Genomic DNA, 54,311 nt, shown 5'->3' with positions numbered 1-54,311 from the left:
CACTCCTGCTGTTCGACCTCGATCATTTCAAGGGCATCAACGATACCCACGGCCACCAGGCCGGCGACGCGGTCCTCGTGGCCTTTGCCGGGATCTGCCGGGAACTCACGCCCGAATGCGGCCTGTTCGGCCGCACCGGCGGCGAGGAGTTCATGGCCATGGTGCCGGTCAAGGATGTGAAGGATGCGGCACTTCTCGCCGAAACGATCCGTCAATCCCTTGCCACGGCGAAGATCGACACCGGCGGCCAGCTCATCTCGGTCACGGTCAGCATCGGCATTGCGACATCGCCAAAGACCGGGGCCAACCTCGACCAGATGATGAGCAATGCCGACAGGGCACTTTACAAGGCCAAGGCGCGCGGTCGGAACCGCACGACGATATTGAGCGGCGACCGGGTACTCACGGTGCCGTCCGCCGGTCCGGAGGCGTTGGACGAACAGGCCGACCGGCAGGTCGCCGCCCTCAAGCGCCTGATGGCACGGGCCGTGCCGAAAACCGGCCTCACCAAGCCATAACAGCACGTCGGACCTCATCCGGCCCTCGAAGAGCATGATCATGAACCACCTCCCCTTCCTCACCATTGACCCGGCCACCCGTAGCGTCAGCCTGGACGGGCGCGACCCCGCCTTCTACAGCGACCCCAACCGTGCCTATGCCGCCCTGCACGCAGCCTGTCCGACATTCTACTGGCAGGAACAGAAGCTTTGGTTTTTCACCGGCTACGACCGGGTCAACAGCCTGCTGCGCGACCGCCGTTTCGGGCGACAGATATTGCACATCGCCACGCGAGAAGAACTCGGCATGCCGGAGCCCGCCGCGCACACACGGCACTTCGACGCGGCGGAAGCCCATTCGTTGCTCGAGCTGGAGCCGCCCGAGCACACGCGGCTGCGAACCCTGGTCAATCGCGCCTTCGTCTCGCGCCATGTGGAAAGGATGAAGCCGGAAATCGAGGATCTCGCCAACCGGCTGATCGACGGATTTGAGAAGGATGGCAAGGTCGAGCTTCTGTCCGCCTTCGCCGACATCATCCCGGTGACGATGATTGCCCGGATGATCGGCATTCCGGAGGAAATGGGGCCGCAATTGCTGAAATGGTCGCATGACTATGTCGGCATGTACATGTTCAAGCGCAGCCGCGCCGACGAGGACGCCGCGGACCGTTCGGCCAAGGAATTTGCCGACTATGTCCGCGGCATGATCGCTGACCGTCGCGCGAACCCGCGCGAGGACCTGCTCAGTCACATGATCCATACGGAACACAAGGGACAGTTGCTGACCGAGGACGAGCTGATCTCGACGACGATCGTGCTGCTCAATGCGGGTCACGAGGCGACCGTGCACCAGATCGGCAATTCGGTCCGGGTCATTCTCGAGAGCGGGCTTGATCCGGCCGCCATGTTCCAGGATGAAACGGCAACCTCACGCACCGTCGAGGAAACCTTGCGGATCTGCGCCCCGGTGCACATTTTCGACCGCTACTGCCTGGAGCCGGCGGAAATCGACGGGATCGCCTTCAAGCGGGGCGACAAGGTCGGCATGATCCTTGCCGCCGCCAACCTCGATCCGCTGAAGTTTGCCGATCCATTGAGGTTCAAGCCTGAACGAGACGAAGCGCCCAATCTTTCCTTCGGCGCGGGCATCCATTTCTGCATCGGCGCACCGCTCGCCCGGCTGGAGCTCAACATCGTCCTGCCGCTCTTGTTCAAGCGCCTGCCTGGCCTCAAACTCGCGGGCCAGCCCAAGGTCAAGGACGTCTACCATTTCCATGGCCTGGAGCGGCTCGACCTTAGCTGGTGATGGTCCGGCTCAAAGCCGGATCACGTAATCCTTGCGAGTCGTTTCAACGACTTCCCAGGTGCCCTTGAAGCCGGGCCTGAGGATCATCCTGTCGCCCGCCCTCAGATGCATCGGCTCTCCGCCGTCCTCCGTGACGACGGAATAGCCTTCCAGCATGTGGAAATATTCCCACTCATCGTAGGATATCCGCCACTTGCCGGGCGTCGACTGCCAGATGCCGGCATAGATGCCGCCCGGCGCCTCCTCGATGTTCCAGGTGGTGAAACGTGGATCGCCGGAAAGCAGGCGGTCGGCGGCAGGCGCGCCCTCCTCCGGCTCGACCGTCGCGGGATCGAAATTCAGGTAGTGCGACATGCTCGCTCCTCGGCGCCGCGGCCACGCGGGCTGCAGCGCTCGTTCGGTTGACGGATCAGACCTTGGCGAGCGACTGCTCGAGGTCGCCGATGATGTCTTCGGCATCCTCGATGCCGATCGACAGCCGGACCACGTCCGGACCGGCACCCGCCGCGATCTGCTGGGCTTCGGTCAGCTGGGCATGGGTGGTGGAGGCCGGATGGATGACCAGCGATCGGGTGTCGCCGATATTGGCGAGGTGCGAGAAGAGCTGCAGCCCTTCGACCAGCGCCTTGCCCGCGGCATAGCCACCCTTGACGCCGAACGTGAAGACGGCGCCCGCGCCCTTCGGCGAGTAGCGCTTCTGCAGCGCGTGGTTCGGATCGCTGTCAAGGCCGGCATAGTTCGCCCAGGCGACCTTCGGATGCTGCTTCAGCCAGGTGGCGACCTTCAGCGCATTGTCGCAATGACGCTGCATCCTCAGCGGCAGGGTCTCGATGCCGGTGAGCAACAGGAAGGCATTCATCGGCGCAATCGCCGGGCCGAGGTCACGCAAGCCCAGCACGCGGCAGGCGATGGCGAAGGCGAAATTGCCGAAGGCCTGGTGTAGCACCACGCCCGAATATTCCGGCCGGGGCTCCGACAGCATCGGGAACTTGCCCGACGCCGACCAGTCGAAGGTCCCGCCGTCGACGATGATGCCGCCCATGGAATTGCCGTGGCCGCCGAGGAACTTCGTGGCGGAATGCACGACGATGTCGGCGCCGTGCTCCAGCGGACGGATCAGGTAGGGGCTGGCCATCGTGTTGTCGACGATCAGTGGCAGACCATGCTGCTTGGCAACCTCGGCGATGGCGGCGATGTCGACAAAGGTGCCGCCCGGATTGGCGAGGCTCTCGATGAAGATGGCGCGCGTCCGGTCATCGATCTGCGCGGCAAAACTGTCGGGGTCGGCAGGGTCGGCCCAGCGCACCTGCCAGCCAAAATTCTTGAAGGCGTGACCGAACTGGTTGATCGATCCGCCATAGAGCTTCTTGGCCGCGACGAAATTGTCGCCCGGCTGCATCAGCGTATGAAAGACCAGCATCTGCGCCGCATGACCCGAGGCGACTGCCAGGGCTGCCGTGCCACCTTCGAGCGCCGCGACCCGCTCTTCCAGCACCGCCTGGGTCGGGTTCATGATGCGGGTGTAGATATTGCCGAACTGCTTCAAGCCGAACAGGGCCGCCGCATGGTCGGCATCGTTGAAGACATAGGCCGTGGTCTGGTAGATCGGTGTGACACGCGCGCCGGTCGCGGGATCGGGCTGGGCGCCGGCATGCACCGAAAGCGTGGCAAAACCCGGATTGTTCTTGGACATTCTTCACCTCCACTGGAATTCGTCGCGGCGATCATAGCGGCTTGGATCGTGATGTCAGCCTAGTTTTTTCCCTTATCGTTCGGGGGACGGCGCGTGCGGTGTTGATCGAAATCAATGCACCCCGTCCGGCGGGCGGACATCATTCAGAACTGATCTGGAGGCCGCTCATGGATATGCTCGTCAACGATTCCGCACGCACCGTTTTTGCCCGACTGGTGGATTGGTTCGCCAAGGGTTGGGAAAGCAGTGCCGAGGCAGACATGATCGCCTCGCTGGACGATTTCACCATTCAGAGCATTGCCCATGACTGCGGGATCTCGCCCGATCAGTTGATCGAGCTGGCCAAGGCCGGGCCGCATGCCGCCGACGAGATGATCGGGATGATGAAGGCGCTCAACGTCGACCCCGCCGAGATCGAGTTGCGATTGCGCGCCCAGTTCCGTGACATGCAGATCACCTGCGCGCATTGCACCCACAAGGGGGAATGCCGCAAGGATCTGGCGAGCGGGGCGGCAGCCGAGAATTTTGCCCACTATTGCGGCAATGCCAACGAACTCAACGTGCTGCGCGCCAACCCGGACTTCCTGCTCGGCTGACAGGAGCGCTCACTGCGCTAAAGGCCCAGTCGCGGCATCTCGATGGCGGGGCAGCGGTCCATGACGACCTTGACCCCGGCCGCCTCGGCCGTCTTCGCGGCGAGGTCGTCGCGGACCGACAGCTGCGACCAGATGGACTTGGGCCGAGGTTCGAGAGCGATTGCCTCATCGACGACGGCATGAAGGTATTCCGAGGCACGAAACACATCGACCATGTCGACAGGTTCCGGAATGTCGCCGAGCGTTGCGTAGACCGTTTGCCCGAGGATTTCCTTGCCCGCCTGCCCGGGGTTGACCGGAATGACGCGATAGCCCTTGGACAAAAGAAAGCGCATGACACCAAAGCTGGGGCGGGCTGGATTGGGCGAGGCGCCGACCAGGGCGATGGTCCTGGTTTCCTGCAGGATTTCGGAGAGATAGGCGGGATCATAGCGGTCATGATTGATCGTCATCGGCGGCCTCTGGAATTTGAGCATTTTCGAAAAGAGAGTATGCTGGCGTGGCTTGTTTATGTGGGACGCGTCGGTCCGATAGCAAGCAGACAAGAGCAGAGAGCCACGTTCTTTTCCAAGAAGGAGTGCAATCATGAAAGCCTTGTTCTTCGCAGTGCCTATAGTGATCATCGCAACATCGGTCCATGCAGTCCCGAAATACACCTCGACCCGCATGAATTGCGAAGCTGTGCAGGCGACGGTTCGGGAGCACGGACGCGTCATTCTCACCTACCCATCTCAACGCCTGAAGGGACAGAGGCTCTACGACACATACGTGGCCAATGGTCATTTCTGTCGACCTGGCGAGATCGTCAAGATGGCGACGGTACCCAGCGCCGATCGTCCCAATTGCCCTGTTCGCCAGTGCGAGCCGAACGACACGGAACATGAAACCTACGGACGAGACCAGAGCCCCAACGATCCGGCTTACTAGCGGCGGGAAAGTCCGACGCCCTCAGGCAACTTAACCGGCGCGGGCGGATGCGGTGGGTTGCGCGTCCGAATGCGACATTTCGTAAACCAGCGGATATTCCGTCACCAGGGCGCGATCCATCACCACCTTGATGCCGGCCGCCTCGGCACGGGCGGCGGCGGCATCATCGCGGACCGAAAGCTGGCCCCATATCGCCTTGGGCAAGGCCGGCAGCCGGAGGACCTCTTCCACGAGTTTGGTAAATTCATCCGGACGGCGGAAGACGTCGACAATATCGATGGGCTCGGGAATATCCGCCAGGCTGGCATAGACCGCCTGGCCGAGGATGCGTTCGCCGGCATGCTCCGGATTGACCGGAAAGACATGATAGCCCTTGCCAAGCAGGAAGCCGGTCACCCAATGGCTCGGCCTGTTGTCGCGGACAGAGGCTCCGACGACAGCGATCGTTCGCGCCGTTCCGAGGATCTCGGCGAGGTAGGCCCGGGAATAGGTGTCGTGCATCATGGCGTCCTCCCTGCGGCCAAACCGCATTTGACGAACCCCATCCTTTGTCCCCACATGCCTTATATGAGAATCTTCTTAATTGAAGATGGACGTAAAACAGCAAATGCGAACATTTGCCGTTTCCGCTCCAATCCTCTCTCACTCGGGCAAGACGATGTGCCCATGCTCGTCCATCGGAAAGAACGGATTGTGGGCCACTTCCCACAAATGCCCGTCCGGATCGGCAAAATAGCCGGAATAGCCTCCCCAGGAGACCTTTTCCGGCGCCTTGACCAGCCTGGCGCCGCAGGAAACGGCAAACTTCACCACCGCATCGACCCCGGTTGGGCTTGAGACGTTGTGCGCCAGGGTGACACCGGAAAAGCCGGGCGCAGTGTTCTCCACCTCCGCATCGCGGGCCAATGCCTCGCGGCCGAACAGCGCAAGCACCGTCCCCCGCATCTGGATGAAGGTTACGCTTTCTTGCGAGGCCGAGGATTTCTTCCATCCGAGCCGCTGGTAAAAGGCCGTGCTGGCCGCCACGTCGGCGACGCCGAGCGTGATGATCGAAATGCGGCGTTCCAGCGACATGCCCTACTCCCTAATTTTGAGTCGTGAATCCTGTTTGTTCTTCGTATGTTTACTTTTTATTCACGTCAATATTAGTGCAGGCTCATGGTTGTGTTTGTTCATTCTACAATCATTTTAAGACACAACCAACAATTCCTGCGAGATGTCGTGAGTCCCGAACGGGCGCCCATAGAATGCTCTACTCACCCGTCCAGGTCGGATGCCGCTTGTCGAGGAAGGCGCCGATCCCTTCAGCCGCGTCGCGGGCCAACATGTTTTCGACCATCACGCGAGCGGCGTAGTCATAGGCCTCCTCGAGCGGCATGTCGATCTGGCGGTAGAAGGCCTCCTTGCCGATCTTGAGCGTCAACGGCGACTTAGACGCGATGATGGCCGCGTATTTGTCGACCACCTGGGAAAGATACTGCTTCGGCACGATGCGGTTGACGAGGCCGAAATCCTTGGCCGTCGAGGCATCGATCGTCTCGCCCGTCAGCAGCATTTCCATGGCCTGCTTGCGGTGGGCGGCGCGACTGACGGCGACCATGGGCGTCGAGCAGAACAGGCCGATGTTGACGCCGGGCGTGCAGAAGGCCGAGGTGTCGGTGCAGATCGCCAGATCGCAGGATGCGACCAGCTGGCAGCCCGCGGCAGTTGCCAGGCCGTCGACCTCGGCGATCACCGGCTTCGGCAAATGGGTGATCGCCAGCATCAGGTCGGCGCATAGACGCATGGTCTTTTCGAAAAAGGCGCGCCCGCGGTCAGGATCCGCCCGATGCGCCGTCATTTCCTTCAGGTCATGGCCGGCGGAAAACAGCTTTCCGGCTGCCGCCAGCACGACAACGCGCACGTCAGGATCATCGCCGGCCGCGGCGAGCTCGGCCATCAGCGCTTCCATCAATGCGATGGAGAGCACATTGGCCGGCGGATTGTTCAACGTCAGGCGCAACACGCCCTTGTCGAGCGAAGACAGCACCGGCCCGGCCCCCGCATCACCACCGTCCTTCTTGAAAGACACGACTTCCGCCATCCTCGACCTCCCTTGGCGTTTGCACTTGGCGCAAAGCCTGCCATAAAACGCCCAGGATTTAAAAGCCCATTCCAATAGAGACCCAACCTTATGCAGCCGATCATGACCGCCGACGAGATCAATGCCTTCCTCGAAACGGATTTCCCGCAGATCCACACCGACGGACGGGTCTTCCACGTCACCGATGTGGCGCCGGGCCGGGTAACGATGACCTTCGACCCGGCCGAGCGCCACCTGCGACCCGGCGGCACGGTCTCCGGCCCGGCCATGTTCACGCTTGCCGACGTTGCTGCCTATACGGCGGTGCTGGCCCATATCGGCCCGGTGGCGCTGGCCGTCACCACCAACCTCAACATCAACTTCCTGCGCCTGCCCCAGCCACAACTGATCCGCTGCGAATGCCGGGTCCTCAAGCTCGGCAAGCGGCTCGCCGTCATCGATGCCTTGCTGCTGCAGAACGGCAGCGGCGAACCGATTGCCCAGGCCACGGCCACCTATTCGATACCTCCCCGCTGATCCCAGCCGGCCCTTTCCGGCACGAAACGGGCGCAGACTGCGGCGCCGGAGACCGGGTAGAATTGGGGTAAAATAATACCCCATTGCTAAGTAGCTGTTTTAGCTATCTAATTCCAACTCGCAATCAAGACCGGCACTCTTGACCGGAAAAAGCCCTCGGCTTATACAACGCCCAGTCTGCGGGCCTTCGGGACCGCTTTCTGTTTCCTGCGTTCAAACGCGCGAAATCAAGCAACAAGAAACGCCCGGCGCGCCTCGGCTCGCAGGGTTCAAAACGGAAAGTATCATCCATGTCTACCTTCGTTCAGAAGCCTGCAGAGGTGGAGAAGAAGTGGATCATCATCGACGCCGAAGGCCTCGTTGTTGGTCGCCTCGCCTCCCTCATCGCCATGCGCCTGCGTGGCAAGCACAAGGCCACCTACACCCCCCACGTTGACGACGGCGACAACGTCATCGTCATCAATGCCGAGAAGGTCGCTCTGACCGGCAAGAAGTACTCCGACAAGAAGTACTACTGGCACACCGGTTATCCGGGCGGCATCAAGGAGCGCACCGCGCGCCAGATCATCGAAGGCCGCTTCCCGGAGCGCGTTCTCGAGAAGGCCGTCGAGCGCATGATCCCCCGTGGCCCGCTCGGCCGTCGCCAGATGAAGAACCTGCGCGTCTATGCCGGTTCGAACCATCCCCATGAAGCCCAGCAGCCGGTCGCGATCGACGTGGCATCGCTGAACAGCAAGAACGTAAGGAGCGCCTGATCATGGCTGACCTCTCTTCCCTGAAGGATCTCGGCACGGCTGCTCCGGAAGCTTCTGCTCCGGTTCACGTCCGCAAGGTCGACGCTCAAGGCCGCTCCTATGCGACCGGCAAGCGCAAGAACGCCGTTGCCCGCGTCTGGGTCAAGCCGGGCTCCGGCAAGATCGTCATCAACGGTCGCGACTTCACCACCTACTTCGCCCGTCCGGTCCTGCAGATGATCCTGCAGCAGCCGATCGTCGCCGCTGCCCGTACCGGCCAGTTCGACATCGTCGCGACCGTTGCCGGCGGTGGCCTCTCCGGCCAGGCCGGCGCCGTGCGCCATGGTCTGTCCAAGGCCCTTACCTACTTCGAGCCGGGCCTGCGCGCCGTGCTCAAGAAGGGTGGCTTCCTGACCCGCGACAGCCGCGTCGTCGAACGCAAGAAGTACGGCAAGGCCAAGGCCCGTCGTTCGTTCCAGTTCTCCAAGCGTTAATCGCTGGACACCGGAAACGGAAATCAAGGCGGGGCTTCGGCTCCGCCTTTTTCGTTTCGGGGTGCTCACCTTTTCGCGTTTAAATCGTCCATCGAGAAGGCGACGCCCTGCGTTGCCAGCCAACGCGCGAAGCGCTCGACCTTGGCCTCCAGCGAACAGGTCGGCGGCTCCTTGTCGAGTTCGGCCTGATAGGCAGCCTGAAGCGCGTCTCGCTCGTCATCTGCCAGGCTGCTCCACGGCTTTTGACCATGTCCGGCTTCAATCATTGCGACATCACCCTCTCACTGATCCGTTCGTCGTCCAGCACGTCAAGAATTGCCGAACGCACCGGCCCCCGTCAAATTGCGTTCAGTCCCAGCCGATCTCGCACACGGCTGGAAAAAATCACTGGCCATCGGGTGGCCCGACCGTAATATTGCGCCGCAACACCGGCAGTCCTTGCCGCAAGGGAGACCCTTCATGGCTAAAAAGACCATCGATCACGCCTTTACCGCAACCGACCTCAAATCGGCGGCGACCGATCCGACCCATGCCGGCGTGCTCTCCTTCATGCGCCGCCGCTATACGAAGTCGCTCGAAGGCGTCGATGCCGTGGTCTGGGGCATCCCCTTCGACGCCGCAACGTCCAACCGGCCCGGCGCGCGCTTCGGACCGCAGGCGATCCGGCGCGCCTCGGCGATCTTCGACAACGATCCGCAGTATCCCTTCGAGCGCGACCTGTTCGCCGAGATGGCTGTGATCGATTACGGCGACTGCCTGCTCGACTACGGCAATCACTGGCAGACGCCGGAGACGATCGAGACGGAGGCCACAAAGATCCTTGCCGCCAGTGATTTCCTGCTGACGCTTGGCGGGGACCATTTCATCACATGGCCGCTGCTCAAGGCCCATGTGGCCAAGCATGGGCCGCTGGCGCTCGTCCAGTTCGACGCGCATCAGGACACCTGGTTCGACGACGGCAAGCGCATCGACCACGGCTCCTTCGTCGGCCGCGCCGTGCGTGAAGGGCTGATCGATCCGGACCGCTCGATCCAGATCGGCATCCGCACCCATGCGCCGGAAGACTGCGGCATCCGCATCGTCTATGGCCATGAGGTCGAGGACATGCGGGCGGGCGACATTTCCTCGCTGATCGTCAGCCATACAGGCGGCCTTCCGACCTATCTCACCTTCGACATCGACTGCCTCGATCCGGCCTTTGCCCCCGGCACCGGGACGCCGGTCGCCGGTGGCCCGTCCAGCGCCAAGATCCTCTCCGTGCTGCGCGGGCTCTACCAGCTCGACATCCGCGGCGCCGACGTCGTGGAGGTCGCACCGGCCTATGACCATGCCGACATCACCGCCATTGCCGGGGCAACCGTCGCGATGTATATGCTGGGCCTCCATGCCGAGCGACTGGCGCGCCAGCGTTGAGACATTGATTCATCCCTTTGACAATCCGATTCCGAGAATCGACGCAAGCTCCTGACAGGAGAGGATAAAATGGCAGCAAAGATCTTCATCGACGGCGAACACGGCACCACGGGCCTGCAGATCCGCACCCGCATGGCCGGCCGCCGCGACGTCGAGCTGCTGTCGATCCCGGAAGCGGAGCGGCGCAATGCGGCGCTGCGCGAGGACATGCTGAACAGCGCCGACATCGCTATTCTCTGCCTTCCCGACGATGCGTCGAAGGAAGCGGTCAAGATGGTTGCCGGCAACAACAAGGTGCGGATCATCGACACCTCGACCGCCTTCCGTGTCGCGCCGGACTGGGCCTATGGCTTTGCCGAAATGGACAAGGCGCAGGGCGAGAAGATCCGTTCGGCCCGCTACGTGGCTAATCCCGGCTGCTATCCGACCGGCGCGATCGGCCTCATCCGGCCGCTCAGGGCCGCCGGCATTTTGCCCGACGGCTATCCGGTGACCGTCAATGCCGTCTCCGGCTATACCGGCGGCGGCAAGCAACTGATCGCCCAGATGGAAGACAAGGCCCATCCGGAGCACCTCGCCGCCAACAATTTCCTCTACGGCCTGACGCTGAAGCACAAGCATGTGCCGGAGATGACGATCCACGGCCTGCTCGACCGTGCCCCGCTGTTTGCCCCGTCGGTCGGCCGCTTCGCCCAGGGCATGATCGTCCAGCTGCCGCTCTTCCTGGAAGATCTCGCCGGTGGACATCAGAGCCTTGAAAGCGTTCATGCGGCGCTGGACACCCATTATGCCGGCCAGTCGATCGTCAGCGTCGTGCCGCTCGAGGAAAGTGCCGGGCTTGCCCGCATCGACGCCGAGGAACTGGTCGGGCAGGACACGATGAAGCTCTACGTCTTCGGCACGCCGGGCGGCGCGCATGTCAATCTGGTTGCGGTGCTCGACAATCTCGGCAAGGGCGCCTCGGGTGCCGCGGTACAGAACATGGACCTGATGCTTTCGGCATAAGTGCAAGCATCACGGCAAAAGAAAACCGCGGAAGGCTCGGCCTTTCGCGGTTTCTTTTTGCGCAGGGCTATTTTGACGCCCAGATTTGCCGTCAATCCCGCTCGACGACCAGCACCTCCGGCGGATAGGCGCCGAGGAAGCCGCGCCAATGGGCCACGGCAAAGCCGAGCACCACGAGCGCGCCCCCCTGATGCGCAAGAGCCGCATGGAGCTGCACCTGCGTGACCAGGGCGGTAATGCCGAGTGCGGCCTGGAGCGTGATGAGCGCGAAAAGCACCACGCTGCGGCGGGCATGGGTGGTGCCCGGTCCCTGCCGCAGGCACTGCACCATATGCCAGAGCGCCGCGAGGAAGAGAACATAGGCACCGAGACGATGGACGAACTGCACCGTCTTGGGGTTCTCGAACAGGTTGATCCAGGCCGGATTCTGGACGAACAAGCCGCCCGGAACCAAGGCTCCGTCCATCAGCGGCCAGGTATTGTAGGACAGGCCGGCATCAAGGCCGGCGACGAGGGCACCCAGATAGATCTGGAAAAACGAGAACAGGGCAAGGGCTGCGGCCCAGCCGCGCGATGCCTCAGACGGAACCGGATCGTCGCTATGGGGCGCCAGCCCCCGCATGATCCACACGCAGCCGGCAAAGATCAGACAGGCGATGACCAGATGGGTCGCCAGCCGATATTGGCTGACATCGACGCGCTCGGCGAGGCCCGAGGAGACCATCCACCAGCCGATGAAGCCCTGAAAGCCGCCGAGCGCCAGCAGGCCGAGCAGCGGAAGCTTGAGGCGGCGCTCGATGCGGCCGGAGACCCAGAAGTAAAGAAGCGGAAGAGCAAAGACCAGGCCGATGCCGCGCGCCAGCAGCCGGTGGCCCCACTCCCACCAGAAAATCGTCTTGAACTCGTCGACGGTCATTCCCTTGTTGATCTGCTGGTATTCCGGAATGCGCTGGTAAAGGGCGAACTCCTCTTCCCATTCCTGCGCCGACAGCGGCGGAATGACACCGTGGATCGGCTTCCATTCGGTGATCGACAGGCCCGAATCGGTCAGACGCGTTGCACCGCCGACCAGAACGAGACAGAACAGCGTGAGGACCACCACCCCCAGCCAGAGGCGGATCGCCCGCCGGTTGCTCTCCAGACGGCCGATCTTTCGGCGCACCGCAATTTCATCGACGCTCGTCGCACTTGTCATTCGTCAATCCTCATTTGAGCTGTTGATTTGCATGACATGGCTGTGCAAAACAAGCCCGACTGTTTGCGGCAAGCGGTCGCGTCCCCGTTGGGAAGTTCCCGCTGATCGCGGAGAAGGAAGATAGTCGATGCCTCTCAGGTTGCGCAAATTCATTGGCACCATTCTGATCATCTGCCTCGTCATCCTATACGCGATTCTCGCAACCACCATCGCCTCCGCCTATCTCGGAACTTCCCCCTGGTGGGTGCACCTCCTCTATTTTCTGCTGTCCGGCATTTTGTGGATCCTGCCGGCCATGCTGATCATCAAATGGATGGCCGGGCCGATCCGTAAATAAAAGCGGCCGAACTCAAATATCGGGCGGTTAACCGGTCGATAACCGCAACTCGCGGAAATCCTGCACCGGCCTGCGTCGCTAACCGATTCTTCCCTCTCCGTTCGCTAGGGTTCGCGCAGAGCGTCATCCGTCGGAGAAGGACCGTGCAGACATCGTCGCTGGAATTTCGCAGCACTGAAGAAGTGACGGCAGGCGTGGCCGCGCCCAGCGCGCAGACAAGCCCGAGGGAGGGCGGCATGCCCCTGATCCAGGATCTGGAAATCCGCCTTTTCGAACGCATGGAACCGCTGGAGGCCGAATGGCGCAAGCTTGAAGCCGATTCCGCCAATTCGCTCCACCAGGCCTATGACTGGTGCGCGTCCTGGGTGAAGGCGCACCGCAATCCGCTGGCCATCATTCTCGGCCGGTGGAACGGCGAAACCGTCTTCATTCTGCCTCTCGAAATTGTCCGGCACGGCATGGTGAGGAGCGCGCAGTTCATCGCCGCGCGGTTCAACAATATCAATAGCGGCCTTTTCTCCGCGGCATTCCGTGCCAGTGCGGGCCCCGCCGAGGCAGCGCTGATCCGCCAGGCTCTCACCGACCTGCTCGCCGGCCGGGCCGACCTCGTCAGCCTGACCAACATTCCGCTCGAATGGCGCGGCGAACGCCACCCGCTTGCGAGCCTGCCTGCCATCGAAAACCAGAACCATGCCTTCCAGCTGCCGCTGATGGCCGACTTCGAACAGACGATCGGCCAACTGAACGCCAAGCGCCGCCGCAAGAAGTTCCGCCACCAGTGCCGCAGGCTCGACGCGGCCGGTGGTTTCGACCATGTCATCGCGCAGACGACCAAGGAAAAGAACGCGATGCTCAACGCATTCTTCGAGCAGAAGGCCATTCGATTCAAGGCAATCGGGATTCCCAACGTCTTCCAGGCACCGGAGACCCAGGCGTTCTTCCGCCTCCTGCTGGATGTCGACACAGGTAGCCACGACACGCCGCTCGAACTGCACGCCATCCGGTTGAAGGGGGAATTCAAAGGCAGGATCGCAGCCATTGCCGGACTGTCGCGCAAAGGCGACCATGTGATCTGCCAATTCGGTTCGATCGACGAGGACCTGGTTGCGGATGCGAGCCCCGGCGAACTGCTGTTCTGGTTGATGATCGAGCGCGCCTGCGAGGAAGGGGCGAGCCTTTTCGATTTCGGCCTCGGCGACCAGGGCTACAAGCGAAGCTGGTGCACGGTTGAAACCGTGCAGCACGATATCCTCGTGCCGATCAGCACGATAGGGCAGTTGGCCGGTCTCGCACAGCGGGGCATGACCCGGGCCAAGGCGGTGATCAAGGGCAATCCGCAGCTCTATTCCGTCATCCAGCGGCTGCGGGCGCATGCCGACGAGGTGCCGATCCGCTCGACCGGCACCGACAGCTGATCAGGCCGCGCTGCGCTTGGCAGCACTGCTGCGGGCGGACGTCCCGCTCATCAGCACCAGGTCCGAATAGCCGACCTTCTCGAAGGCGGCCATGATCTCCACGAGCTCCTGTTCGTCCGGGTTGGGCGCGGAAAGGATGATTTCGTGGTCGCCGTTGCGGCTGAGGCGGGCGACGCTCTCGGCATTGGCCGGGCCACATTCCACCAGCACCAGGTCGTAGGCGTCGGCGAGCGCGTCGGCGATCATCGACAGGCGATCGGCCCCACGCATGGCCTGCCGCACATCGGAATTGCCCTGCGGGATGACGTCGGCGCCGGAGAGCCGGTCGGGATGGATCGTCTCGGAGAAAGGTGCGGCACCACACAGCAGGTCGGTGATGCCGGGGAGATCCCTGCGCGCCGCCATCAGCCAGGTCGGGCAGGCCGATCCTGTCATGTCGATCAGCACCACCTTGCGTCCGCGCTCGTCCAGTTCGCGCGCCAGCATGACGGTCGCGGTCGAACCGTCGTCGCCTGACGGCGAGATGGCAAAGGCGATCCGCGCCCGGGAATCGATCAGGTAGTCGGCAACCGTCTCGATGGAGAACTCGTTGCCGTCCAATGGCGTCGTTCCGGCATCTTCCTCCCGCTTGACGTCTTCTTCGATTTCGTCGGCCGAAGTCTCGTCAGCCTGCACGGAAAGAAGGCTGGCCGGAAGGCCTCGGCCTGTAGAAACGGTCTGGGTCGTCGCGGCTGAGGGAGCAACGCGGTCCTGCGGCAATGCGACGCCGGCCTCCTCGGCCGTGCCCGGCTCTTCCCTTCGCACCGCAGGGCTTACCGGACGCAAGGCCCTGCCGCTGAACAGTTCGGCCAGCATCACCACCACCGCACTCATGATCAGTGTCGCAAGGGCGGCAACGATGGTGATCGGGATGACCTTGGGGAAGCTTGCTTCCTGCGGTTCGGTCGCGTTGGAAATGACGCGCGCGTCGGCGGGGCTGGCGTTCTTGTCAAGGCGTGTGGTCGCCTCGCGGTAGCGAGCCAGATAGGTTTCGAGCAATTGGCGCTGCGCCACGGCCTCCCGCTCGAGCGTCTTCAACCCGACCTCGTCCGTGCCGGCGCGGGCGCTATCGGCCTTGACCGTGTTCAACTGCTGAATGAGCTGGGTCTCGCGCGCCCGGGCCACATTGGCATCGTTTTCCAGGCCCGAGGCGATCTTCGCCGACTCGGCCGTGATCTGCTCGCGAATGCCGGAGAGTTGCGAGCGCAGGGCCTTCATCTGCGGATGACCATCGAGCAGGGTCGTCGACAGATCGGCGATCTTGCTGCGGATTTCCGACTCGCTGGCCTTCAATCGCTGGATCGCCTCATTGCCGGTGATGGCCACCAGCGCATCCGTCGATTTTCCGCTCTTCAACGCATTGCGAACATTGTCGGCCTTCGCCTCGGCATCGGCCCGCTCGCCCCGCACCCGCGCCAGCTCGGCGGAAATGTCGCTCAACTGCTGCGAGGAGAAGTTCGTCGTTTCGCCGATCGGCATGAGACCCGTCGAGGCCCGGTATTCTGCGACCTTCTGCTCGGCCTCCCTCACCTTCTCGCGCAGGTTGGCGATCTCCGGCTCGAGCCAGCGGGCGGCGTCGGAATTGCTGTCCAGCTTGGCGCCGCTTTGAAGCTGGCGATAGACGTCGGCGATTGCGTTCGGGATCGCGGCGGCGAGCTTCGGATCCTTCGAGGTGAACTGGATGCCGATGACGCGGGACTTCTCGACCTGATAGACCTGCAGCTTCTCCTGGAAGGCCTTCAGGACCCGTTCCTCCGGGGCGAGGTCGAGCGGATTCTTCTTCAAGCCGAGCATGACCAGCAGGTCGGACACGCCGGAGGGACTGGTGTCGGGATCGAACTCCTCCAGCTCGTAGAGCTTCAGGTCCCGCGCCACCTGCTTGATCAGGTCCACCGACTGCAACAGCTGCACCTGGCTGACGATGTTGAGTTCGTCCGGCAAAGGCTCGGCCGTCGTCTGGAGGTTGCCCTGCACCGAGAAATTCGGCTCGCGCGGCTCGATCAGGATGCGCGCCTCGCTGCTGTACTTGGGCGAAAGCATGCTGGCGCCGACGAAAGCAAGGCACCCGACAAGGGCCGTCGCCGCCAGAATGCGCGCCTTGCGGTGCCACACTGCGCGAAACAGCTGCGCGAGATCGATATCTACGTCCTGGTGACCGTTGCCTACGCTCGACATGCCCAACTCCCGGTACAATCTCGCGAGAGTGTAAAGGATCATGGTAACCCAAGCGTTAACCGATCAAGACCGGGAGCCAGCGAAGCCTGCCAGGGACAATTTGGCAGGAAAGGTCAAAGCACGCCCCTCGTCTTTACCGGCCGTTAACCCTAACCGAAAGATAACGGAGCTATCGAATTCTTGCATCGGGAGCGCGACCGCGCATGTCATCGGCTGGCACTAGGGGAATGATGTTGCTCATTGTCGCGCTGATAGCTGCGGCCCTGAGCGGCTGTGCGACCTACCGGCCCGCGCCGAAGGTCTTCCACGAGGCAACGATCCAGCCCTATCGCCTGGACAGCGGCGACCGGCTTCGCATCACGGTGTTCGAACAACAGAGCCTGACCAATACGTACACGGTCGATCAGGCTGGCTACATCGCCTTCCCGCTCGTCGGACAGGTCGCCGCTCGCGGCGCGACCGTCACCCAGCTCGAAGGAGTGATTGCCCAGAAGCTGAAGCAAGGCTTCCTGCGCGACCCCGACGTCACCATCGAGCTTGACCGCTACCGCTCGATCTTCGTCATGGGCGAGGTCGGCCAGCCGGGCCAGTATTCCTATGTTCCGGGCATGACGGTGCTAAACGCCATCGCCGTCTCCGGCGGCTTCTCGCCCCGCGCCAACCAGCGCGACGTCGACGTGACGCGCAAGATCAACGGCAACATCCTGACCGGCCGCGTTCCGATCACCGATCCGATCCTCGCCGGAGATACGATCTACGTGCGCGAACGGCTGTTCTGATCCATGCAGGATGGCCCGTCGCTACGCATTGTCCATTGCTTCAGGTCGCCTGTCGGCGGAATTTTCCGCCACGTGCGCGATCTTGCCGAACAGCACAGCCGGGCCGGCCATGAGGTCGGCATCGTGTGCGACAGCACGACGGGCAGCGAGCACGAGGACCGGCTGTTCGAGCAGATCATGCCCTATCTCGCGCTTGGCCTGCACCGGATACCGATTGCCCGGTCGGTCGGCTTCGGCGACGTCTCGGCGCTTCACAAGAGCTACAAGGAAATCAAAGAATTGCGGCCGGATGTCTTGCACGGTCACGGCGCCAAGGGTGGCGTCGTGGCACGTACAATCGGCTCAGCCTTGCGGGCGAAAAGGTATCGCGTTGCCCGCTTCTATTCACCCCACGGGGGCAGCCTGCATTTCGACCAGGCTTCATTGTCGGGCCGCGCCGTCTTTGCCGCGGAACGAATGCTCGAGCGCCTGACGGATGCCATTATCTTCGTCTGTGACTATGAACGCCGGACCTACGAAACCAAGATCGGCGTGCCGCGCTGCGCCCACCGGATGATCTATAACGGCCTGAGCGACCGCGACTTCGCCGTCATCCCCTCGCGGTCCGACAGCCTCCATTTCATCTATGTCGGCATGTTGCGCGACCTGAAAGGCCCCGATGTCTTCATCGAAGCCTTTGCGCAGACCGAGCGCATGGTCGGACATCCCTTGAGCGCGCTTATCGTCGGCGACGGGCCGGATCGGGACAAGTATCGCGACATGATCGAGCAGCGCGGCTATGGCCGGCGCATCGGCCTGCTTCCCGCCATGCCCGTGAAGGAAGCCTTCGCCATGTCCAATATCGTGGTGGTCCCGTCCCGCGCCGAGGCGATGCCCTATATCGTGCTTGAAGCGCTTGCCGCGGGAAAGTCGCTGATCGCGACGCGCGTCGGCGGCATACCGGAGGTGCTGGGCGAAGACAGCGATGCCCTGGTCGAGCCAGGCAATGTGCAAGACCTGGCCCGTGTGATGGCGCGCGCCGTCACCACGCCCGACTGGCACGGCGCGACCATGCCGGAGCCCGAAGCCTTCAGAGCCAGGTTTTCCGCCTCGACCATGGCCGAGCAGATGGCCGACCTCTATCGCGAACGGCTCGCCCGCCACTGAGTGGCGCCTTGTCGATAAGGCGGCAACCCTTATTCGGCAGCGCTCTTCGAAGGCGGCTCCGCCCGCCTCAGCGGTTCATAGTCGTCGGGCGTCAGCGTCTCGCGTTCCAGGAGCAGCTTCGCGCCCGCCTTCAGTTCGACGATCCGCCCCTCGAGCGCCTGCTTAGCCTTCTGGTAGGCCTCGTCGATCAACTTGCGCACAGCCAGATCGACCTCGCGCGCCGTCGCCTCGGAATAATCCTTAGGCCGCGTGCGGAACTGGCCGTCATCCAGCCATTGCTGTCGCTGCGGCTCCAGCACCGCCTGGCCGACGGACAAATCCATGCCGAAGCGGGTGACATACTCGCGGGCAATGTCGGTCACCTTGGCCAGATCGTCGGCGGCGCCGGTGGAAATTTCGCCGAACACCAGATCCTCGGCGGCGCGGCCGGCGAGCAGCACCACCATGCGGTCCTTGAGTTCGCCCGCCGTGATCAGGAAGCGATCCTCGGTCGGGCGTTGCAGCGTGTAGCCGAGCGCACCGATGGAACGGGGAATGATCGACACCTTCTGCACCGGATCGGCCGAGGGCAGACCGGCAGCCACGAGCGCATGGCCCATCTCGTGATAGGCGACGCGGCGGCGCTCATCGGCGTTGAGGATGCGGCTGCGGCGTTCGGCGCCGGCGATGATCCGTTCCACGGCGGCGACGAAGTCTTCCATGGCGACGGTGGTCCCGCCACGGCGCGTGGCAAGGATGGCCGCCTCGTTGATCAGGTTGGCCAGATCGGCGCCGGTGAAGCCGGGGGTCAGGCCGGCAATCTCGTCGACGCTGACGCTCGGTTCGATGGTGACGTTCTTCATGTGGACCTTGAGGATCGCCGCCCTGCCCTTCCGGTCGGGACGGTCGATCACCACCTGGCGGTCGAAGCGGCCGGCGCGCATCAGTGCCGGATCGAGGATCTCCGGCCGATTGGTCGCGGCTAGCAGCACGATGCCGACCCGCGGGTCGAAGCCGTCGAGCTCGGCGAGCAACTGGTTGAGCGTCTGCTCCTTCTCGTCATTGCCGCCAAAACCACCAAACGAATTGCGGGCACGGCCAAGGGCATCGAGCTCGTCGATGAAGATGATGCAGGGTGCCGCCTGACGGGCCTGCTCGAACAGGTCGCGCACGCGGGCGGCACCGACGCCGACGAACATCTCGACGAATTCGGAACCGGAGATCGAGAAGAAGGGAACACCCGCCTCGCCGGCGACCGCCCGCGCCATCAGCGTCTTACCGGTGCCGGGCGGACCGACTAGCAGGATGCCTTTCGGGATGCGGGCGCCGAGCCGGCCGTAGAGGTCCTTGTCCTTGAGGAAGGAGACGATTTCCTGCAGCTCGGCTTCCGCTTCGTCGATGCCGGCGACATCGTCGAAGGTCACGCCGGTCTTGCGTTCGAGATAGATCTTGGCGCGGGACTTGCCGATGTTGATCAGGCCGCCCATGCCCTGCTTTTCGGCAATGCCGCGGAAGAAGAAGGACCACAGCGCGAAGAAGACGATGACCGGCAGGACCCAGGAGAGAATTGAGGTCAGCCAATTGCTGTCGCTGGCGCCGGTGATTTTCACGCCCGCCTTTTCGAACAGGGCGGCGAATTCTGGATCGACTCGGTTGGCGATGAAATACTTGCGGCCGTCGACCGGCTCCTTGAACTCGCCCTCCACCCTGCTCTCGGTCAGGGTCACCGAGGCGATGCGTCCCTCCCCGACCATGCGCATCATGTCGCTGTAGGTGAGCTGGGCATAGTCGCGATAGCCGATCCAGGCCTGGAAAGCCATCAGCAGGGCGAAAGCGAAGAGGAAATAGCTGAAGTTGAAGACGTGTTTCTTTTCCATCGACAAGCATCCCGTTGTGCATCGGCGGTCGGCCAGGCCATCACATACGACGATCCGTGTCACGCTTTGCTGATCCGTGTCAAACCTCAGTTCACGGCGGACGCTCGCTGTTCTGTGCCGAATCGAACCAACCTTGGCCCGTAGATGCCCACTCTGCCTCCGGTTCTCAAAAGTTTCTTAGCAAGTCTCGGCTATTCTCTCGCGGCAACCAGCGGGATATTGCGATGAACCAGATGGAAAAGCCGGAACAGTTCGATATCGACGCCCTGCGCCGTAAGGTCTCGGCAAGCGGTGAGCCCGGCAAGGCGACGGCCCCCGGTGAGGAGGCGGAGATCAATCCGCTGGCAAAACAGATCGCCACCCAGTTCAGCGAGGAGAACTATTCGCCCTCGATCGTCACCGGCCAGTTGCGCCTGCTGGAATTCGTCAGCCTGTTCGCCATCGGGCTTGGGGTCCACTATTTCCTGTTCAACGATCCGTCGTCGCGCTTCCTGACCGATCTCCTCGTCGGCCTGGCGGGCTCTGCCTTAGCCGTGCTGTTCATGCAGATCGCAGACAGCTATCAGGTTTCGGCGCTGCGCACGCCGCTCCGGGCGCTGCCGCGCATCGCCGGCAGCTGGACGCTGGCGGCGGCCCTGATCGCGCTCGCCCTCTTCCTGTTCCGCCCGGGTGGCCTGGATTTCCGCGACTGGCTCGTCTCCTGGTACGGCTTCGGCCTCGCCTTCCTGTTCGTCGAACGCAACCTCGTCGGCTTCGGTATCCGCCGTTGGGCCCGCAACGGCATCATGGAGCGACGTGCCGTGGTTGTCGGCGGCGGCAAACCGGCCAAGGATCTCATCCGCGCGCTCGAGCAGCAGCCGGAAAACGACATCCGTATCTGCGGCATTTTCGATGATCGCGGCTCAGCCCGCTCGCCGGACGTCGTCGCGGGCTATCCCAAGCTCGGAACGATCGCTGAACTGGTGGAATTCGCCCGGCTTGCCCATATCGACATGCTGATCATCGCGCTGCCGCTTTCGGCGGAGGCTCGCATCCTGCACCTCCTCAAGATGCTCTGGGTCCTGCCGGTCGACATCCGCCTTGCCGCCCACTCCAACAGCCTGCGCTTCCGTCCGCGTTCCTATTCGCATGTCGGCGCGGTGCCGATGCTCGACATTCTCGACAAACCGATCCGCGACTGGGATTCGGTCGCCAAGCGCGGTTTCGACATCTTCTTCAGCATCGTCGCGCTGCTGCTGCTGTGGCCGGTCTTCATCGGCGCGGCGATCGCCGTCAAGGCGACCTCCAAGGGTCCGGTGCTCTTTGTCCAGAAGCGCCACGGCTTCAACAACGAGGTCATCAACGTGCTGAAGTTCCGCTCGATGTATACGGAAATGAGCGATCCGACGGCGCGTCTGGCCGTCACCAAGGGCGACCCGCGCGTTACTCCCGTCGGCCGCTTCATCCGCAAATCCTCGATCGATGAACTGCCGCAGATCTTCAACGTGCTCAGGGGCGACCTCTCGCTCGTCGGTCCGCGTCCGCACGCGGTTCTGGCCCAGACGCATGACCGCCTCTACGGCGATGTCGTCGAAGGCTATTTTGCCCGCCACCGGGTCAAGCCCGGCGTCACCGGCTGGGCCCAGATCAACGGCTGGCGCGGCGAGGTGGACAATGACGACAAGATCAAGTTCCGCACCGCTTACGACCTCTACTATATCGAGAACTGGTCGCTGCTGTTCGACCTGAAAATCCTGTTCCTCACGCCGTTCCGCCTGCTCAACACGGAAAATGCGTATTGAGCACGATCGACGCCCATCACCCGGTAGCGTTCAGGCCGCAGATCGCGGTCCTGACATTGTTCGGCTCGGCAATGGTGGCCTTTGGCGTCTTCCTCTCCGGTTTCGTCATGTCGGAACCGGCGCCTTACGAATTGCTGATGGTTCTGCAGGTTGCCGTCTGGTTCCTGCTCGGCCTGAAGATCTCGCGCGCTGTCGCCCCGCTTCTGGCCTTGCTGCTCACCTTCAATGTCGGCGGCATACTGTCGCTGACCGTGATGAAGGATCTCGGCACGGGGCCGATGTATCTGGCGGTCTCGACCTTCCTGGCGCTCACATCCGTCTTCTATGCGGCGATCATCGAGCACCGCCACCAGCGTCTTCGATTGATCTTCCAGGCCTGGGTGGCGGCGGCGATCATCACGGGGTTGCTTGGCATCCTCGGCTATTTTCACGCCTTCCCTGGCGCCGAGGCCTTCACCCTCTATGACCGCGCGAAAGGTGCATTCCAGGACCCCAACGTCTTCGGCCCCTTCCTCATTGCACCAGCGCTCTATCTGATGCACGGCCTGTTGACCGGGAAACTCTCATCGGCGCCGCTCCGGGTCGCCGGCCTCTTGATCATTGCGCTCGGCGTGTTCCTGTCGTTCTCGCGCGCCGCCTGGGCGCTGTTCCTGTTCTCCGCCGTCGCGCTGGTCTTCATCCTGCTGTTGAAGGAGCGGACGGGGGCCTTCCGGCTGAAGATCCTCCTGCTCTCGCTGGCGGCCGTCGTGCTGCTCGTGGTGGCCGTGGTGATCGCGCTGCAGTTCGAACAGGTCCGCAACCTGTTTCTCGACCGTACGACTCTGGTCAAGGAATACGACGGCGGCCATCTCGGCCGTTTCGCCCGCCACCGCATCGGCTTCCTGATGATGATGGAAAACCCCCTCGGCATCGGACCGATGGTGTTCAGCCAAATCTTCCCCGAGGACGAGCACAATATCTGGCTGAAGTCGCTGACCAGCTACGGCTGGCTCGGCTTCGTCTCCTACGTCGCCATGATGGTGTGGACGCTCACAATCGGATTCCGCTTCCTGCTGCGCGACCGCCCCTGGCAGCCCTATCTGATGATCGCCTGGATCGTCATCATCGGCCACGTGATCATCGGCAATGTCATCGACACCGACCACTGGCGGCATTTCTACCTGCTGCTCGGCATCGTCTGGGGCTGCGGCGCGCTGGAATGGCGCCATCAGCGGGCGCTGCGACGCAGCCCCTTGCCTGCCTGACCCATGAAAAAGAGCGAGACACCGTTGGACATCCTCGAAGTGCTCGAACCGAGCGGCGGTGGCTCCGGCCGCCATTTCGTCGACCTGTGTGGCGGCCTGAAGGCGCACGGCCACCGGGTGACGGCCGTTTATTCCCCCGTCCGGGCCGAAGAGCGCTTCGTTCGCGAACTGATGGCACTCGATCTGGCCAAGGTCATCGCCCTGCCGATGCTGCGCGCTGTCGGGCCCGGAGATTTCGCTTCATGGCGCGCCCTCTCACGAGTGATCCGCGAGGAAGGCCCGTTCGACATCATTCACGGACACAGTTCCAAGGCCGGTGCGTTGACGCGCATTCGCCTGCCCGGCACGCATGTGCCGCGCATCTACACCCCGCACGCGTTTCGCACCATGGATCCGAGCCTGTCGTCGAAGGGACGTCTGGTGTTCGGCGCGATCGAAGGTCTCCTCGGACTCTTCTTTACCGACCGGGTGATCTGCGTATCGAAGAATGAATACGACCACGCGCTCGGACTTGGCATTCCCGCTTCAAGCCTCGCCCTCGTGGTCAATGGCGTCGGCGCGATCCCGGCCGGGCGGCGCGGGGAAGTCCGCTCGCAGTGCGGACTGCCCGAGGATGCGCTGGTGTTCGGCTTCATCGGCCGGCTTTCGCCTCAGAAGGCCCCGGAGCGGCTGATTGAAGCCTTTGCCGCCATCGCGAGAGATATGCCGGGTGCCCGCCTGCTGATGATTGGCAGCGGCGAGTTGGAGGCCGACCTGCGGCGCCGGATCGAGGCGGCCGGCATCGCGGATCGCGTCGTCGTCGAGTCCGGCGTTCCCGGAGCGGAAGTGCTGCAGGCGATCGACGTGCTGGTCATGACCAGCCGCTACGAGGCGATGTCCTATGTCATGCTGGAAGGTGCGGCCGCCGGGCTGCCGATGATCCTGACCGATGTCGGCGGAACGGCGAATGTGCTCGACCACGACGTCAACGGCCTCGTCGTGCCGAACAGCGACGACAGCGCACCGCTCATCGCCGCCATGACAAAGCTCTGCGACGCGGCAACACGCGCGCGACTGGCCGACGCCGCGCGCGCGCGCAGCGGGCGCTACGGCGTCCACGCCATGGTCGACCAGACGCTCGACGTTTATCGCCAGGCCCTCGCCGGTCGACATGGGGTGCGCGATTGATTTTTCCTGCACATCCGCCATATTCCTTCTCATGATCACACCCGCTCAGATCCGCGCCGCACGAGCGCTCCTCGGCCTCAGTGTCGACCAGATTTCGGCGAAAAGCGGCGTATCCGCCTTCATGGTCCTGCAGATCGAGGAGGAGAAGTCCGCTTCGCCCGACCAGGCCGTCCTGCTCGCCCTCCGCAGCGCCTTCGAGCACGCCGGCATTGCCTTTCTCGCCGACGGGGATTGTCCTCCCGGTGGGATGGGGGTAAGGCTTGCCGCCCGCCACGACACTGGCGAGGGCCTGCGGCCGGAAAATCTCAACGCGACCAATGACGGCTGAAACCTGCAATCGTCAGGGAACAAAAGCGCGTCTGCCGGTTTATTGCCCGTCACACCTTTTAGGAGCAATACATGAATCGGAACAATGGTCTCTATCTCGTCATCGGCGCGCTGATCGTCGTGGTCGTCGGCCTGGGTGTCTACCTGTACCGCGAGGAGACGAAGCCCAAAGGCGTTGAAATGACCATCGGAAGCGACGGCGTGAAGATCCAGGAGAACTGAAACAGACTGTATCCCGACGGCGGCCTGACGCGGCTGACACTGGTTCCTGCTCATAAGAGGCCCGGTTCTCCGGGCTTTTTTTCTTTCAAGCGCACGCCAGCCAATAGCGCTTCAGCGGCTCGCCAGGATGGCCCGGTTCAAATGGGTCGGCGCGCTGATGCCGCCCTCCAGCATGTAAGGCATACCGGCCTTCACGCTCGCCGAGCGCTTCGCCATGATCGGCAGGCCATGGCCCATTCCTTCGATCAGGCAGAACTCGACCAGCGGTTTTCCAGCCGCATCGTGCCAGACCCTGGCTGCCTGCCCCTTGATCGTGACGGCCTTGCCGTCCGCCTCTTCGAGGCCGTAGAAGTCAAGCCATTGCGAAAGCGTGGCGCGGGCATTGGCAACCGAGACCACACGGTCGGCCGTTCCATGCCAGATCGAAACCATAGGCATCTTCTTTGCCTGCGGCGTGACGGCACGCACAAGATCGCCCCATTCCTGCGGGGTGCGATTGATCCCGGAGTTCATCACAGACAGCGCCGACATGGCATCGCGCGCCGCGCCGAACGGCAGTCCGGCGACGATCTGGCCGGCGGCGAACAGTTCGGGATAGGTCGCGAGAAGGGCCGAGGCCATGGCGCCGCCGGCCGAGAGGCCCTGAATGTAGATGCGCTTCTTGTCGACATGGTGCCGGCTGCAGGCGTTGTCGATCATCTGCCGGACCGACATCAGCTCGCCGCGATCCCGGGCCACGGCGCTCGGGCGGAACCAGTTGAAGCAGAGATTGGGATTGTTCGACTTGCGCTGCTCCGGATAGAGCAGTACGAAACCGCCCTCACGGGCCAGTGCGCTCCAGCCACTGCCCCTGTCGAAATCATCGGCCGTCTGGAGACAGCCATGCAAGACGACGACGAGTGGAGCCCCCTTGCGCGCCTTCGGCGGCACGTATTCCAACATGCGCAGGTGGCCGGGATTGGTACCGAAGCCGGTAACCTCGATGAGGCGGGTGCGTACCGTGCGCGGCTTGCGGGGGCGCACCGTGCGGGCCGGCGCGGTCAGCGGGAGTGAAGGCATGGCCTTCAAAATCTTCTTCCGCAGCTTCTTCTGCTGGCCGAGGATGAAGGAAAACGGCATGGGAATCTTGAGGCGCATGAAAAAGGGATTCCTTTTCGAAAAACTCGAAGTATCTCTCCCCGTCTAAAGGCCCGCCGCGCGCTCCGGTTCCCATGCGGAGGACCTGATAACAAATATAATGCCGCGATGCAGCATTTATAGGGCAGGAACGTCCTTTGATACAAAAAGACCCCCGCCCTGCGGCGGGCGTCCGGCTCCCCAAGTTTGCTGATCTGGCTGGCGTGACGCCCTTGCGGAAAAAAATGGCGGCACCCGCTTTGCACGGACGCCGCCGTGCCTTCGCACCGCCCCAAGACGACGAGCACAGCAAGCGCTGAGCTCCCGTCCGGCTGCGATCAGTCACGACCTAGATGACAAAGAAGTCGGCGTGCGTAAGCGTGGCGAAATTCGCTATCTCGGCGATCTTGACGGCGGCATAAGCGGTCCCGGAACCATCGCGGTCATAGTAGAGATCGCCGCGATCCTGATCGTACAGGATCCGGTCGTTGCTATCGGCGGCACCCAGGTCAAGGTTCTTGAATGCCGTCGCCGCAAGCACTCCGGTCGCCGTCAGTGCACTGAAAATGCCGTTTTCGAGCCAGATAACATCGTTGTTTCCGGTGGAATTCGAGAAATCCCGGATCGTATCGATGTTGGAAGAGCCAAGGGCGGAATTGAACACGAAGGTATCGTTTCCCACGCCGCCGGTCAGCGTGTCGCTGCCGGCAGCGCCATTGAGCCTGTTGGCACCGACATTGCCGACGATCACATTCGCAAGGCCGTTGCCACCGGCACTAAGGTTGGCGCTCCCGAGCAGCCCGATGCGCTCGACATTGGCCTCCAGATTACGACTGACCGACGTCTGAATGGTATCGATGCCCGAACCTGCCGCTTCGCTGACCACGTCGCCGGCATTGTCGACGACATAAGTGTCGTTGCCGCCGTAGCCCCACATGTGGTCGGCACCGCCCCTCCCGTTCAGGATGTTGGCGGCGTTGTTTCCACGCATGGTATTCGCCAGGTCGTTGCCGACGCCGTTGATCGCGGCGGTGCCTTCCAAATACAGCATCTCGACATTGGCCGAGAGCGTTGAACTGACGAAGGCCCTCACCAGGTCGGTGCCGTTGCCGGCAGTCTCGATGACTGCGTCGCCCGCATGGTCGACGATGTAGGTGTCATTCCCGCCGAGGCCGAACATGCGATCGGCGCCGCCTCTTCCGTTGAGGACGTTGGCTCCCGCATTGCCGACCAGGGTATTGACCAGTTCGTTGCCGGTCAGGTTGATCGACCCTGTGCCACGGTCGTTCGTCGTTCGCAACTCCTCGACATGCTCGGCCGTCGCAAGGGCATAGCTCACACTGGAATAGACGCGGTCATAGCCTCTTGCGGCATCCTCGAATACCTGGTCGCGGGCGTTATCGACGTAATAGGTGTCGTTACCGCTGTCGCCCCACATGGCGTCAGCGCCGCTGCCGCCATGAAGGAAATCGGCGCCGTCGCCGCCGTGCAACTCGTCAACCCCCGCTTCGCCGTTCAGAAGGTCGCTTCCTGCCCCGCCGGCGGCAAAGTCATTGCCGCCTCCCAGGTAGGTGTCGTCGGCGTAGTCGCTGCCGAAGAGGATATCGATGCCCGTCGAGCCGTAATAATACCGTCCAGTCGTCGCGAGCGTATCGTTGACGAGCTGGGCGCGCCAAACGACCGCCTCGTCTGTCCAGTCGCTGGAGACCGTGGCGGTGATCGTTTGGACGCCGGTTCCCACATAGTCGTTGAACGCAACGAAGGATACGTAGCCCGACCCGGATCCGGAGCCAACGACAGAGCCATCGACCGTGGATTGGAAACTCCAGTCGCTCAGGTCTTCGCCCGTGTACGGGTCGTAATAGGAATAGTCGACGGTAGCCTGAGCGTAGAATGTCTGATTGTAGCGATCGAAACTGAAACCATACAGGGACATATAGAGCATAGCGACCTCACCGGGGACAGGGTGCTCAACATCGTCCTTGAGACGTGGCGAAAGTAAGGCCTGAGACTATGAAAGGTAAGCTCGTGTCGCCGCGAAGATGGAAATCACATCCTGAGGCAGGAAAGCCCAAAACGACGAAAGCCGCCAACGGCGGCATTCGAGTATAACCAGGGATATCAAGAGTTTATTGGTCGGGACGGCGTGATTCGAACACGCGACCCCTTGACCCCCAGTCAAGTGCGCTACCGGGCTGCGCTACGCCCCGACCTGCCGAAACGGCTTGCTTCCCTTAGACATTCAGCCACAGCGGCGCAAGCGGAAAGTTTCGGGGCGGGCCAAAAACCATCAAACCAGCCACACCTGCCCTGGAAGTCCAAAGCGCGTCGAGACCGGCGCGTCTTCTGGCCCCCCCGATTGCGTACGGTCAGCTACCTGTCAGCTTGCGGGCCTTAGAATCGACCACGAGTGGCGTTCGCCACACACGCATCGATGCCGAATGGACCAGCACCGCCGCTGACCGATCAATGGCGCCAAGGCTTGCGTCGGGATGAAGCCGACGTTTTCAGAGCCCCGACCGATCGCATGATGCAAAGGCCGGGAGAGGTAAAGTGTCCATGTATGCAATAGAATCCCTCGGCAAGGCTGCATCCTATGCTGCGGCACCGCCGACGCAGGCCCAATCCACGGCCAAGTCCGATACGCCGAAGCAAGGCGGCACACCGACCGTCTCGGTCTCGAGCGCCAGCCGCTCCTTTTCCGGCTTTGGTGATCTCATACTCTCCGCCGCCTCTTCGACCGGATCCGAGAAGGCCGCAGCCGCCGACGGCGACGAAGGAGCGAACGGACGCGAAGTCAATGACGGGGATGCTGACGATGCCCCGCAGGCTTCGCCTTCGGTGTCTTTCAGCGACGCCGGGACCTATAGCGTAAGCGTCTACGCCTGACGACCCGACAGGCAGGCGGCGCCCGCGCCGCCTGTACCGGCCAAAGTCAGAGCCGGACGCGCGGTCTCGACAGTCCGGTCGTCACCGGACCTGATCGAGAAGGCGCTTGCATTCCAGGAGATCGAACAGGGCTTCCTGCAGCAGGGCGCGGTCTTCCTTGCCGACCGAACTGCCCTTTCCGACGGAGATTTCAGGCATGTCGTCTTCGCTTGCGCCAAAGCCGAAGAATCGGCCGCTGGCCTTGACCTTGGGCCGGCCGACGATCTGGTCCTCCTCGGGGGGCCCGAGCTTGGGCTCCTCCGCCTTGGCAGCGCCGGCGGCCATCAGCGCTTCCATCGTCGCAAGATCGCCGCTGGCGACCGCCATGACGAACTTGTTGCCGTTGGTCTTCAGCAGTTTCTGCACGCCCTTGATCGTGTAACCCTGATCGTAGAGCAGATGGCGAATGCCCTTCAGCAATTCGACATCGTCCGGGCGATAATAGCGGCGACCGCCGCCACGCTTCATCGGCTTGATCTGCGGAAAGCGGGTTTCCCAGAAGCGCAGCACGTGCTGGGGAAGATCGAGATCGTCGGCCACCTCGCTAATGGTGCGAAAGGCATCCGGGCTCTTTTCCAACTCCATCTTACCGCTCCTGCCAACAGATAGCGCGGACAAGCCGCGACTCACGGGCTATTTCAAAGATTTGTATCGGAAATTTCAAGCAGCCCGAGAGGCTCGGCCGAACGGTCCACGGTTTTCGTGGTCAGGTCGCCGGGTTTTGCGGCTTCTGCTTGGCCTTGCGCTGCAGGTGCGATCGCAGGATGCGCTGCTTCAGCACGTTCGACGCCTTGAAGGTCATCACGCGTCGGGGCGAGATCGGCACTTCCTCGCCGGTCTTCGGATTGCGGCCGATACGCTCGTTCTTGTTGCGAACCTGGAAGGTGGCAAAGGACGATAGCTTGACCATTTCGCCACGGACGATCGCGTTGCAGATCTCGTCGATCACCGTTTCGACCAGTTCCGCCGATTCGGTACGCGAAAGGCCCACCTTGCGAAAGACCGATTCCGCCAAATCCGCTCGCGTCACTGTCTTACCGGCCATGGCTCTCGTCCGCTTAAATCAATGATCTTGTTGAATTCGCCAGAGAGTATTGCCCTTGGGCTTGACGGTCAAGCGCTTGTTACAAATCCTTTATTTCGCCTCCGTGCGGCTACCAGCGCAGGAGCACGGCTCCCCAGGTGAAACCACCGCCCATCGCTTCGAGCATCACCAGGTCGCCCTTCTTGATGCGCCCGTCGGCCGCCGCCACCGACAGGGCGAGCGGAATGGAGGCCGCCGAGGTATTGCCGTGCAGGTCGACGGTGACGACGACCTTTTCCAGCGGAATGCCGAGCTTCTTGGCCGAGCCGTCGATGATTCGACGATTGGCCTGATGCGGCACCAGCCAGTCGATGTCGTCGGCTGTCGTGCCGGTTGCGGTGAAGGCTGCCTCGATCACATCGGTGATCATGCCGACGGCATGCTTGAAGACTTCGCGTCCTTCCATGCGCAGATGGCCGACCGTGCCGGTCGTCGAGGGTCCACCATCCACGTAAAGCTTTTCCTTGTGCGTGCCGTCGGAGCGGAGGTGGGAGGAGAGCACGCCGCGATCGGCATTGGTCCCCTCGCCTTCGGCCGCTTCCAGCACGAGGGCACCGGCGCCGTCGCCGAACAGGACGCAGGTGGTGCGATCCGTCCAGTCGAGGATACGCGAGAAGGTTTCCGCGCCGATCACCAGGACGCGGCGGGCCATGCCGCCACGGATATGCAGATCGGCGGTCGAGACCGCATAGACGAAGCCCGAGCAGACCGCCTGCATGTCGAAGGCGAAACCGTGATGCATGCCGAGGCGGTTCTGGATATTGACGGCCGTCGCCGGAAATGTGTTGTCCGGCGTAGACGTCGCACAGATGATCAGGTCGATGTCGGCGACCGTGAGACCGGCGTTGTCAAGTGCCTTCTGGGCCGCTTCGGCCCCGAGCGACGCCGTGGTCTCTCCCTCGCCGGCGACATAGCGCTGGCGAATGCCCGTGCGCTGCACGATCCATTCGTCGGAGGTTTCCACCGTCTCCTCCAATTCGCGATTGGTCACCACCCGCTTCGGGAGCGCTGCCCCGAAACCGCGAACAACAGAACGGATCATTGTCTTCCTAACCCCGTCGATCATGCCGCTTCCGGTCCGGCCGAAGACGGATGCCGGGCATGATATTTCTTCAGATCATTTTCGATTTTCTGCGTCAGGCCATTGCGCGCCATGTCATAGCCGACATCGATCGCAGCAGCGAACCCCTCGGCATCGGTGCCGCCATGGCTCTTGATGACGATGCCGTTCAGCCCGAGGAACACACCGCCATTAACCTTGCGGGGGTCCATCTTCTCGCGCAGCTTGTCGAACGCGCCCTTGGCGAACAGATAGCCGATCTTGGCCAGCAGCGTGCGGGACATGGCGGCGCGCAGGTATTCGGCAATCTGCCGGGCCGTGCCTTCGGCGGTCTTCAGCGCGATATTGCCGGTAAAGCCCTCGGTCACGACGACGTCGACCGTACCCTTGCCGAGATCGTCGCCTTCGACGAAGCCATAATAGTCCATGGTGTCGAGACCGGCCTCGCGCAGCATGCGCCCGGCTTCCTTGACCTCTTCCTGGCCCTTGATCTCTTCCACGCCGACATTGAGCAGGCCGACGAGCGGACGCTCCACCTCGAACAGGGCGCGCGCCATGGCGCCGCCCATCAGGGCGAAGTCGAGCAGCTGCTGGGCATCGGCGCCGATCGTCGCCCCGACGTCGAGCACGATGCTCTCGCCCGACAGGGTCGGCCAGATGGCGGCAATCGCCGGCCGTTCGATCGTCGCCATGGTGCGCAGGCAGAACTTGGCCATCGCCATCAGGGCACCGGTATTGCCTGCCGAGACGACGACGTCGGCCTGGCCGGTCTTGACCGCCTCGATCGAGCGCCACATGCTCGAGACGTAGCGGCCACGACGCAGGGCCTGGCTCGGCTTCTCGTCCATGGCGACCGCCACATCGCAATGATGGAAGACCGACTTTTCCTTGAGCTTCGGGTACTGGGCGAGGAGCGGCAGACAACGCTCCTGCTGGCCAAACAGAACGAACTGGATGTCGGGATGCCGTTCCAGCGCCTTGGCAGCACCGGGAATGACGACTTCGGGGCCGAAGTCGCCCCCCATGGCGTCAAGAGAAATTCTGATCACTTATGCCTGATCCTTCTTATTCGCTGCCCGGCGAAATTTCGGCCAAAATACCGGTTTCGCTGTACCGCACAACCCAATTCACCGATGTTGCGGCCGCGATCAGTCCTTTTTCCAGTCCTTCAACACGGCGAAGGGCGATGGTCGCCGGTCCTCGGCATCATTGCTTTCGATATGTCCGGCAAATTGCGCACCGGGCTTCTTCGGATAGGGATCGATGCCGAGGGCTGCGAATTCCGCAACCAGGGCACCGGCGTCGATCGTGTCGCCGACGAAGGTTTCCGGCAGGTCCGGCCCTTCGGGATCAAGCAGCATTTCTCCGGCCTCGTCGGTGACGATGCGGGCGAGCTTCGAGCCTTCGGGCACGAAGATCTGATCGATCTCCTGCCGGATTTCGGTGACCACCGGCTCGAGCGTCACGACACAGGCCTGCACGAGTTCTCCGTCGACCTGGCCGCGAATGCGGATACCGTCCTTCTTCCAGCGATTGATCTGCAGGTCGGCCTTCAGCCGATTGACCGCCTCCACCTTCCACAGGTCTGCGAGTGCTGCGCGCTCGCGTGCATCGGCCTCGACGTGCACCTGCACGGGATTGGCCGACACATGGCCGACCTTGACCCGGTAGGAGAAGGCCGATTGATCGGCGTCCTTGTTGTGCGATGTCATATCAGAGCAAACCTCCGGGAGGATCGAGCCGGACGGTGCCGGTCTCGACGACCCCTTCATCGAGGACGCGGAGCTTGCGCTCGATGTCCATCATCCATTCGGCGAGACCGGCCATATCCGGCGCATCTTCGCCCGTTTCGGGATATATATTGCGCCGAAGGGCCGACGCCAACAGGTCCCGGTCATCTTTGTCGAGCGCTGCGGCATAGGATTCCAGCCGGCCGTAGAACATCCCGGCCAGCTTCTTCATCCGCTTCGGCACGCCCTGGTCGCCGACCCCCAGTTCCCGGATGGAATGATCGACATCCTCGAAGAAGGCGTCGACGATCTCCTGGGCGATCTCCTGACCGCTGCGCGGCGACTGGCGCGTGCGGCGAAAATAGAGAATCAGGACCAGCGACAACATTTCGAAGCGGCCCATAACCGTATCGGGCACGGCGAGTTGCTCATAGAAACCAGGCGTTCGCGCGGTGGCGGTCAATGCCGCATACTGGCGCTCGACGATGAGCCGGTTGTGCTTTTTCTGCCGGAAGAACCCGAATAGCATTCATTTCACCAAAAAGAACCGAGGGAACCGGTTCGCCTGCCCTGGGTCGTGTTGCATGATTGCGAAAGCTGGTTTACCGAAGCAGACGTGAATTGCAATGCCGTTTCTGCCGTCCGGTCCGAACCTCGAGGCCGTTACCGGGCAGCCGGCTGCCTGGTCCCGATAGGGTTAGGCAGCACCGGTTTCGACCCCGGAAAGGCCACAATGGTATGCGCATCAGGTTTTGCGGTCGACCCAGTCGGGTGGCCTCATCGAGTCATTGGAGACGTGTGGTTGGAAATGCGGTATCTCGGATCGGACAGAAAAGTTCTCGGCTGCACTGCCCTCGCCCTTGCTCTTTCGGTTGCCAGCCTTAGCGGCTGCACCACGTCGGAAGTCTTCCACAACGGCTATGTCGTCGACCAGGACGCGCTGGACCTCGTGCCGGTCGGCTCGAGCCGCGAACAGGTGCTTTTGTCGCTCGGCACGCCTTCGACCACCGCCACCTTCGATGGCGAAGTGTTCTACTACATCTCGCAGAAGCGCACCCGTTCCGTCGCCTTCATGAAGCAGAAGCTGGTCGAGCAGCAGATCCTGGCGATCTACTTCGACAAGGACGGCGTGGTTTCGCAGCGCGCCAACTACACCATGCAGGACGGCAAGGTCTTCGACATGATCTCGCGCACCACGCCGACGGGCGGCAAGGACCTCACCTTCCTGCAGCAGATCCTGTCGGGTGGCGGCGGCGCCGCCAACAGCGTCAAGAACTTGCTCGGCGGCATCTGACAACCGCCTGGGAATACCGGATCGGTATTTCCCTCGCTCCATTGAAAAAACCGCGGAAGCCAGCTTCCGCGGTTTTTTCTTTTCATACGCTTGCACCCGAGGCTTAGCCAGCCAGAACGGCAAGCAGCAAAAGCGCGACGATATTGGTGATCTTGATCGCCGGGTTGACGGCCGGGCCGGCGGTGTCCTTGTAGGGATCGCCGACGGTATCACCGGTCACCGAGGCCTTGTGCGCATCCGAGCCCTTGAGGTGCTTGACGCCATCCTTGTCGACAAAGCCATCCTCGAAGCTCTTCTTGGCATTGTCCCAGGCACCACCGCCCGAGGTCATCGAGATCGCCACGAACAGGCCGTTGACGATCACGCCGAGCAGCGAGGCGCCGAGCGCCGCGAAGGCCGATGCCTTGGAGCCCGAGATCGCGAGCACGCCGAAATAGACGACAAGCGGAGCGAGAACCGGCAGAAGCGAGGGAATGATCATTTCCCGGATCGCCGCCTTGGTCAGCATGTCGACGGCGCGGCCGTAGTCCGGCTTGACCGTTCCCAGCATGATGCCCGGGTTCTCCCGGAACTGCCGCCGGACCTCCTCGACGATCGAACCCGCGGCCCGACCGACGGCCGTCATGGCGATGCCGCCGAAAAGATAGGGAATGAGGCCGCCGAAGATCAGACCGGCAACGACGTAAGGGTTGGACAGGCTGAACGAGATGTCGCCCATGTTGGCGAAGTAAGGGTACTTGTCGCTGTTGGCGGCAAAGAACTGCAGGTCGTTCGAATAGGCGGCGAACAGCACCAGCGCGCCGAGACCGGCCGAGCCGATGGCATAGCCCTTGGTGACCGCCTTGGTCGTGTTGCCGACCGCATCGAGCGCATCGGTCGACTTGCGGACTTCCGACGGCAGGCCGGCCATTTCGGCAATGCCGCCGGCATTATCGGTAACCGGGCCAAAGGCGTCGAGCGCGACGATCATGCCGGCGAGGCCAAGCATCGTGGTCACCGCGATCGCCGTGCCGAAAAGGCCGGCAAGCTGGTAGGTCGAGATGATGCCGCCGACGATGACGATCGCCGGGAGTGCGGTCGATTCCAGCGAGACGGCAAGCCCCTGGATGACGTTGGTGCCATGACCGGTAACCGAGGCCTGGGCGATCGAGTTGACCGGCCGTTTGTTGGTGCCGGTGTAGTATTCGGTGATGACGACGATCAGCGCGGTGACCACGAGGCCAAGGATGCCGCAGATGAACAGGTTCCAGCCGGTGATGTCCATGCCGGCGACCGTGCCGATGGAGCCCCAGCCGATGGTCAGCGAGGTCGCGGCGCCAAGACCGAGGATGGACAGCGCTCCGGTGACGATGAGGCCCTTGTAAAGCGCGCCCATGATCGAGCCGTTCGTGCCGAGCTTGACGAAGAAGGTGCCGATGATCGAGGTGATGATGCAGGCGCCGCAGATGGCAAGCGGATAGATCATCGCAATTTCAAGCGATGGCGTCGCGGCAAAGAAGATCGCAGCGAGAACCATGGTGGCAACCACCGAGACCGCATAGGTCTCGAACAGGTCGGCGGCCATGCCGGCGCAGTCACCGACATTGTCGCCGACGTTGTCGGCGATGGTCGCCGGGTTGCGCGGGTCGTCCTCAGGAATGCCGGCTTCCACCTTGCCGACGAGGTCGCCGCCGACGTCGGCACCCTTGGTGAAGATGCCGCCGCCGAGACGCGCGAAGATCGAAATCAGCGAGGCGCCGAAACCAAGGGCGACGAGCGAGTCGATGACTTCGCGCGAGCCGCTCTCATGGCCGAGCACCACGGTCAGAATGTAGAAGTAGATGGAAACGCCGAGCAGCGCGAGGCCAGCGACCAGCATGCCGGTGATGGCACCGGACTTGAAGGCGATGTCGAGACCGGCGGCCAGGCTCTGCGACGAGGCCTGGGCCGTGCGGACATTGGCGCGGACGGAGACGTGCATGCCAATGAAGCCGGCAGCACCGGACAGAACTGCGCCGATCAGGAAACCGATCGCCGCCGTTGCGGAAAGCAACAGCCAGGTCCCGATGAAGACCACGACGCCGACAATGGCAATGGTGAGGTATTGGCGGGCGAGATAGGCCTGGGCACCTTCACGAATATAACCGGCAATTTCCTGCATGCGGGCATTGCCCTGATCGGCGGCCAGCACCGAGCGCGTCGCCCAGACCGCATAGACCACCGAAAGCAGACCGCAAAATATGACGCCTAAAAGCACTGTCATTCGCAATACCTCCCGTATTGCCCGCGCCTCACTCCCCGCGGGCGGTGACGTCCGGCCTGGCCCCTCCTCCAGAGGTCTCCGGACTTGGCGCGAGATTGCGTTGCGGATTCCCTAACGTCAAGCCCCGGTGGCGTCGCGGGGACGAGGGATCAGGCTTGGTCCTTGCGGGCAGCGGCGCGCATCTGCAGAACGACCAGGATCAGGCAGACGATGGTCACGGGCCAGATGACGAGGTTCATGAAGGACCAGCCGAAGGCGGAGAAGATCTTGCCCGAGGAGAAGGAGGAAAGCGCCACGGTGCCGAACAGCACGATGTCGTGGAAGCCCTGCACCTTGTCGGCCTCGTGCGGCCGATAGCTGGAGGCGACGATCGCGGTCGCGCCGATGAAGCCGAAGTTCCAGCCGATGCCAAGCAGGACGAGCGCCAGCCAGAAGTTCCACAATTCGACGCCCATATGGGCAATGACGGCGCAGCTCATGAGGATGAGAAGACCAACAGCGACGACCTTTTCCGTGCCGAAGCGCGAGATCAGCATGCCGGTGAAGAAGCTCGGCGCGAACATGGCGATGACGTGCCACTGGATGCCGAGGGTGGCAAGATCGGACGAGAAGCCGCAACCGACAACCATGGCAAGCGGCGCGCCGGTCATCATGAAGGTCATCAGGGCGTAAGAACTGATGCCGCAGATCATGCCCGTGGCGAAACGCTGGGTCATGACGATTTCCCGCAGCGGACGCGCAGGCTCACCATCGGTCCCCGTCTTCGACGAAGTATCCGGCAGCTTGAGGAAGAACAGCACGCCGATGGCGAGCAGCATCAGCGGCACGAGACCCATGAAGGCGCCGGCGAACGTCACCGGCTCCATCCAGTCCTTCAGCCAGATCGCCAGCTGCGGGCCGACGATGGCTGATACGATGCCGCCAGCGAGAATCCAGGAAATCGCCTTGCCCTTGTAGAAGCTGGGCGAGGCATCGGCCGCGGCGAAGCGGATCTTCTGGGTGAAGCCGCCGGACAGGCCGATCAGCAGGAGGCCGAAGGCAAAGAGCCAGAATTCGGATCGGAAAAGCGCAAGCGCGGCAACCACGCCGCCGATCGCGCCCATCAGAGCGCCGACCATGAAGCTCTCGCGCCGACCAAGAAAGCGGGAGGCGGCAGCAACGACGATGGCGCCGAGCGCCACGCCGACGTTGAAACCGGTCAGAGGCGCCGTCGCCAGAGACTTGTCGGCGCCGAGCAACTGGAAGCCGGCCAGACCGCCGACCGAAAAACTCAAGGGGGCCGCGGATCCGAGAATGGCCTGGGCAACCGTGAGGAGGGACACATTGCGCTTGGCCGTGCGCAGTTGATCGTCCAACCCTTGAGCCTCGTGAGCGGACATGACGTGTTTCCCGGATTTACTTCTTGGTGATGCCGCGGACCTGCTTGGCGATCCGATCGAGCACGGCGTTGACGAGCTTCGGCTCCTCGTCCTCGAAGAAGGCGCGGGCGATCTCGACATATTCGGTGACGATCACCGGGACGGGCACGTCCTTGCGTTCGAGCAGCTCGAAGGTGCCGGCACGCAGGATGGCGCGAACGGTGCTGTCGATGCGCGACAGTGCCCAGTCGTCCTGCAAGGCCTTAGCGATCATCGGATCGATAGCCTTCTGATCGCGCACCACGCCGGCGACGATCGAACGGAACCATGAGGCATCCGCCTTGAGATAGGTATCGCCGTCGACTTCCTGTCCCAGGCGGTGGGTCTCGTATTCGCTGACCACTTCCAGCACGCCGGTTCCGCCGATATCCATCTGATACAGCGCCTGCACGGCTGCAAGGCGGGCTGCGCCACGCTGGTTGGCGGTCTTCACCGGCTGTTTGTCTTCCGTCGACATATTCGTTCAGTTACCCAGTTTCTTCTTCAGCGCGATCATCGACAGCGCCGCGCGGGCGGCAAACCCGCCCTTGTCCTTGTCCGTCCGGCGCGCACGCGCCCAGGCCTGTTCTTCATTCTCGACCGTCAGGATGCCATTGCCGATGGCCAGCGATTCGGACACGGCCAGATCCATCAATGCCCGCGAGGATTCGTTCGAGACGATCTCGAAGTGATAGGTCTCGCCGCGAATGACCATGCCGAGCGCGACGAAACCGTCATAGGCGACCCCCTCTTCATCGGCAGCGTCGAGCGCCATCGAGATCGCCGGCGGGATTTCCAGGGCGCCCGGGACGGTGACGATATCATAGGTCGCGCCCGCTTCGTCGAGTGCCGCCTTGGCGCCATCCAACAAGGCATCCGCCATGTCGTCGTAGAAGCGCGCTTCAACGATCAGGAGATGCGGTGCAGATTTCTTTTTGGACATGACCTGGACCCCGGTTTTTGAGGAGAAGTCCGCGCAATGTCGGACAGACGGCGGTCAAACCACGGCACACGGGGCTTGGCAAGTGTTTTTCCGCTCGGTCGGCACCAGCGCCGTTCGATCCGTCGAAATCGGCGAGGCGGCGCCGGGCGTGAAAGGAACAAAAATGGCGATGCGGTGTTCTAGCGATGACCACCGCGTGATCTCGCGGTCGGGAAACAACATCAAGATCGGCACGTCCGACAGGAGGTATATCATGGGTCGCGGTATTCTGCTTTGGTTTCTTGGGGTTCCGATCCCGCTCATCATTCTGATCATGCTGTTCTGGCGCTAGGAGGCAGCATGTCAATTCCCGTCAGCCCGTCTCCCACCCTGATGCCGATCGAATCTTCGGCGTCAGCCGTGTCGCTTAAGTCGATCATCGCCGGTGCGCTTGCCGCTTCCGCCATCACTCTCATTCTTACGCTCATCGGCTCCGGACTCGGCCTGACCATGGTGTCGCCCTGGGCGGGAGAGAGCGTATCTCTCGAAGCGATCGGCTGGACGACTGCCGTCTGGCTGGTTCTGGTCCAGTGGCTTTCGGCTGCCTTCGGCGGTTATATGACCGGTCGGCTGCGCACAAAATGGGTCGGCGTCCATACGGATGAGGTTTTCTTCCGCGATACCGCCCATGGCTTCCTGGCCTGGGCTCTTTCGACCCTGCTGGTGGCCGGTCTTCTCGGTTCTGTAATCAGTTCCGCGGCTGGAACCGTCGCGGGCGCGACGGCAACGGCGGCAGGTGCCGCCGGCACAGCGGGTATCGCCGCTGCCGCGAACGCCTCGGATGAAGGTTCGGGCTTCTCCGTCGACTATTTCGCGGACGCGATCCTGCGCCCGGCAAATCCAGCCACGCCGCCTGCCGTCCAGAGCGACGAGCGCGTGACGGCGGAAGTCTCCCGCATCCTGATCAACGGCACCGTACGTGGCGAAATGCCGGCCGATGATCGTGCCTATCTGGACCGTGTCGTCGCTTCTCGCGCCGGACTTTCGGAAGCCGATGCCAAGGCCCGCGTCGATCAGACGCTCGCCAATATCGAGGCAGCGAAGACGGAAGCCCAGGAAGCAGCCGATGCAGCCAAGCAGGCGGCGACCGCCATTGCGCTTGCCGGGGCGGTCTCGCTGATGATCGGCGCCTTCATCGCTTCGGTGGCGGCAGCGCTGGGCGGACGCCAGCGCGACGAAGAAGAAGACCTCGTCGCCGTCATCTGATTGCACCCGCAGGAAAGAACTTCGAAGCCCGGTCGCTTTTGCGGCCGGGCTCTTTCGTTGGGAGCGTTACGTTGTGAAGCCGTCAGGCTCGCTCGAAAACGTCCAGACGATCCGGCCCAAAGCGGCTCGAGAGCAACAGACGAAACCGCGCCGGCACCGTCTGCGGCGTCAGCGGCGAAGCGATGCCATCGGCTCCCACCGTGGTCGCGCCCTGATATAGCTGGATCTCGTCGACCAGATCGGCGGCGAGGAAATCCTTGGCGACGCGCGCACCGCCCTCGACCAGAAGGGAGGAAATTCCGCGGCTGGCGAGGGCGAACAGCAAGTCATCGACCGAGGATGCGCCGACAATCTCCACGCCGCAGGCCTCGAGCGCGGCTCGCCGCGCCGCCAGAGCGTCGGTCGCCCGTCCGCTTCTTTCACCGTCAAAACCGTCGCCACTCACAGCGCCGCAGATGACAATCAGCGGAACCGTTCGCGCCGTCCGCACGAGCTTGGAATCGAGCGGCAGGACGAGATCGCGATCGAGCACGATGCGGACCGGTGAGCGGTCCTCGAGCCCTTCCAGTCGAACCGTCAACTCGGGATCATCGGCCAGAGCCGTACCGATGCCGACAAGGATCGCATCGGTCCTCGCCCGCAGAAGCTGGACCTGGTGACGGGCCATCGGACCGGTGATCGCGACCTGCCCGTCGCCCTTCCGGCCGATCATCCCATCCGTCGAAACGGCAAGTTTTAGAATCACATGCGGCCGGCCCTTCGTCTGACGGGTGAGGTAGCCCGCAAGCGCCCTTCTGGCCTCGGCCTCCAGAACGCCGCTCGATACCGTGATCCCGCCATCCTGCAAGATCCGCAGACCCCGGCCCGATACGCGCGGATCGGGATCGGTGACGGCCACGACGACACGGGCAATGCCGGCCTGCACCAGCGCATTGGCGCAGGGCGGGGTCTTGCCGTGATGGGAACAGGGTTCGAGGGTCACATAGGCCGTCGCCCCCCTCGCCTTCTCGCCGGCATCCGCCAGCGCCTCGGTTTCGGCATGTGGCCGGCCACCCTTGGCGGTGACGCCCCGGCCGACGATTTCTCCGTCCTTGACGATCAGGCAACCGACAGAAGGATTGGTCGAGGTTTGGCCGAGATGGCGCAAGGAGAGCTCGATCGCTTCTGCCATGAAGCGTGCATCATCCGCCGCTCCGGACATGGATCACTCCGCGCCGCTGTCGCGCGAGATCTTGGCGTTGATCTCGGCGATGACGTTCTCGAAGTCCTCGGCGTGGGAGAAGTCGCGATAGACCGAGGCGTAGCGGACGAAGCCGACATCGTCGAGGCTCTTCAAGGCTTCCAGCACCTGCAGGCCGATTTCCTCCGAGGAGATTTCCGTCTCGCCCGAGCTTTCCAGACGGCGGACGATACCGGAGACGGCGCGTTCGATGCGCTCATTGTCGACAGGACGCTTCCTGAGCGCGATCTGGAAGGAGCGCACCAGCTTGTTGCGGTCGAACAGGACCTTGCGGCCCGTCTTCTTGACCACCATCAGCTCGCGCAGCTGGACCCGTTCAAACGTCGTGAAGCGGCCGCCGCAGTCGGGACAGATCCGCCGCCGGCGGATGGAGGTGTTATCCTCCGCCGGACGGGAATCCTTGACCTGGGTATCTTCCGAACCGCAGAACGGGCAGCGCATGCGCTTTCCTTACATGTAAGGGTACATAGGGAAGCGGCCGGTGAGGGCTACGACCTTTTCGCGCACCGATGCTTCGACGGCAGCATTGCCCTCGTCGGAATTGGCAACCTTGAGGCCGTCGAGGACCTCGACGATCAGATTGCCGATCTCGCGGAACTCGGCTTCCTTGAAGCCGCGGGTCGTGCCGGCCGGCGTGCCGAGACGGACGCCGGAGGTGACGAAGGGCTTTTCCGGATCGAACGGGATGCCGTTCTTGTTGCAGGTGACGTAGGCGCGGCCAAGCGCTGCCTCGGCGCGCTTGCCGGTGGCGTTCTTCTTGCGCAGGTCGACCAGCATCAGGTGGTTGTCGGTGCCGCCCGACACGATGTCGAGACCGCCGGCGACCAGCGTTTCGGACAGTGCCTTGGCGTTCTTGACGATCTGGGCGGCGTAGTCCTGGAATTCCGGCTGCAACGCTTCGCCGAAGGCCACGGCCTTGGCGGCGATGACATGCATCAGCGGGCCGCCCTGGAGGCCGGGGAAGACGGCCGAGTTGAACTTCTTCGCCAGATCCTCGTCATTGGTGAGGATCATGCCGCCGCGGGGGCCGCGCAGCGACTTGTGGGTCGTGGTGGTGGCAACGTGGCAATGCGGGAACGGCGACGGGTGCTGGTTGCCCGCGACGAGGCCGGCAATATGGGCCATGTCGACCATGAGCCAGGCTCCGACTTCATCGGCGATCTCGCGGAAACGCTTCCAGTCCCAGATGCGGGAATAGGCGGTGCCGCCGGCGATGATGAGCTTCGGCTTGTGCTTGCGGGCAGATTCGGCGACCGCGTCCATGTCGAGCAGGTTGTCGCCTTCGCGCACACCGTAGGACACGACGTTGAACCACTTGCCGGACATGTTGACCGGCGAGCCATGGGTCAGATGGCCCCCGGAATTGAGGTCGAGACCCATGAAGGTGTCACCCGGCTGCAGCAGCGCCAGGAAGACGGCCTGGTTCATCTGCGAACCGGAATTGGGCTGCACGTTGGCGAAGTTGACGCCGAACAGCTTCTTGGCGCGCTCGATCGCCAGTTCCTCGGCGATATCGACGAACTGGCAGCCGCCGTAATAGCGCTTGCCCGGATAGCCTTCCGCATACTTGTTCGTCATGATCGACCCCTGCGCCTCGAGTACGGCGCGGGACACGATGTTTTCCGAGGCGATCAGCTCGATCTCGTGGCGTTGGCGACCCAGTTCCTTCTCGATCGCGCCGAAGATCTCGGGATCGGTGTCGGCAAGCGTACGGGAAAAGAAAGCATCGGTGTTCGACATGACTGCGGGCTCCTGACGGTTGATGCCAAGGGGTCTTAGCGCTCCGTCTCGGCAAGGGCAATACGGGACGCGACATTTGCGCATCAAACAGCGCTGCGGCACGGTTCGCCCCTCTCGGACCGGCCGCGAGAGGCCGGCGCCGCGCCCCTGAAGACATAACAAAAGCGATGGCCCGCAGGGACCGCCGCCTTCTTCTTCATTGAGCTGCAACCTGACCGGCAGGCCGCTGGCCGCAATTATTGCGGCAAGATGTCGTCTTCGACCGAGCCGGCCGAGGTTTCCACGCCGATGTTGGCCTGAAGAGCAAGCTGCGCATTGCCGTCGATGGCATAGATGTCGTCGCGGAACTGCACGATATTGTCCTTGGACGACCAGGCACTGATGTAAACCCAGTGCACGCCGACTTCGTCTGTCAGCGCGATCGGCGTATTGACGCGCGTCGCGATCACGCGCTCGATCTCCTGGCGGCTCCAGCCGGGTGTGTTCTTCAGCAGCCAGACCACGAGGTCGCGGACGTTCTGAACGCGCACGCAGCCCGAGGACTCGAAGCGCATGAGCTTGTTGAACAGGCCCTGCTGCGGCGTGTCGTGCATGTAGACAGCATGGGCGTTGTGGAAGTTCAACTTGGTCGACGACATGGCGTTGATCTTGCCTGGGTCCTGACGGAACATCAGATCCGGCGCCTTTTCCGCATTCCAGTCGATGGTTTCCGGCGCGACCTCATTGCCGTTTCCGTCGATCAGACGGATGGCGTTGCGTGAAAGATAGGTTGGATCCTTGCGCATCAGCGGCATGATGTCCTTCTGGACGATCGAGCGCGGCGCGGTCCAGTAGGGGTTCAGGATGACTTCGTGGATCTTCGAATCGAGCGTCGGCGATGGGCGGGTGATCGAGCCGACGATGGCCGTATTGCGCAGGGCCACCCGGTCGTCCTCGACAGCCTCGACATAGGCCGCCGGGATGTTGACGACAACATAGCGACGCTCCAGCTGCTTGTTCATGATTTCCTGAAGGCGTTGCTGGTTGACGTTGAGCTGCATCAACCGGGTATCGGCCGGAACATTGAGCGCCTTCAGCGTGAACTCACCGAGCACGCCGTCCTGCGGAAGCCCGTGACGGGCCTGGAAACGCTTTACGGCGCCGTCGACGTAGGAATCGAACGAATTGGACATGCCCGCCGAGCGCGGCAGGTCGCCGGATATCATCAGGCGCTGGCGCAACTGCTGCACCGAGGGATCGACCGCGCCGATCTTCAGCTTGACAGACGGATTGACCTGCGGCCAGCCGCCGTTCGCCACGATTGTCTGATACTCGGTGATCGCCTGCTGCATGTAGATGAAATTATTGGCGCTCAGCATCGGTGTGTTGGAGGTGACCGCAGCGGTGGTGCGCGATGCCTTGGCATCGAACTGATCGTCCCAGTTGCCGCGCCGCGGCGCCGTGATCAGTTCATCAATGGCCGTCTGGGCAGCTGCCTGGCCGGCAATGGCGGCGGCACCGGCTGCTGCGGCGCCGGTGAGCAGTGCACGACGCGACAGGGCTACGATTCCAGACTTTTTCGACATTTTTCCTACCATTTCCAAATTGAGCGATCCGCACCATCCCTAACGGCGGCATGGTTAACAAATGGACGACGAACGTCCGTCACCGTCACAAACAGCGACTTTCAGCCACGTCGGATTGCAGCTTTTGCATGCAAGGCCGGTCCCATATCAATATGGCCAATTCGTGGCTCGGCAAACCGGCCAAGTTTCACGAACACGTCATCGCCACGGCTTTCGACGAGGCTTTCCGCTATCGGTGCGGCAAGGCTCGGGCGCGATCCTGCGCCCTTCGGACTTGGCGGGAAACGCGAGCAGGCGCCATGGCGGGCATTGCTGCCGCCTGGCGCCGTCTCGTGCTGCCGCATGACTGGAGGAAATACAGCAGATAATGGTCTCTTGTGGATTAGAGACGGTACATGATGCTGTCGTTCCAGAAACGGTCGAGCCGCTGCAGAAGCTTGTTCATCTGGGTGAACTCGTCGGAACCGATGCCGCCGACCTTCTGGATCGAGCCGATGTGGCGCTCGTAGAGCTTGGCGACCGTCTCGGCCACTTCCTGGCCGCTCTCGGTCAGGCTGATGCGGACCGAGCGGCGGTCGATGCGCGAACGCTGGTGGTTGATGAAGCCGAGGTCTACGAGCTTCTTGACGTTGTAGGAGACGTTCGAGCCGAGATAGTAGCCGCGCGAGCGCAGTTCACCGGCGGTCAGTTCGGAATTGCCGATATTGAAGAGCAGGAGGGCCTGGACGGCGTTGACGTCGTTGCGACCCTGGCGTTCGAACTCGTCCTTGATGACGTCGAGAAGACGGCGGTGGAGACGTTCAACGAGATGCAGGGATTCGAGATAGAGATTCCGGATCGCGTCTTCCTGGGGATCGAGCGTTGCCGGCTGCGGCTTCATCTTGGTGTTCATGTCGGTCTGCCTCACTGTTTGGGTGGCGGCTGTTGTTTTCTCCCGCCTTAGTGAGGACCATATCCAATGCGCATAAAATTCTATTTAAAACGCAGGCTTAACAGAGGCTTACCGAATGGCCTCGTGGCATCAGGGTAAATCAACCCTTATCTCCTCGCCCTTGTGGCGCATTTCGAGCCAGAGCGCGAGGCGGAACACCAGATAGACGGTGGCGACAAGCATGTGCATGGTGATCGCCAGCCGGTTGTAGCCGAATATGTCGGACCACAGCCAGTACATCAGGACCTGCGCGCCCGCGCCGAGCGCCCAGATCACCGGCCCCCAGGACACCGCCATCCACAGCCCGAGCGCTGCCACCGGGAAGATCACCGCCAGGCTGCTGCCCGCGACCTTCCAGGGCAGGTCGAGCAAGTCGAAACGCGCCCGGCCGCCGAGCGAATAGCCGACCAGCATGGCCCAGTATTGCAGGGCGAACCAGAGGCAGGCGACCGCGACCATGCGCAGGAACACCACAAACAGAACTTCCGTCAGGCTGCGCTTGGGTGCGTTGTGAGAATCAGGTTCCATGGCGCGAGGATATGCCGAAGGCACCGGTCGCCGCCAGCCGTAGCCGCGACCAAGCGTCGTCTTCCGTTTTGGCAATCCCTGCCGTAAGTGCTATCCACGCGCTAATCACGAGACAAGGACAAGGACTTCGCCATGCAGGACAAGACACTTCTGGTCGACGACATCACGGGTCACCGCCGGATGCGCCGCAACCGCAAGGCCGATTGGACCCGCCGTCTCGTTCAGGAAAACCGTCTGACCGTCGATGACCTGATCTGGCCGATCTTCATCATCCCCGGAGAAGGTATCATCGAGCCGATCGCCGCCATGCCGGGCGTCAACCGCATGACGATCGACAAGGCCGTCGAAGCGGCAAAGGAAGCGGCAGACCTCGGAATCCCTGCGCTTGCCACCTTTCCCAATGTCGAGATGGACCTGCGGGACGAGACCGGCTCGCAGATCCTCGAAGCGAACAACCTGATCAACCGCGCGACCGCCGCGATCAAGAAGGCCGTGCCGAATATCGGCGTCATCACCGACGTGGCGCTCGACCCGTTCACCAGCCACGGCCATGACGGCATCCTGCGCGGCAACGAGATCGTCAACGACGAGACCGTCGAACAGATCGTCCGCGCCGCAGTGCTGCAAGCCGATGCCGGTTCCGACATCATCGCCCCGTCCGACATGATGGACGGCCGCATCGGCGCAATCCGCCGCGGGCTGGACGCCGCCGGCCACCAGTCGGTCGGCATCATGTCCTACGCCACCAAATTCGCCTCCTGCTATTACGGCCCCTATCGCGAGGCGATCTCGACCGGCGGACTGCTGAAGGGTGACAAGAAGAGCTACTATATCGACCCTGCCAACGGCACGGAGGCACTGCGCGACGCGGCACTCGATGTCGAGGAAGGCGCCGACATGCTGATGGTCAAGCCCGGCCTGCCCTATCTCGACATCTGTTGGCGGATGAAGGAAGCCTTTGGCCTGCCGGTCTTTGCCTATCAGGTGTCGGGCGAATATGCGCAGATCAAGGCGGCTGAGGCCAATGGCTGGATCGATGGCGAACGCGCCATGCTCGAGACCCTGCTGTGCTTCAAGCGCGCCGGCTGCGATGGAATCCTGACCTATTTCGCCGTCGACGTGGCGAAATATCTGGCTGCCAAGGGCTGAGGATCGCGCTTGTCGGATTGTATTTCCTCGTCTTCTCCCCATATCCATAGCTCGAAACACCAGCGGGAGCCGACGATGACCCTCGATCCGAATCCGATCTATGCTGCACCCGACGACTGGCGCGCCTATAGCGGCGTGCTGTCGCGCCGCGTCTTCGCCTTCCTCATCGACTACCTGATCGTCGCCGCGCTGTGGATTCCAGCCGCGGTTCTCGTCTTCTTCGTCGGCGTGCTCACGCTCGGCCTCGGTTTCCTGCTCTACCCGATCCTGTTCTTCATCGTCGCGGGCCTTTATTTCGGCATGTCGCTTTCCGGCCCGTCTCAGGCGACGCCCGGCATGAAGGCCATGGGTATTGCCATGGTGCGGCTCGACGGCCGACGGATCGACTTCGTCCTGGCGATCGCCCACCTGGCGCTGTTCTGGATCCTCAATTCGGTCCTGACGCCGCTGATCCTGCTCGCCGGCCTGTTCACCGAGCGGTCGCGCCTCGTGCACGATCTGCTGCTCGGGACTGCCACCATGCGGACAGCCTGATCGACTGCCGGCCGTCCTAATCGCAATTGGGTGGCCGGCCGCCGGTGCCCGCCGGCGTCATGTTTCGTGACAGACAGTTGACGTTTTCCAATCTTGCGCCATGCTGATATATATTCGATGGCGAAGGCTTCCGACCGGCGGACGATGAACACACAGGCTTCCCCTTCCCCGCAATTCTACCTCACGGCGCCGGCGCCGTGTCCTTACCTGCCGGGCGAGATGGAGCGGAAGGTCTTCACCCATCTGGTCGGGCCGCGCGCCACGGAGATGAACGACCTGCTGACGCAGGGAGGATTCCGCCGCTCGCAAAACATCGCCTACCGCCCCGCCTGCGAGGGCTGTCGCGCCTGCGTCTCGGTCCGCGTCCTTGTCGACGAGTTCGAACTGACCCGGTCCCTCCGTCGCGTTCAGTCGGAGAATCGCGACATCGTCTCGACGGTCTTTCCCGCCCAGCCCTCGACCGAGCAATTCTCGCTGTTCCGCACCTACCTCGATCATCGCCATCAACAAGGCGGCATGTCGGACATGTCCGCGCTCGACTATGCCATCATGGTCGAGGACACCCATGTCCAGACGCGGCTGATCGAATACAGGCTTCGCAGCCCCGGCGACGGCCTCAACCTGCAGCCGAAGGGTGAACTGGTTGCCGTGGCGCTGTCCGACCTGATGAGCGACGGCCTGTCCATGGTCTACTCCTTCTTCAATCCGGCCATGGTCAAGCGCTCGCTCGGCACGATGATGGTGCTCGACCACGTCAAGCGCGCCAAGGCGCTCGGCCTGCCTCATGTCTATCTCGGCTACTGGGTCAAGGGCTCGCACAAGATGGATTACAAGACGCGCTTCCAGCCGCAGGAGCATTTGACCAATCAGGGATGGGAAAGATACCAGCCGAACGATGGCGATGACGATGGCGGTGCCGACCAGGAATGAGGCGATGAGGGCATGACCCGCGCCGGCGGAATTACGTCCCTACGTCACACAACGAGTACCGCGTCCACCGGTCGGCGCGGAGAATAGTGCATTTCCGGCGCATGGCCGAAGCGCAGGACGATATCCGTCCTTCGCGATCCAAGACCCGCCAATGCGGCCATTTCATTGCGCAGTTTAGGCACTTCGACAGGCTGGTTGACGAAGGCGGTCTTCACGCCCAGCGCGGTGGCAGTCAGGCAGAACCGCTGGCACGCACGCCCGACGGCGATCCATCCGGCCGGCCCTTCGTCCCGCGCCGCGAACACGGCGACGCCGGCCGAGCTATCCATGTGACGCGCGTATTTGTCGGCTTCGCTTTTCGGCTTGAACGCCAGATCGAAGGCGATCGGCCCCAACCATTCGGGCAAGGGCGGGTTGCCGCTGCCCGGTGCATAGAGCCCGTCCCCTCGCTCCATCGCCGCCGATGGACTGAAGCGCAGCCAGTCCTTCAACTCGCGCATGAAGGCAGGATCGGCCATCTGAACGTCATTGCCGGCAATGACGAGGTCGCGCACCCGATCGATGCTCAACCGCTCAGTCAGGAGAACGATGTCGACGCCCTCGACCGTCGCGCTGTCTGACAGCCGCTGGAGATGATCGAAGCTCACGGGAGTTCCGTCATAGAGACTACGGGTCGACTGGCGCACGGGAATGGCGCCGAAAAGCTCCATGGTTGCCGGATCGGCCGTGCCCGGTTGCGGCGAGAAGGTCAAGGTCGCGCCGCCCTCCCCCTCGATCACCAACTCGCCGGATCGCCCCGTCGCTCTTGCGGCGATCTCCAGGTTCTCTATCGCGCAGCCAAGGCTGACATAGAGGTGGTGATCGTCCGGATCGACCACCGGCGTGCGTCGGGAAAAGTCCGGCAGGACCGCAATGGCCTGTCCACTCTCGCGAAACAGCCAGGGCTGGGTATTGTGGCCGTTGGCGGCAAGGGTAGCGTAGCGGATCAGATCACGGGACGCCGCTTGCGGTTTGGGCGGTTCCCGCAATTGGGCGGCATAGGCGGTATAGTGGCTGCTCGCCAGCCTCATCGACAGGACCGCGCCCACCCCGCCGGCGGTCAGGATCGCCGCTCCACCTGTCAGTATCCCGCGCCGTGTCAGCATTGACCGTCTCCTGAATATCCGCAAGCGAGCATAAAGCGGCAAGACGACACCGCGTTGACCGCGATCAATCGCGTGAGCGGGCATCGCCCCTCGCAGGTGCCGTCCATTCTTTACCGGTCCGGCGCGCCATGTTATAACCTTGTTGCAACACAAGGAGCACCCAGATGAACGTCATCATTCGCAAGATCGGCAATTCCGAAGGCATCATCATCCCCAAGGAGATCCTCGACCGTCTGGGCCTGAAGGCGGGGGACAAACTGGACGTGGAAGAGGCCGAAGGCGGCATTCGCTTGACGCCTGAGCCGGCGGATCTGGCCGAACAGATGGCGGCAGCGCGGGAAGGCATGAAAAAATACCGCGTCGCTCTGCGGGAACTGGCCAAATGAGCGGACCAAAGTGGCTTTCCCGAGAAGCCGTCGAAGCCATGCACCGCGAACAACTGGCGGAGCATGGCGGGTTGTCCGGTCTCAAGGACGAGAATGCGCTGGAGGCCGCACTTGCCCGGCCCCTTCACAAGGCGGCTTACGGAGAAACCGACCTCATGGCGTTGGCGGCTGCATATCTCTACGGAATCGTGAGGAACCACCCGTTTTCCGACGGCAACAAGCGAACCGGTTTCCTGGCAGCCTTCACCTTTCTCTACATCAACGGCTTTCTGATCGATGCAGACCAGGCGTCGGTGGTGGCCTTCGTCCTCGCCGTGGCCGCAGGCGAGATCGACGAGGAAGGCGCGACGCGGTTCCTGAAGGATCACACCGTCGCGCTTTCCTGACCGGACAAATGATCAGCCGGAGAACTTGCCGCTGCGCGGGAAGCCCTTGGGCACCGTCCGGCCGGCAGAGGCGCGGTCGCCCTGCCATTCGATCAGTTCGTCCTTGGTCTTGGTGAAGATCCGGGCGGCACTGTCTTCCCAGGTCAGACCGTCGGCAATCGCGAAACACTTGATGTCGGAAATGCCGCCATCCTTGTAGCGCTGCAGGCGAACGCCCTTGCCGCGCGCCATCTCCGGGACCTGCGCCAGCGGGAAAACGAGCATCTTGCGGTTCTCGCCAACCACGGCGACGTGGTCGCCCGTCACGGGCACGACCAGCTTCATCTCGTCCGGCATGCCGACATTCATCACCTGCTTGCCCTTGCGGGTATTGGCGACGATCTCGTTTTCGGCGACGACGAAGCCGTTGCCGGCGGTCGAGGCGATGAGCAGCTTGCGGCTCGGATCATGGACGAAGGCGGTGAGCACGTCCTGGTCGTTTTCCATGTCGACCATGATGCGCAAGGGTTCGCCATGGCCCCGTCCGCCGGGCAACTTGTCGCCGCCCATCGTGTAGACCTTGCCGCCCGTCGTCACCAGCAGGATCTTGTCGGTGGTCTGTGCCGGGAAGGCCACGCGAAGCGCGTCGCCCTCCTTGAAGGTCAGGCTCGTGGTGTCGGAAATATGGCCCTTCAACGCGCGGATCCAGCCCTTTTCCGAGATGACGACGGTGATTGGTTCCTTCTCGATCATCGCCTGCTGGATCGCCTCGACATCGGCGACCGGGGCATTGGAGAAGGTGGTGCGCCGGCGTCCGAGATCGGTCGCCTTGGCATACTTCTTCTTGACTTCGCCGATCTCCCAGGAGACCGTTTGCCACTGCTTGTCGTCGGAGGCGAGCAGCGTCTCGATTTCCGCCTTTTCGGCCGACAGAGCCTCATGCTCCTTGCGGATCTCGAACTCCTCGAGCTTGCGCAAGTTCCTCAGCCGCATGTTGAGGATCGCTTCGGCCTGGTTGTCGGTCAGCGTGAACCGCTCGATCAGGAAGGGCTTCGGCTCGTCCTCCTCGCGGATGATGCGGATCACCTCGTCGAGATTGAGATAGGCGATGAGAAGGCCGCCGAGGATCTCGAGCCGCCGATCGATCGCCGCCAGGCGGAACATCGAGCGACGAACGAGGACGTCCTTGCGATGCGCCAGCCACTCGGACAGCACTTCGTTGAGCGCCATCACCTTCGGCACCTTGCCTTGGCTGAGCACGTTCATGTTGAGCGGGATCCGGCTCTCGAGCTCGGTCAGCTTGAACAGCGATTCCATCAGCAGCGTGGCATCGACGGTGCGGCTCTTCGGCACCAGAACGATGCGCACGTCCTCGGCCGATTCATCGCGCACGTCCTCGAGCAGCGGCAGGCGGCGGGCGATCAGCAGCTCGGCGATCTTCTCGATCAGGCGCGACTTCTGCACCTGGAAGGGGATCTGCGTAACGACGATCTGGTAGCCTCCGCGACCGAGATCCTCGGTTTCCCAACGGGCGCGGACGCGAAAACCGCCACGGCCGGTGCGGTACGTCTCGACCATGCTCTCGCGGCTTTCGACCACGATACCGCCGGTGGGCAGGTCCGGTCCCTCGATACCACCCCTTTGCGGATTGGCCGGATCGGCCAGCAGTTCCTCGACGGTCGCGCCGGGGTTCTTGATGAGGTACAGCGCCGCGTCGCAGATCTCGTGGACATTGTGCGGCGGGATCGAGGTCGCCATGCCGACCGCGATGCCCGAGGCACCGTTGGCCAGAAGGTTCGGGAAGGCGCCCGGCAGCACGACCGGCTCCTCGTCTTCCTCGTTATAGGTCGGGCGGAAGTCGACCGCGTCCTGGTCGATGCCTTCGAGCAGCAGCGCCGCGACGTCGGTCATGCGCGCTTCGGTGTAACGATAGGCGGCCGCGCTGTCGCCGTCGATATTGCCGAAGTTGCCCTGGCCGTCGACCACCGGATAGCGCTGCGAGAAATCCTGTGCCAGCCGCACCAACGCGTCGTAGACAGACTGGTCGCCATGCGGGTGGAATTTACCGATGACGTCACCGACGATACGCGCGCATTTCTTGAAGGCCGAGTTGGGGCGGATGCCCATCTCGCTCATCGCGTGGATGATGCGCCGGTGCACCGGCTTCAACCCGTCGCGCACGTCGGGTAGCGCCCGGTGCATGATGGTCGACAGCGCATAGGCGAGATAACGCTCCTCAAGCGCCGCCTTCAGATCGATCGGTTGAATGTGGTCGCCGCCGTCACCGGGCGGAATAAGACTTTTCCCCATGGCATCCACCTAGACGAGATGGCCGCAAACAGCAAGGAATCCCGGCATTCCGGCTGTGGATTACCGCGGATGTGACAACAGTCACGGCAGCGAGAAAGGAACGCTCGGGACATTGCGGAAACCAGTGGAAGTTTCCGTGCCTGACCATATAAGGTTCGGACCAAATCTACCGCGCCGAAATTTCACCCCGTTCCGATGAGAGGATCGTTCCATGACTCGAATTCGCTTCAAAGGGCTCCTGTTGGCAGGCGCCGCATCCGCCGCTCTCTCCGGCCCGGCCTTCGCCGCCCTCGACGGCCAGGACCTGCTCGCCAAGATCAACGCCGCCTATGCCGCCGGCAGCGGCGTGCTGAAGGCCGAATCGATCGAGATCAACGGCAATGACGTCGTGCTCAAGGGCACGACCTTCACCGCCACCGGCCCGCAGGAAAAGTCGATCGCGCTGGGCAATCTGACGCTGCAGGACGTGACCGAGGCAGACGGCGGCGCCTACCACATCGATCGCATCGAGTTCCCCGAGGTGAATGTCACCGAGGACAACAGCAGCTTCAACGTCAAGGATCTCTATCTCGCCGGCGTACGAGTGCCCGGCAGCACGACCGGCGACGATCTGGACGCCATGATGATGTATGACGAAGCCCATAGCGGTTCGGTCGAGGTGAAAGTCGATGGCAAACAGATCGTTAGCGTCCAAGAGAGTTCCATAACGACGGGCGTCTCCGAGGATGGAAGCTCCCTTTCGTTCGAGGGCGGCCTGACCGGTCTCACCGTCGACCTCTCGACGCTGGAGCCGAAGACCAAGGAGGCCGTCGAAGCTCTCGGGATTCCGGTGATCGAAGGCGACATCTCGGCGTCGGGCAGCTGGGAGCCGTCGAGCGGCACAATCGATCTTGAGGACTACACGCTCGACTTCGCCAATATCGGAAGCCTGTCCATGTCCTTCGCGCTGACCGGCTACACGATGGATCTCGTCAAGCAGTTGCAGGAGACCGCCCGCACCATGCAGGCCGATGCGAACAGCGAGCAGGCGCAGCAGGCTGCCGGCATCGCCATGTTCGGCCTGATGCAGCAGATGTCGTTCCAGAGCGCGCAGATCAGCTTCGAAGACGCGGGCATCACCGAGCGCGGTCTCGATTATGCAGGCAAGCAGCAGGGGTCGAACGGCGAACAGATGGCGCAGATGGTCAAGGGCATGCTGCCGATCCTGCTCGCCCAGGCCAAGCTCGGCGCACTGCAGAACCAGGTCTCCGAAGCGGTCAACGCCTTCATCGACGATCCGAAGAACATCACCATCACGGCCGAGCCGGAGAAGGAAGTGCCCTTCCCGATGATCCTGGGCGCAGCGATGGGCGCGCCGGAAAGCTTGCCCACCCTGCTCGGCGTCTCCGTCACCGCGAACGAATAGCGGCTTTCCCGCAATTCCAGACCAGTCTCCGCTCCCGGCCTGCGCGGCCGGGAGCGACAGTATATCCAGGGCTTGCGGATTGACCGGCGCGCGGCAT

58 protein-coding genes and 1 tRNA gene (1 of these 59 only partly in view) are annotated in these 54,311 nt (G+C 62.8%); 28 read left to right on the top strand and 31 right to left on the bottom strand.

Annotated elements, in window-relative coordinates; genetic code table 11:
* Both RHIZ70P_RS13335 and RHIZ70P_RS13330 read left to right on the top strand, forming a co-directional pair.
* Positions 1-518, top strand: the final stretch of a protein-coding gene (locus RHIZ70P_RS13335; protein WP_115670786.1) for a GGDEF domain-containing protein. It extends 745 nt beyond the left edge of the window; 518 of the gene's 1,263 nt are visible here — the last part of the coding sequence; the start codon falls outside the window, past its left edge; its stop codon occupies positions 516-518.
* Positions 519-558: 40 nt separating this feature from the next.
* On the top strand, positions 559-1,803 hold the full coding sequence (locus RHIZ70P_RS13330; protein ID WP_115670885.1) for a cytochrome P450: 1,245 nt from the start codon (positions 559-561) through the stop codon (positions 1,801-1,803).
* Positions 1,804-1,812: 9 nt separating this feature from the next.
* Here RHIZ70P_RS13330 and RHIZ70P_RS13325 read toward each other — a convergent pair whose 3' ends face one another.
* Complete coding sequence (locus RHIZ70P_RS13325; protein ID WP_115670785.1) at positions 1,813-2,157, bottom strand: cupin domain-containing protein; 345 nt, start codon at positions 2,155-2,157, stop codon at positions 1,813-1,815.
* A gap of 55 nt (positions 2,158-2,212) precedes the next feature.
* Complete coding sequence (locus RHIZ70P_RS13320; protein ID WP_115670784.1) at positions 2,213-3,496, bottom strand: O-acetylhomoserine aminocarboxypropyltransferase; 1,284 nt, start codon at positions 3,494-3,496, stop codon at positions 2,213-2,215.
* A gap of 167 nt (positions 3,497-3,663) precedes the next feature.
* Here RHIZ70P_RS13320 and RHIZ70P_RS13315 point away from each other — a divergent pair, with 167 nt between their 5' ends.
* Entirely contained in the window at positions 3,664-4,092 is a 429-nt protein-coding gene (locus RHIZ70P_RS13315) for a DUF6455 family protein (protein ID WP_115670883.1), read from the top strand.
* 17 nt (positions 4,093-4,109) lie between these two features.
* On the opposite strand, the gene RHIZ70P_RS13310 is transcribed toward RHIZ70P_RS13315, so the two are convergent.
* Positions 4,110-4,538, bottom strand: coding sequence for a CoA-binding protein (locus RHIZ70P_RS13310; protein WP_115670881.1), 429 nt, complete (start codon positions 4,536-4,538; stop codon positions 4,110-4,112).
* 139 nt (positions 4,539-4,677) lie between these two features.
* Here RHIZ70P_RS13310 and RHIZ70P_RS13305 point away from each other — a divergent pair, with 139 nt between their 5' ends.
* On the top strand, positions 4,678-5,019 hold the full coding sequence (locus RHIZ70P_RS13305; protein WP_115670783.1) for a hypothetical protein: 342 nt from the start codon (positions 4,678-4,680) through the stop codon (positions 5,017-5,019).
* Between the two features lie 30 nt (positions 5,020-5,049).
* Here the strand turns inward: RHIZ70P_RS13305 and RHIZ70P_RS13300 are convergent, their stop codons facing one another.
* The 3 genes from RHIZ70P_RS13300 to RHIZ70P_RS13290 all read right to left on the bottom strand — a co-directional run bounded on the left by RHIZ70P_RS13300 (position 5,050) and on the right by RHIZ70P_RS13290 (position 7,102).
* On the bottom strand, positions 5,050-5,523 hold the full coding sequence (locus RHIZ70P_RS13300; protein ID WP_115670879.1) for a CoA-binding protein: 474 nt from the start codon (positions 5,521-5,523) through the stop codon (positions 5,050-5,052).
* Positions 5,524-5,661: 138 nt separating this feature from the next.
* Positions 5,662-6,093, bottom strand: coding sequence for a VOC family protein (locus RHIZ70P_RS13295; protein WP_115670782.1), 432 nt, complete (start codon positions 6,091-6,093; stop codon positions 5,662-5,664).
* Positions 6,094-6,271: 178 nt separating this feature from the next.
* Complete coding sequence (locus RHIZ70P_RS13290) at positions 6,272-7,102, bottom strand: enoyl-CoA hydratase (RefSeq protein WP_115670781.1); 831 nt, start codon at positions 7,100-7,102, stop codon at positions 6,272-6,274.
* A 90-nt stretch (positions 7,103-7,192) separates the two neighbouring features.
* On the opposite strand from RHIZ70P_RS13290, the gene RHIZ70P_RS13285 reads away from it, so the two are divergent.
* From RHIZ70P_RS13285 to rpsI, 3 genes are all read left to right on the top strand, one after another.
* On the top strand, positions 7,193-7,618 hold the full coding sequence (locus RHIZ70P_RS13285) for a PaaI family thioesterase (protein WP_115670780.1): 426 nt from the start codon (positions 7,193-7,195) through the stop codon (positions 7,616-7,618).
* 290 nt (positions 7,619-7,908) lie between these two features.
* Positions 7,909-8,373, top strand: coding sequence for a 50S ribosomal protein L13 (gene rplM, locus RHIZ70P_RS13280; RefSeq protein ID WP_115670779.1), 465 nt, complete (start codon positions 7,909-7,911; stop codon positions 8,371-8,373).
* A 2-nt stretch (positions 8,374-8,375) separates the two neighbouring features.
* Positions 8,376-8,846 (top strand): 30S ribosomal protein S9, encoded by a 471-nt coding sequence (gene rpsI / locus RHIZ70P_RS13275; RefSeq protein WP_115670778.1) that lies wholly within the window; start codon positions 8,376-8,378, stop codon positions 8,844-8,846.
* A 65-nt stretch (positions 8,847-8,911) separates the two neighbouring features.
* On the opposite strand, the gene RHIZ70P_RS13270 is transcribed toward rpsI, so the two are convergent.
* Positions 8,912-9,112: a hypothetical protein gene (locus tag RHIZ70P_RS13270; protein ID WP_115670777.1), complete on the bottom strand. Its 201-nt coding sequence runs from the start codon at positions 9,110-9,112 to the stop codon at positions 8,912-8,914.
* A gap of 193 nt (positions 9,113-9,305) precedes the next feature.
* On the opposite strand from RHIZ70P_RS13270, the gene speB reads away from it, so the two are divergent.
* The gene (gene speB / locus RHIZ70P_RS13265; RefSeq protein ID WP_115670776.1) at positions 9,306-10,259 is read left to right on the top strand and encodes an agmatinase; all 954 of its coding nucleotides are present in this window, start codon (positions 9,306-9,308) and stop codon (positions 10,257-10,259) included.
* A gap of 69 nt (positions 10,260-10,328) precedes the next feature.
* A complete protein-coding gene (gene argC, locus RHIZ70P_RS13260) occupies positions 10,329-11,264 on the top strand; it encodes an N-acetyl-gamma-glutamyl-phosphate reductase (protein ID WP_115670775.1) in 936 nt (311 codons plus the stop codon).
* Positions 11,265-11,355: 91 nt separating this feature from the next.
* On the opposite strand, the gene RHIZ70P_RS13255 is transcribed toward argC, so the two are convergent.
* Positions 11,356-12,459 carry a COX15/CtaA family protein gene (locus RHIZ70P_RS13255; protein WP_115670774.1) on the bottom strand — a complete coding sequence of 368 codons (1,104 nt, stop codon included), beginning with the start codon at positions 12,457-12,459 and terminating at the stop codon, positions 11,356-11,358.
* Positions 12,460-12,586: 127 nt separating this feature from the next.
* Here RHIZ70P_RS13255 and RHIZ70P_RS13250 point away from each other — a divergent pair, with 127 nt between their 5' ends.
* Positions 12,587-12,796, top strand: a complete 210-nt coding sequence (locus RHIZ70P_RS13250; RefSeq protein ID WP_115670773.1) for a DUF2842 domain-containing protein — start codon at positions 12,587-12,589, stop codon at positions 12,794-12,796.
* 143 nt (positions 12,797-12,939) lie between these two features.
* On the top strand, positions 12,940-14,211 hold the full coding sequence (locus tag RHIZ70P_RS13245; protein ID WP_419178296.1) for a GNAT family N-acetyltransferase: 1,272 nt from the start codon (positions 12,940-12,942) through the stop codon (positions 14,209-14,211).
* Here the strand turns inward: RHIZ70P_RS13245 and RHIZ70P_RS13240 are convergent, their stop codons facing one another.
* Positions 14,212-16,425, bottom strand: a complete 2,214-nt coding sequence (locus tag RHIZ70P_RS13240) for a GumC family protein (RefSeq protein WP_115670771.1) — start codon at positions 16,423-16,425, stop codon at positions 14,212-14,214.
* A 227-nt stretch (positions 16,426-16,652) separates the two neighbouring features.
* On the opposite strand from RHIZ70P_RS13240, the gene RHIZ70P_RS13235 reads away from it, so the two are divergent.
* Both RHIZ70P_RS13235 and RHIZ70P_RS13230 read left to right on the top strand, forming a co-directional pair.
* The gene (locus RHIZ70P_RS13235) at positions 16,653-17,204 is read left to right on the top strand and encodes a polysaccharide biosynthesis/export family protein (RefSeq protein WP_419178295.1); all 552 of its coding nucleotides are present in this window, start codon (positions 16,653-16,655) and stop codon (positions 17,202-17,204) included.
* A gap of 3 nt (positions 17,205-17,207) precedes the next feature.
* On the top strand, positions 17,208-18,350 hold the full coding sequence (locus RHIZ70P_RS13230; RefSeq protein ID WP_115670769.1) for a glycosyltransferase family 4 protein: 1,143 nt from the start codon (positions 17,208-17,210) through the stop codon (positions 18,348-18,350).
* 29 nt (positions 18,351-18,379) lie between these two features.
* Here the strand turns inward: RHIZ70P_RS13230 and ftsH are convergent, their stop codons facing one another.
* Complete coding sequence (gene ftsH / locus RHIZ70P_RS13225; protein ID WP_115670768.1) at positions 18,380-20,206, bottom strand: ATP-dependent zinc metalloprotease FtsH; 1,827 nt, start codon at positions 20,204-20,206, stop codon at positions 18,380-18,382.
* Positions 20,207-20,430: 224 nt separating this feature from the next.
* On the opposite strand from ftsH, the gene RHIZ70P_RS13220 reads away from it, so the two are divergent.
* The 5 genes from RHIZ70P_RS13220 (at position 20,431) to RHIZ70P_RS23040 (ending at position 24,947) form a co-directional block, all read left to right on the top strand.
* A complete protein-coding gene (locus RHIZ70P_RS13220; protein WP_115670767.1) occupies positions 20,431-21,987 on the top strand; it encodes an undecaprenyl-phosphate glucose phosphotransferase in 1,557 nt (518 codons plus the stop codon).
* Complete coding sequence (locus tag RHIZ70P_RS13215; RefSeq protein ID WP_115670766.1) at positions 21,984-23,231, top strand: O-antigen ligase family protein; 1,248 nt, start codon at positions 21,984-21,986, stop codon at positions 23,229-23,231. The genes RHIZ70P_RS13220 and RHIZ70P_RS13215 overlap by 4 nt, the downstream gene beginning before the upstream one ends.
* Positions 23,232-23,255: 24 nt before the next feature.
* Positions 23,256-24,398 carry a glycosyltransferase gene (locus RHIZ70P_RS13210; RefSeq protein WP_235842224.1) on the top strand — a complete coding sequence of 381 codons (1,143 nt, stop codon included), beginning with the start codon at positions 23,256-23,258 and terminating at the stop codon, positions 24,396-24,398.
* Positions 24,399-24,429: 31 nt separating this feature from the next.
* Positions 24,430-24,726 carry a helix-turn-helix domain-containing protein gene (locus tag RHIZ70P_RS13205; protein WP_115670877.1) on the top strand — a complete coding sequence of 99 codons (297 nt, stop codon included), beginning with the start codon at positions 24,430-24,432 and terminating at the stop codon, positions 24,724-24,726.
* Between the two features lie 71 nt (positions 24,727-24,797).
* Positions 24,798-24,947 (top strand): hypothetical protein, encoded by a 150-nt coding sequence (locus RHIZ70P_RS23040; RefSeq protein ID WP_181904020.1) that lies wholly within the window; start codon positions 24,798-24,800, stop codon positions 24,945-24,947.
* 111 nt (positions 24,948-25,058) lie between these two features.
* Here RHIZ70P_RS23040 and RHIZ70P_RS13200 read toward each other — a convergent pair whose 3' ends face one another.
* From RHIZ70P_RS13200 to RHIZ70P_RS13190, 3 genes are all read right to left on the bottom strand, one after another.
* Positions 25,059-26,084: an alpha/beta hydrolase family esterase gene (locus RHIZ70P_RS13200; RefSeq protein WP_115670764.1), complete on the bottom strand. Its 1,026-nt coding sequence runs from the start codon at positions 26,082-26,084 to the stop codon at positions 25,059-25,061.
* 328 nt (positions 26,085-26,412) lie between these two features.
* On the bottom strand, positions 26,413-28,008 hold the full coding sequence (locus RHIZ70P_RS13195) for a calcium-binding protein (RefSeq protein WP_115670763.1): 1,596 nt from the start codon (positions 28,006-28,008) through the stop codon (positions 26,413-26,415).
* Positions 28,009-28,196: 188 nt separating this feature from the next.
* Positions 28,197-28,273: transfer RNA gene (locus RHIZ70P_RS13190), tRNA-Pro, on the bottom strand.
* A gap of 349 nt (positions 28,274-28,622) precedes the next feature.
* Here RHIZ70P_RS13190 and RHIZ70P_RS13185 point away from each other — a divergent pair.
* Positions 28,623-28,952: a hypothetical protein gene (locus tag RHIZ70P_RS13185; protein ID WP_115670762.1), complete on the top strand. Its 330-nt coding sequence runs from the start codon at positions 28,623-28,625 to the stop codon at positions 28,950-28,952.
* 81 nt (positions 28,953-29,033) lie between these two features.
* Here RHIZ70P_RS13185 and RHIZ70P_RS13180 read toward each other — a convergent pair whose 3' ends face one another.
* The 6 genes from RHIZ70P_RS13180 to RHIZ70P_RS13155 form a co-directional block, all read right to left on the bottom strand.
* A complete protein-coding gene (locus RHIZ70P_RS13180; protein WP_115670875.1) occupies positions 29,034-29,570 on the bottom strand; it encodes a MerR family transcriptional regulator in 537 nt (178 codons plus the stop codon).
* A 127-nt stretch (positions 29,571-29,697) separates the two neighbouring features.
* A complete protein-coding gene (locus tag RHIZ70P_RS13175; RefSeq protein WP_115670761.1) occupies positions 29,698-30,036 on the bottom strand; it encodes an integration host factor subunit alpha in 339 nt (112 codons plus the stop codon).
* Between the two features lie 109 nt (positions 30,037-30,145).
* Positions 30,146-31,117, bottom strand: coding sequence for a beta-ketoacyl-ACP synthase III (locus RHIZ70P_RS13170; RefSeq protein ID WP_115670760.1), 972 nt, complete (start codon positions 31,115-31,117; stop codon positions 30,146-30,148).
* Positions 31,118-31,137: 20 nt separating this feature from the next.
* A complete protein-coding gene (gene plsX / locus RHIZ70P_RS13165; RefSeq protein WP_115670759.1) occupies positions 31,138-32,184 on the bottom strand; it encodes a phosphate acyltransferase PlsX in 1,047 nt (348 codons plus the stop codon).
* Positions 32,185-32,283: 99 nt separating this feature from the next.
* Positions 32,284-32,847 carry a YceD family protein gene (locus RHIZ70P_RS13160; protein ID WP_115670758.1) on the bottom strand — a complete coding sequence of 188 codons (564 nt, stop codon included), beginning with the start codon at positions 32,845-32,847 and terminating at the stop codon, positions 32,284-32,286.
* A gap of 1 nt (position 32,848) precedes the next feature.
* The gene (locus RHIZ70P_RS13155) at positions 32,849-33,394 is read right to left on the bottom strand and encodes a ubiquinol-cytochrome C chaperone family protein (RefSeq protein ID WP_115670757.1); all 546 of its coding nucleotides are present in this window, start codon (positions 33,392-33,394) and stop codon (positions 32,849-32,851) included.
* A 267-nt stretch (positions 33,395-33,661) separates the two neighbouring features.
* On the opposite strand from RHIZ70P_RS13155, the gene RHIZ70P_RS13150 reads away from it, so the two are divergent.
* Positions 33,662-34,159 (top strand): outer membrane protein assembly factor BamE, encoded by a 498-nt coding sequence (locus tag RHIZ70P_RS13150; RefSeq protein WP_115670756.1) that lies wholly within the window; start codon positions 33,662-33,664, stop codon positions 34,157-34,159.
* A 103-nt stretch (positions 34,160-34,262) separates the two neighbouring features.
* Here the strand turns inward: RHIZ70P_RS13150 and RHIZ70P_RS13145 are convergent, their stop codons facing one another.
* The 4 genes from RHIZ70P_RS13145 to RHIZ70P_RS13130 all read right to left on the bottom strand — a co-directional run bounded on the left by RHIZ70P_RS13145 (position 34,263) and on the right by RHIZ70P_RS13130 (position 38,741).
* Positions 34,263-36,401 carry a sodium-translocating pyrophosphatase gene (locus RHIZ70P_RS13145; RefSeq protein WP_115670755.1) on the bottom strand — a complete coding sequence of 713 codons (2,139 nt, stop codon included), beginning with the start codon at positions 36,399-36,401 and terminating at the stop codon, positions 34,263-34,265.
* Positions 36,402-36,550: 149 nt separating this feature from the next.
* Positions 36,551-37,780: an MFS transporter gene (locus RHIZ70P_RS13140; RefSeq protein ID WP_115670754.1), complete on the bottom strand. Its 1,230-nt coding sequence runs from the start codon at positions 37,778-37,780 to the stop codon at positions 36,551-36,553.
* A 16-nt stretch (positions 37,781-37,796) separates the two neighbouring features.
* Positions 37,797-38,276, bottom strand: a complete 480-nt coding sequence (gene nusB, locus RHIZ70P_RS13135; protein ID WP_115670753.1) for a transcription antitermination factor NusB — start codon at positions 38,274-38,276, stop codon at positions 37,797-37,799.
* 6 nt (positions 38,277-38,282) lie between these two features.
* Entirely contained in the window at positions 38,283-38,741 is a 459-nt protein-coding gene (locus RHIZ70P_RS13130; protein WP_115670752.1) for a 6,7-dimethyl-8-ribityllumazine synthase, read from the bottom strand.
* Between RHIZ70P_RS13130 and RHIZ70P_RS13125 the strand changes: the two genes are divergently transcribed.
* Positions 38,740-39,072: a hypothetical protein gene (locus RHIZ70P_RS13125; protein ID WP_115670751.1), complete on the top strand. Its 333-nt coding sequence runs from the start codon at positions 38,740-38,742 to the stop codon at positions 39,070-39,072. The genes RHIZ70P_RS13130 and RHIZ70P_RS13125 overlap by 2 nt on opposite strands.
* Positions 39,073-39,080: 8 nt before the next feature.
* Entirely contained in the window at positions 39,081-39,986 is a 906-nt protein-coding gene (locus RHIZ70P_RS13120) for a hypothetical protein (RefSeq protein WP_115670750.1), read from the top strand.
* A gap of 82 nt (positions 39,987-40,068) precedes the next feature.
* Here the strand turns inward: RHIZ70P_RS13120 and ribD are convergent, their stop codons facing one another.
* From ribD to RHIZ70P_RS13090, 6 genes are all read right to left on the bottom strand, one after another.
* Positions 40,069-41,187 carry a bifunctional diaminohydroxyphosphoribosylaminopyrimidine deaminase/5-amino-6-(5-phosphoribosylamino)uracil reductase RibD gene (gene ribD / locus RHIZ70P_RS13115; RefSeq protein ID WP_115670749.1) on the bottom strand — a complete coding sequence of 373 codons (1,119 nt, stop codon included), beginning with the start codon at positions 41,185-41,187 and terminating at the stop codon, positions 40,069-40,071.
* Between the two features lie 3 nt (positions 41,188-41,190).
* Positions 41,191-41,667 carry a transcriptional regulator NrdR gene (nrdR, locus tag RHIZ70P_RS13110; protein ID WP_115670748.1) on the bottom strand — a complete coding sequence of 159 codons (477 nt, stop codon included), beginning with the start codon at positions 41,665-41,667 and terminating at the stop codon, positions 41,191-41,193.
* A gap of 9 nt (positions 41,668-41,676) precedes the next feature.
* Entirely contained in the window at positions 41,677-42,966 is a 1,290-nt protein-coding gene (glyA, locus tag RHIZ70P_RS13105; protein WP_115670747.1) for a serine hydroxymethyltransferase, read from the bottom strand.
* Between the two features lie 236 nt (positions 42,967-43,202).
* A complete protein-coding gene (locus RHIZ70P_RS13100) occupies positions 43,203-44,531 on the bottom strand; it encodes a L,D-transpeptidase family protein (RefSeq protein WP_115670746.1) in 1,329 nt (442 codons plus the stop codon).
* 382 nt (positions 44,532-44,913) lie between these two features.
* Complete coding sequence (gene ldtR / locus RHIZ70P_RS13095) at positions 44,914-45,423, bottom strand: transcriptional regulator LdtR (RefSeq protein ID WP_115670745.1); 510 nt, start codon at positions 45,421-45,423, stop codon at positions 44,914-44,916.
* Positions 45,424-45,552: 129 nt separating this feature from the next.
* Positions 45,553-45,990, bottom strand: coding sequence for a DUF6163 family protein (locus RHIZ70P_RS13090; RefSeq protein ID WP_115670744.1), 438 nt, complete (start codon positions 45,988-45,990; stop codon positions 45,553-45,555).
* Positions 45,991-46,122: 132 nt separating this feature from the next.
* On the opposite strand from RHIZ70P_RS13090, the gene hemB reads away from it, so the two are divergent.
* The 3 genes from hemB (at position 46,123) to RHIZ70P_RS13075 (ending at position 48,603) form a co-directional block, all read left to right on the top strand.
* A complete protein-coding gene (gene hemB / locus RHIZ70P_RS13085) occupies positions 46,123-47,139 on the top strand; it encodes a porphobilinogen synthase (RefSeq protein ID WP_115670743.1) in 1,017 nt (338 codons plus the stop codon).
* 75 nt (positions 47,140-47,214) lie between these two features.
* Positions 47,215-47,673, top strand: coding sequence for an RDD family protein (locus RHIZ70P_RS13080; RefSeq protein WP_115670742.1), 459 nt, complete (start codon positions 47,215-47,217; stop codon positions 47,671-47,673).
* 144 nt (positions 47,674-47,817) lie between these two features.
* The gene (locus tag RHIZ70P_RS13075) at positions 47,818-48,603 is read left to right on the top strand and encodes an arginyltransferase (protein WP_115670873.1); all 786 of its coding nucleotides are present in this window, start codon (positions 47,818-47,820) and stop codon (positions 48,601-48,603) included.
* Between the two features lie 44 nt (positions 48,604-48,647).
* Here RHIZ70P_RS13075 and RHIZ70P_RS13070 read toward each other — a convergent pair whose 3' ends face one another.
* Positions 48,648-49,748 (bottom strand): Acg family FMN-binding oxidoreductase, encoded by a 1,101-nt coding sequence (locus RHIZ70P_RS13070; RefSeq protein WP_115670741.1) that lies wholly within the window; start codon positions 49,746-49,748, stop codon positions 48,648-48,650.
* Between the two features lie 164 nt (positions 49,749-49,912).
* Here RHIZ70P_RS13070 and RHIZ70P_RS13065 point away from each other — a divergent pair, with 164 nt between their 5' ends.
* Together RHIZ70P_RS13065 and RHIZ70P_RS13060 are read left to right on the top strand one after the other, a co-directional pair.
* Positions 49,913-50,134 carry an AbrB/MazE/SpoVT family DNA-binding domain-containing protein gene (locus RHIZ70P_RS13065; RefSeq protein WP_115670740.1) on the top strand — a complete coding sequence of 74 codons (222 nt, stop codon included), beginning with the start codon at positions 49,913-49,915 and terminating at the stop codon, positions 50,132-50,134.
* Complete coding sequence (locus RHIZ70P_RS13060) at positions 50,131-50,520, top strand: type II toxin-antitoxin system death-on-curing family toxin (protein ID WP_115670739.1); 390 nt, start codon at positions 50,131-50,133, stop codon at positions 50,518-50,520. The genes RHIZ70P_RS13065 and RHIZ70P_RS13060 overlap by 4 nt, the downstream gene beginning before the upstream one ends.
* A gap of 12 nt (positions 50,521-50,532) precedes the next feature.
* On the opposite strand, the gene parC is transcribed toward RHIZ70P_RS13060, so the two are convergent.
* On the bottom strand, positions 50,533-52,809 hold the full coding sequence (gene parC / locus RHIZ70P_RS13055; RefSeq protein ID WP_115670738.1) for a DNA topoisomerase IV subunit A: 2,277 nt from the start codon (positions 52,807-52,809) through the stop codon (positions 50,533-50,535).
* A 211-nt stretch (positions 52,810-53,020) separates the two neighbouring features.
* Between parC and RHIZ70P_RS13050 the strand changes: the two genes are divergently transcribed.
* The gene (locus RHIZ70P_RS13050; protein WP_115670737.1) at positions 53,021-54,214 is read left to right on the top strand and encodes a hypothetical protein; all 1,194 of its coding nucleotides are present in this window, start codon (positions 53,021-53,023) and stop codon (positions 54,212-54,214) included.
* Positions 54,215-54,311 lie beyond the last annotated feature (97 nt).

Origin of the sequence: Paenirhizobium selenitireducens ATCC BAA-1503 (genome assembly GCF_900492185.1) — a bacterium.
Taxonomy (GTDB): domain Bacteria; phylum Pseudomonadota; class Alphaproteobacteria; order Rhizobiales; family Rhizobiaceae; genus Allorhizobium; species Allorhizobium selenitireducens_A.
The sequence above is the reverse complement of the archived record's forward strand: the minus strand, read 5'-3'. Positions and strand labels throughout refer to the sequence as shown.

Bases quoted from the DNA above. Each gene is read 5' to 3' on its own strand.
- RHIZ70P_RS13330 (WP_115670885.1), top strand. From the start codon at position 559: ATGAACCACCTCCCCTTCCTCACCATTGACCCGGCCACCCGTAGCGTC.
- RHIZ70P_RS13325 (WP_115670785.1), bottom strand. From the start codon at position 2,157: ATGTCGCACTACCTGAATTTCGATCCCGCGACGGTCGAGCCGGAGGAG.
- RHIZ70P_RS13320 (WP_115670784.1), bottom strand. From the start codon at position 3,496: ATGTCCAAGAACAATCCGGGTTTTGCCACGCTTTCGGTGCATGCCGGC.
- RHIZ70P_RS13315 (WP_115670883.1), top strand. From the start codon at position 3,664: ATGGATATGCTCGTCAACGATTCCGCACGCACCGTTTTTGCCCGACTG.
- RHIZ70P_RS13305 (WP_115670783.1), top strand. From the start codon at position 4,678: ATGAAAGCCTTGTTCTTCGCAGTGCCTATAGTGATCATCGCAACATCG.
- RHIZ70P_RS13300 (WP_115670879.1), bottom strand. From the start codon at position 5,523: ATGATGCACGACACCTATTCCCGGGCCTACCTCGCCGAGATCCTCGGA.
- RHIZ70P_RS13295 (WP_115670782.1), bottom strand. From the start codon at position 6,093: ATGTCGCTGGAACGCCGCATTTCGATCATCACGCTCGGCGTCGCCGAC.
- RHIZ70P_RS13290 (WP_115670781.1), bottom strand. From the start codon at position 7,102: ATGGCGGAAGTCGTGTCTTTCAAGAAGGACGGTGGTGATGCGGGGGCC.
- RHIZ70P_RS13285 (WP_115670780.1), top strand. From the start codon at position 7,193: ATGCAGCCGATCATGACCGCCGACGAGATCAATGCCTTCCTCGAAACG.
- rplM (WP_115670779.1), top strand. From the start codon at position 7,909: ATGTCTACCTTCGTTCAGAAGCCTGCAGAGGTGGAGAAGAAGTGGATC.
- rpsI (WP_115670778.1), top strand. From the start codon at position 8,376: ATGGCTGACCTCTCTTCCCTGAAGGATCTCGGCACGGCTGCTCCGGAA.
- RHIZ70P_RS13270 (WP_115670777.1), bottom strand. From the start codon at position 9,112: ATGATTGAAGCCGGACATGGTCAAAAGCCGTGGAGCAGCCTGGCAGAT.
- speB (WP_115670776.1), top strand. From the start codon at position 9,306: ATGGCTAAAAAGACCATCGATCACGCCTTTACCGCAACCGACCTCAAA.
- argC (WP_115670775.1), top strand. From the start codon at position 10,329: ATGGCAGCAAAGATCTTCATCGACGGCGAACACGGCACCACGGGCCTG.
- RHIZ70P_RS13255 (WP_115670774.1), bottom strand. From the start codon at position 12,459: ATGACAAGTGCGACGAGCGTCGATGAAATTGCGGTGCGCCGAAAGATC.
- RHIZ70P_RS13250 (WP_115670773.1), top strand. From the start codon at position 12,587: ATGCCTCTCAGGTTGCGCAAATTCATTGGCACCATTCTGATCATCTGC.
- RHIZ70P_RS13240 (WP_115670771.1), bottom strand. From the start codon at position 16,425: ATGTCGAGCGTAGGCAACGGTCACCAGGACGTAGATATCGATCTCGCG.
- RHIZ70P_RS13235 (WP_419178295.1), top strand. From the start codon at position 16,653: ATGATGTTGCTCATTGTCGCGCTGATAGCTGCGGCCCTGAGCGGCTGT.
- RHIZ70P_RS13230 (WP_115670769.1), top strand. From the start codon at position 17,208: ATGCAGGATGGCCCGTCGCTACGCATTGTCCATTGCTTCAGGTCGCCT.
- ftsH (WP_115670768.1), bottom strand. From the start codon at position 20,206: ATGGAAAAGAAACACGTCTTCAACTTCAGCTATTTCCTCTTCGCTTTC.
- RHIZ70P_RS13220 (WP_115670767.1), top strand. From the start codon at position 20,431: ATGAACCAGATGGAAAAGCCGGAACAGTTCGATATCGACGCCCTGCGC.
- RHIZ70P_RS13205 (WP_115670877.1), top strand. From the start codon at position 24,430: ATGATCACACCCGCTCAGATCCGCGCCGCACGAGCGCTCCTCGGCCTC.
- RHIZ70P_RS23040 (WP_181904020.1), top strand. From the start codon at position 24,798: ATGAATCGGAACAATGGTCTCTATCTCGTCATCGGCGCGCTGATCGTC.
- RHIZ70P_RS13200 (WP_115670764.1), bottom strand. From the start codon at position 26,084: ATGCGCCTCAAGATTCCCATGCCGTTTTCCTTCATCCTCGGCCAGCAG.
- RHIZ70P_RS13195 (WP_115670763.1), bottom strand. From the start codon at position 28,008: ATGCTCTATATGTCCCTGTATGGTTTCAGTTTCGATCGCTACAATCAG.
- RHIZ70P_RS13185 (WP_115670762.1), top strand. From the start codon at position 28,623: ATGTATGCAATAGAATCCCTCGGCAAGGCTGCATCCTATGCTGCGGCA.
- RHIZ70P_RS13175 (WP_115670761.1), bottom strand. From the start codon at position 30,036: ATGGCCGGTAAGACAGTGACGCGAGCGGATTTGGCGGAATCGGTCTTT.
- RHIZ70P_RS13170 (WP_115670760.1), bottom strand. From the start codon at position 31,117: ATGATCCGTTCTGTTGTTCGCGGTTTCGGGGCAGCGCTCCCGAAGCGG.
- RHIZ70P_RS13160 (WP_115670758.1), bottom strand. From the start codon at position 32,847: ATGACATCGCACAACAAGGACGCCGATCAATCGGCCTTCTCCTACCGG.
- RHIZ70P_RS13155 (WP_115670757.1), bottom strand. From the start codon at position 33,394: ATGCTATTCGGGTTCTTCCGGCAGAAAAAGCACAACCGGCTCATCGTC.
- RHIZ70P_RS13145 (WP_115670755.1), bottom strand. From the start codon at position 36,401: ATGACAGTGCTTTTAGGCGTCATATTTTGCGGTCTGCTTTCGGTGGTC.
- RHIZ70P_RS13140 (WP_115670754.1), bottom strand. From the start codon at position 37,780: ATGTCCGCTCACGAGGCTCAAGGGTTGGACGATCAACTGCGCACGGCC.
- nusB (WP_115670753.1), bottom strand. From the start codon at position 38,276: ATGTCGACGGAAGACAAACAGCCGGTGAAGACCGCCAACCAGCGTGGC.
- RHIZ70P_RS13125 (WP_115670751.1), top strand. From the start codon at position 38,740: ATGACCTGGACCCCGGTTTTTGAGGAGAAGTCCGCGCAATGTCGGACA.
- RHIZ70P_RS13130 (WP_115670752.1), bottom strand. From the start codon at position 38,741: ATGTCCAAAAAGAAATCTGCACCGCATCTCCTGATCGTTGAAGCGCGC.
- RHIZ70P_RS13120 (WP_115670750.1), top strand. From the start codon at position 39,081: ATGTCAATTCCCGTCAGCCCGTCTCCCACCCTGATGCCGATCGAATCT.
- ribD (WP_115670749.1), bottom strand. From the start codon at position 41,187: ATGTCCGGAGCGGCGGATGATGCACGCTTCATGGCAGAAGCGATCGAG.
- nrdR (WP_115670748.1), bottom strand. From the start codon at position 41,667: ATGCGCTGCCCGTTCTGCGGTTCGGAAGATACCCAGGTCAAGGATTCC.
- glyA (WP_115670747.1), bottom strand. From the start codon at position 42,966: ATGTCGAACACCGATGCTTTCTTTTCCCGTACGCTTGCCGACACCGAT.
- RHIZ70P_RS13100 (WP_115670746.1), bottom strand. From the start codon at position 44,531: ATGTCGAAAAAGTCTGGAATCGTAGCCCTGTCGCGTCGTGCACTGCTC.
- ldtR (WP_115670745.1), bottom strand. From the start codon at position 45,423: ATGAACACCAAGATGAAGCCGCAGCCGGCAACGCTCGATCCCCAGGAA.
- RHIZ70P_RS13090 (WP_115670744.1), bottom strand. From the start codon at position 45,990: ATGGAACCTGATTCTCACAACGCACCCAAGCGCAGCCTGACGGAAGTT.
- hemB (WP_115670743.1), top strand. From the start codon at position 46,123: ATGCAGGACAAGACACTTCTGGTCGACGACATCACGGGTCACCGCCGG.
- RHIZ70P_RS13080 (WP_115670742.1), top strand. From the start codon at position 47,215: ATGACCCTCGATCCGAATCCGATCTATGCTGCACCCGACGACTGGCGC.
- RHIZ70P_RS13075 (WP_115670873.1), top strand. From the start codon at position 47,818: ATGAACACACAGGCTTCCCCTTCCCCGCAATTCTACCTCACGGCGCCG.
- RHIZ70P_RS13070 (WP_115670741.1), bottom strand. From the start codon at position 49,748: ATGCTGACACGGCGCGGGATACTGACAGGTGGAGCGGCGATCCTGACC.
- RHIZ70P_RS13065 (WP_115670740.1), top strand. From the start codon at position 49,913: ATGAACGTCATCATTCGCAAGATCGGCAATTCCGAAGGCATCATCATC.
- RHIZ70P_RS13060 (WP_115670739.1), top strand. From the start codon at position 50,131: ATGAGCGGACCAAAGTGGCTTTCCCGAGAAGCCGTCGAAGCCATGCAC.
- parC (WP_115670738.1), bottom strand. From the start codon at position 52,809: ATGGGGAAAAGTCTTATTCCGCCCGGTGACGGCGGCGACCACATTCAA.
- RHIZ70P_RS13050 (WP_115670737.1), top strand. From the start codon at position 53,021: ATGACTCGAATTCGCTTCAAAGGGCTCCTGTTGGCAGGCGCCGCATCC.